We start from the raw sequence: 56,569 nt of genomic DNA, 5'->3' as shown, positions 1-56,569 counted from the left end.
GCGATTGCAGCAGCCGGGGTTGTGTTGCCGATCCCCATCTCTCCGACGACTAGCAGGTCGGACTTGGGGTCAACAGCTGTCCAACCGGCGCGCAAGGCGGACAACAGGTCTTCCTCGGACATCGCCGGGCCTGCGGTGAAATCCGCCGTTGGCCGGTCCAATTCCAATGCATGCACATCCATGGTGGCCCCTGCGGCCTTGGCCAATTGGTTGATTGCCGCACCGCCATGTTCAAAGTTCATGACCATCTGCACGGTCACATCTGGTGGAAAAGCCGACACACCCTGCGCCGTCACCCCGTGATTTCCTGCAAACACGATAACCTGCGGTGCCAAGATTTGCGGGCGGGCATCGCCACGCCAACCGGCATACCAGATCGCCAATTCCTCAAGCCGCCCCAGCGCGCCGGGCGGTTTGGTGAGCTGTCCGTTCCGGTCAGCCGCGCCCTGCAATGCGGCATCATTCGAACCCGGCGCCTGACTCAGGGCGTCGCGGAGTGTTTTCAGGTCATTAAGTTCGGGCAGCATCCAAAGCCTCGTTGCATCAGAGTGGTCCTGTGTGTTTAACCGAAGCGTCCGATCCAACAAGACCCCGAAAGGCGCGGGAGTGCATAAAAACGACACCAAGCTGTTTTCCGTGTGGGATATACCACTAGCGCTGGTCTTGCTGACCCGCCTACCGCTGCCGCGGCTACCGGAAAACACCTTTGCACGGCAGGCCAGCGCCGCCTGGGCGTTTCCCGTGGTCGGTTTGACTATAGGGCTGCTGGCTTGCGCGGTTGGTTGGGCCACGATGGCTTTGAATTTACCCGCTATGGTCAGCGCGGTTTTCCTGGTTGCGGTTCTGATCATGACCACCGGTGCGATGCACGAAGATGGTTTGGCCGATACCGTAGACGGACTTTGGGGTGGGTTCACCCAGGAGCGCCGATTAGAAATCATGAAGGACAGCCATATTGGCGCCTATGGTGTTCTGGCTCTGATCTTCACGCAGTTGATACGCGTCGCTTTGATTGCAACCCTGTTAACGGCAAGCAACTATGCCGCAATCCTTGCGGCCTGCATCTTGTCCCGCGCGGTTATGCCGGTTCTGATGAATGCCCTGCCAAATGCGCGCAATAGTGGTCTGAGCCACTCGGTCGGAGGGCCGCGAGGTGTGACGGTTGCATCGGGTTTTGGATTGGCTTTGCTAGGCGCGGTACTTTTGATGGGCGCTGCGGCCATTCCACCAACTTTCGTCGCTGCGCTGGTTGTTGCGGTGCTCGCCGGGGTCGCAAAGGCCAAAATCGGTGGTCAGACCGGTGATATCCTAGGGGCTTCGCAGCAATTGGCAGAACTGACATTCATGACCGCGGTCGTAGCCGCGCTTTAGGCCGTACCACCGGTTTCGATACGCAGCGTTTCGCCGCAGTGCTTGCAATGTACCGCGTCAGGATCATGCCGATAAAGGCCACAGCTGGGGCACTTGTGGCGCACTTTCTGCGGCATGAAAACGGCCTGCGCCAGACGCACGAACAGCGCCACACCCACAACCATTATGAAAACTGAGAACAACTTGCCTGCCGGTGTCGCCAAGGTGATGTCGCCGAACCCTGTCGTCGTCAGCGTCGCCATGGTGAAATAAAGCGCATCAATATAGGCATGCGGGCTGCTATCAGGAATGAAGAACACCAGAACCGCCGTTGAGGTCGCGAATACGAATACAAGCAGATTGATCGCCGCGATGACGGCATCCTCATGCGTTCGGAAAAACTGACTGTCACGCCGCAAATCCCGCAGCAAGTGATAGGAATGGATCAGGCGCAACGCGCGCAATATTCGCACGAAGGCCAAGTTTCCGGGCAAGAACGGCTCAAGCAGCAGCGAGGCGATCACGACGATATCGGCCAGTGTGTAAATCTTGCACAGAAGTTTCCAGCGGTCTTTCGAAATCCATAACCGGGCCAAAAAATCCAGCAAGATGAGAAACCCGACGCACAGACTGGCAAGCGTGATCCCCGGCCCATGCGGCACATTCGCCGTGGACACGAAGAACACGATCGACGCGGCGTCAAACAGGATCAAGCCATAGCGGAACCAGACCGAAATCGGGTCATGCGCGATGTACAGAAACTTAACGGTTTGCTTTATCCTGGTCATGTATCCGCCTCTGACTACTGGAAAATTAGCGGCAAAAGCGGATTTCACCAAGACAAGACACAAAAAAGGCCGCCCCCTTTTCAGGAGCGGCCCCAATTTCAGAATTGCCAGATATCAGGCGGCAGCAGCGCGCGAGGTCAGCACCTCATCAACTTGCTTGGCGGCCGAAACCTCACCGGCGCCGGACACAGCGGCCACTTCGCGGGTCAGACGCTCTAGCGCGGCTTCGTACAGCTGACGCTCGGAATAGCTCTGCTCGCGCTGATCGTCTGTGCGGTGCAAGTCGCGCACCACTTCGGCAATCGAAATCAGATCGCCCGAGTTGATTTTTTGTTCATATTCCTGCGCCCGGCGCGACCACATGGCGCGTTTCACCTTGGCCTTGCCCTTGAGCGTCTTCATCGCCTGGCTGATGACATCGGGCGAACTGAGTGACCGCAAGCCGGACTCGGTGACTTTGTTGGTCGGCACCCGCAGGGTCATTTTGTCTTTTTCAAAGGAGATAACGAACAGCTCAAGCGAATATCCCGCGACTTCCTGCTCTTCGATCGAGATAATCTGACCCACGCCATGCGCAGGGTAGACAACATAGTCATTCGGGCGGAACTCAAGCTTTTTCGACTTAGACATACAGGTTCATCCTTGGTTATAGAGTAAGATGCGGACAACAAAACAGCCTAGCCGGTGCCATTTCGGCCCCGTCAGGTGGCTTGTTTGTCAAAAAATCAGAACTCCAAAGCACACATACTTACGGAGTACATCCCCATCTCATTCATCATTCAGCTTTCGATTATATCACAAAATTACGACATCTGAAAGGGCACGCCCAAAAATGGCCGTGAAACCTTATAAGTTTCAAAGCGTTGCAACTTGTTTCTACACCTGAACCGACAAGTTCAGAGAGCGAATCGCTTAGCCGCCTTCGCCGGGCGCTTCCGAGAAATACTTCTCCATTTTACCCTCTTCGCCGTCGCGCTCTTCGGCCTCGGGCAGCGGGTCTTTCTTGGTCACGATCACCGGCCATTGTTCCGAGTATTTCCGGTTGAATTCCACCCACTGGTCCATCCCCGGCTCAGTGTCAGGGCGAATGGCGTCAGCGGGGCACTCGGGCTCACACACGCCGCAGTCGATGCATTCATCGGGATGAATGACCAAAGTGTTCTCACCTTCGTAGAAACAATCCACCGGGCATACTTCGACGCAGTCGGTGTATTTGCAGCCAATGCAGTTTTCGGTGACAACATAGGTCATAGTGGGAATCCCGTTTGCGGTTTGGGCGTTTAGCTAATCCAGTATTATACTGTCTTCAAGGGCGGATCAGCCCCTAGTGGTACGAGAAAGATCAAGCGCGCGCCGATCTTTCTTGGTTGGACGACCTTTTCCTTCGAATCCGGGGTTTCCGGGCGGCGCGTCCTTCTTTTCGGTCATATCGAAGTACAGTGTTTGCGCTTCGGGTGCAGGGCCACGGCGTTCACCCAGCTTTTCCACTCGAACGACGCGGACAATTCGCCCCTGTGGAAAGGTCAGAACATCACCGGGTCCTACAGCTTGCGCCGGTTTCAGAACCCGGTTTCCGTTCAACCGAACATGGCCGCCGCTGACCTGTTTGGCGGCTAGGCTGCGGGTCTTGAAGAACCGCGCCTGCCAAAGCCATTTGTCGATCCGCAGCTTGGCCTCAGCCATCGGCGTTTAGTTACCGTCTTTCAAACCCATTAGCGCAGCTGCAAACGGGTTATCGGGGTCGATCGCCTTTTCTTTCTTGGGCGGTCGGGAGGAGAAGGTCTTGGCCCCTTGCGGCTTGCCACCCTTCTTGCCCTGCGGTTTACCGCGACCATCCTGCGGTTTACCGCGCGGCTTGCCTTTGCCCTGCCCCTGCCGCTGTTCACGACGCGGGCCACGGTTGGCCTGACGCTGACGACCCCAAGTGAACGTATAGAACACCTCGACCTCGGGTTCATCCGTTGCCGGAGCCTCGGCTGCCGCCTCGGTGCTGTCGGTGGCCTCGGCTGGCGCCTCGGCGGGGGTGACGACCTCTTCGGTTGCCGCTTCTGGTGCTGGGGTTTCTTCAACAGCGGGTTGCTCGGTCGCTTCTACCGCCGGTTGTTCGACTGGGGTTGGTTTGACCTTTTCACGCTCGCCGCGTTCAGCCTTATAGCCAAGCCCTTGCATAAGGTCAGCGAACTGTTCCAGCGTCATACCGGTGATCGACAGCATGTCGGGCTTGGCTTCAAACCCGCCACGGCTGTCTTCGGCGCGCAACATGTCGGCCAGACGTTCCAGCATATCGATCCGGATCGAGCGCTCGCCCGCATCGCGGTAGCCACACATAGTGTCGTACCCTTCGGGTGCATCCTTCGCGACCGGTACGGTGACAAGACCCGGAGGCGGTGCTTCGGGGAATTCCTGCAGCCCATTGGCCAGAGCCCACAAAACCAGACGCAGACGCGTCGGCGCAGGTTTCAGCAGCAGCGGCATGAAGATGGTGAACTGACCGAACCGGATGCCGTGCTTGCGTAGCGCGCCGCGGGCGTCCTGATCCAGATCCTTGACCTCTTGCGCGACGCCTGCACGCGGCAGCACGCCCAGTGCCTCTACCATGCGGAAGGCGAAGCCCTTGGCCACTCCGGACAGTTCCTCGTCCCGCGATAGGTTCAGCAACGGCTCGAACAACGCGGCCACTTTGCGGTCGATGAAATGCTGCAGACGGCGCTGCACTTTCTGCTCAACCTCTGGGCCTGCGGCCTCATCCACAAACACTTCGACCATCGGCTTGAGCGGTTCAGCCCCGGCAACCAGTTTGCCAACGGCATATTCGCCCCACATCAGGCCGCCCTGATCGGTAAAATCAATTTCGGTATCGGGCGCATTGTAGAAGCGATCGGCGCGCAGATGGAATTGCGGCGCGAGTGCTTGCAGGGAGGCCGTTTTCAAAGCTTTCGCCTCGGTTCCTTGCGCGCTTTTGTCCGGGATAAACCGGAACCCTTCCAGACGACCGACGAATTCGCCTTCGACGGTCACTTCACCCATGTCATTTACTTCGGCCAAAAGGGCCTCCTTCTGTTTGAGCCGGCGCAGCAACACTGACGTGCGCCGGTCCACAAATCTTTGAGTCAAACGATCATGCAATGCGTCTGACAGCCTGTCTTCTACAGTGCGTGTTTCGTCACGCCAATGTGATTCGTCATGCACCCAACCGTTTCGCTGCGCAACATATGTCCAGGTGCGAATATATGCCAACCTTTTAGACAAAGCATCGATATCTCCGTCGGTTCTGTCGATCCGGCGGATTTGCCGCGCCATGAAATCATCTGGGATCGAACCGCGTTCATGCAAGTGGCCATAGATCACTTCGAGCAGGCTGGCGTGTTCCGCGTGGCTGATGCCGCGAAAATCGGGGATTCGGCACACATCCCACAACAAACGGATCGATTGACCATCACTCGCGCGGGCGGCAACCTCGGTCACTTGCGAGAGCGATTTCAGCACATTCAGATCGTCTGCAGGCCGCGCCTTGACCAGGTGTTCGTCATTCGGGCTGACCTCAAGCGAGTCGATCAGTGCGTCAATCGAGCCAAATCGCAAAGCAGCATTCCGCCAGTTCAGCTTTTTCATCGGCGTAAAGCGGCTGTCCATGATCGCCTGCGCCACGCCGTCTTCCAGCGGTGGGGCCTCACCGGTCACGCCAAAAGTGCCGTCCGACATGCCGCGCCCGGCCCGACCTGCGATCTGCGCCAGTTCGTTCGGGGCTAGAGGGCGCATTCTGCGTCCGTCAAATTTGCTCAGGGACGAGAACGCCACATGGTTCACATCCAGATTCAACCCCATCCCGATGGCGTCGGTGGCGACCAGATAGTCGACCTCGCCATTCTGATACAAATCGACCTGCGCGTTCCGTGTGCGCGGGCTGAGGGCGCCCATGACCACGGCCGCACCACCCTTTTGGCGGCGAAAAAGCTCGGCAATCGCATAGACATTATCAACCGAGAACCCGACAATTGCGCTGCGCGATGGCATGCGGCTGATTTTTTTGGATCCAGCATAGACCAGCTGCGACATCCGCTCGCGCCGGACAAACTGTGCCTCAGGGACCAAAGCCGCGATGGAACCGCGCATGGTGTCCGAACCCAGAAACAGCGTCTCGTTCGTGCCGCGCGCGCGCAGCAGGCGGTCGGTGAAGACGTGACCGCGTTCGGGATCGGCACATAGCTGGATTTCATCGATGGCCACGAAATCTGCGCCCATGCCTTCCGGCATCGCCTCGACCGTGCAGACCCAATATTGGGCGCGGGGCGGCACGATCCGTTCCTCGCCCGTGACAAGTGCCACGACAGAGGGGCCGCGAATGGCGACGATCTTGTCATAAACCTCTCGCGCCAGCAGACGCAGCGGCAGACCGATTACTCCGGTCCGATAGCCCAGCATCCGCTCGATCGCGTAATGGGTTTTACCTGTGTTGGTCGGGCCAAGTACGGCCACGATTCGGGATGACCCGCTCACCTTTGCCCCCTGCCCCGGTTCTTTAGAGGGCCGAGCCCTCGACCTGAGGCTTCAGTCGATTCACCGCATTGGTTACTTCTTCATGATGAGGATGTATAGCCAGCGCGCGCTCATACGCATCCAGTGCCTTGTCGGGCTGTTCGATGATCTCAAAAATCAGGCCAAGCCCGAAAATAGCCTCGTAGTTATTCGGGTTCAGCGTCAGCGCATGTTCCAGATCAGCCGCGGCCATGCCAAAGCGATCCATCCCAAAAAACGCCGAAGCACGCAGGTGCCACCCTTCGGCAAAGCCGGGCGCATGGTCGGTCAGGGCCGTAAGGTGTTCAACCGCGGTCAACACATCCCCGTCATCCAGCGCCTCGCGCCCGCGTTCCAGCAACAAATCCGCCGAGGCCGAGCCTGATTGCGACCACAGAGCTTTGAGTTGACGGTCGATACCAATCGCCTGTTCCGGCGTGGATAGCGCCAATTGCTGTAGCAAGACGTCCTCGTCCCGCGAATCCGCCTGTTGTGCCACCGAACTGGTGGAAAACATGACCGTGACAAAAAGTGCCGTGACGGTACGTTTGAGATTGTTGATTGCAATGCCCATAACAATGTTCAGTGTAGCGTTGCGACCGGGGATGTCCATTCACGGCGCAGAAACAATATGAGGAACACCATGAGCGACATTCTTGAAAAAGCCGCAGCCGCGCTGAACGAAAAGCTGTCCGGCGGCGATTTCGACGCATCGGCCAAATTTGCCATCGCCGATCTGGGCGCTATCGTACTGGACGCGGACGGCGCACGTGTCAGCGATGACGACGCAGATGTCACCCTGAGCGCAGATGCGGATACGTTCGAACAAATCCTCAGCGGCGACCTGAACCCCACCGGTGCGTTCATGTCGGGCAAGCTGAGCGTGGATGGAGACATGGGTATTGCCATGAAACTCGCCTCGGTGCTGGCCTGATGAAGTTCTCGCCGGCCCCTTTCTTTGAAGACGTGGCCGGCGGACCTGCCGGTGGTTCGGCCCATTGGGTGACGACTGCGGACGATACGCGTATCCGTGTGGGTCACTGGTACCCCGAAGGTGCAACAAACGGCACGGTGATGATGTTCCCCGGCCGGACGGAATACATCGAAAAATACGGCAACACGGCGGTTGAATTTATCAACCGTGGGTTTGCCTTTCTGGCCGTTGACTGGCGCGGTCAGGGGTTGGCAGACCGTTTGCTGGACGATCCCCGGGTCGGCCATGTCGATCAGTTCACCGACTATCAACAAGACGTGCATGCCGCCTTGGAACTTGCCGTCCAACTTGATTTGCCCAAACCCTGGTACGTGATCGGCCATTCGATGGGCGGCGCAATTGGTCTGCGCGCGGTGTTGGAGCGAGACGTTTTTGCAGCCTGCGCCTTTACCGGCCCGATGTGGGGGATATTTTTCACTCCGATCATGAAACCGCTCAGCCGGTTGACGGCCTATTGGGGGCCACGAATTGGGCTGGGTGAGAAAACGCCTCCGACCACGTCGCTGGAAAGTTATGTCGCCTCACAACCCTTCGAAGGCAACATGCTGACGCGAGATGCAGCGATGTATCAAATGATGAAAGACCAGCTTGAGGCGCACCCGGAACTGGCCCTTGGCGCGCCTTCGACCATTTGGCTGCGCGAAGCACTGGACGAATGCGCCTGGCTGATGGAACAAAACGCTCCCGCGACGCCCGCCCTGACCTTCCTTGGCAGTCACGAGCAAATCGTTGACCGCAAAGCGATCCGGGCGCGGATGGCCAACTGGCCCAGCGGTAAACTTGTTGAAATTCCCGATGGTGAACATGAGGTGCTGATGGAGGCACCGGATGTGCGCGGCCCCGTCTTCGATCAACTGACGGCACATTTTTTGGCCGCCCATTCGGACACACCGACCTCGGCTGTTCTTTCCAGCTAAACAAAACCTCACGCAAAGGCGGCTTGTGATCCGGGCCGCCCGCGCCTAGATGTTTGCCAAAGCAGATATTCCGAGGTGATCCATGCGCGACCTTCCCTTTCCCGTCCGTGACGCAAACACAGCCGGTGGCGCCGGCGATCTTGGCAACCTGCCGGAATGGGATCTGACTGACCTCTACAGCTCGGAAGAAGCGCCGGAACTGGACCGCGATCTGGAATGGCTTGAGGGCGAATGCGCATCCTTCGCCGCCGACTACGAAGGCAAGCTGGCCGATTTGGATGCCGAAAGCCTGCTGAACTGCGTGCAGCGCAACGAAAAGATCAACGCCATCGCAGGCCGCATCATGTCCTTTGCCGGTCTGCGCTATTACCAACTGACCACAGATGCTGAGCGCGCCAAATTCCTGTCGGATATGCAGGAGAAAATCACCATTTACACAACGCCGCTGGTGTTCTTCACGCTTGAGATCAACCGCATCGACGATGACGCGCTGAAAACAAGTTTTGATGCAAACGCCGATCTGGCCCGTTACGAGCCCGTGTTCCGCCGCATTCGCGCGATGAAGCCCTATCAGCTGTCTGATGAGCTAGAAAAATTCCTGCACGATCTGGGCGTTGTAGGTGACGCTTGGGAACGTCTGTTCGACGAAACCATCGCCGGACTGACCTTCACCGTTGATGGTGAAGAACTGAACATCGAAGGCACCCTGAACCTGTTGACTGAACAGGACCGCTCCAAGCGTGAGGCGGCGGCACGCGAACTGGCGGCTGTGTTTCAGGACAACGTCAAAACCTTCGCCCGCGTACACAACACGCAGGCCAAGGAAAAGGAAATCGTCGACCGTTGGCGCAATATGCCCACGGCACAAACCGGTCGCCACCTTTCAAACGATGTCGAACCCGAGGTGGTCGAGGCCCTGCGCGAGGCTGTTGTGGCTGCATACCCCAAGCTCAGCCACCGCTACTACGAACTGAAGCGTAAGTGGCTTGGTCTGGACATCATGCAGGTCTGGGATCGCAATGCGCCGCTTCCGATGGAAGACACCCGCATCGTGGGCTGGGACGAAGCCGAGAAAACCGTGATGGACGCCTACAACGCGTTCGACCCGCGCATGGGCGAAATCGCAGCACCGTTCTTTTCGAAAGGCTGGATCGACGCGGCTGTAAAACCGGGCAAGGCACCGGGCGCATTTGCGCATCCAACCGTCACCGAGGTGCACCCCTATGTCATGCTCAACTATCTGGGCAAGCCGCGCGACGTGATGACCCTTGCGCATGAACTGGGCCATGGCGTGCATCAGGTTCTGGCCGCAGATCAGGGTGAGATGCTGTCATCCACCCCGTTGACCTTGGCCGAAACCGCCAGTGTATTCGGCGAGATGCTGACCTTCCGCAAAATGCTGGATCAGGCCGAAACGCCAGAGCAGCGCAAGGTGCTGCTGGCCGGTAAGGTCGAGGACATGATCAACACGGTTGTCCGTCAGATCGCCTTTTATGATTTTGAATGCAAACTGCACGCGGCACGGCGTGAAGGCGAACTAACCCCGGATGACATCAACGCCCTGTGGATGAGTGTTCAGGCCGAAAGCCTTGGCCCCGCATTCGAATTCATGGACGGGTACGAAACCTTCTGGGCCTATATCCCGCATTTCGTCCACTCACCCTTCTATGTCTACGCCTATGCGTTTGGGGATGGGTTGGTGAACGCGCTCTATTCCGTTTACGAAAGCGGATCCGAAGAGTTCGAAGACAAGTATTTCGAAATGCTGCGCGCCGGTGGGTCCAAACACCACAAAGAACTGCTTGCCCCGTTCGGGCTGGACGCCAGCGATCCGAAATTCTGGGACAAGGGCTTGTCGATGATTTCGGGCTTCATAGACGAATTGGAAGCGATGGAAAACTGATCACTTCTGGCTTTTGGTCGTCAGGAACACGGCGGCCACGATCAGCACCGCCCCAAGGGCTGCAATCGGTGTAATTGCGGCCCCGAGAAACAGCGCCGAGTTGATGAACGTGAACACGACCGAGGCGGCGAACATCAAGGTCGCTGTCAGCGTCGACACCCGCGCGGCGGCCTCGTACCACAAGTAATAGGCCAGCGCGGTTGGAAGCACCCCCAGCAGGAGCAGGAAGACCACGTCATTGGCCGTCGGAACTTGCAACGAAAACACCGCCAGCGGCAGCAACAAAACGCCAGAGCATAGGAATATCCCGAACAGAAAATTCAGACGCTCTGCGGTTGATTCCGAATTGCGCATCGCGCGGCTGCTTGAGATCAGAAATACCGCCCAGCTGAGGCCCGCACCGATTTCAAGCAGATCGCCGAACAAGGGGTCTCCGCCCCCTTGGAAATCCTGATAAACTGTTAGAAAAACGCCCAGAATTGCCAACGCTGTGGCCAGAACATCGGTGCGTGTGACGGGGGTGTCGGCAAAGAAGTACAAAAACACCAACACGAAGAATGGCGCCGTATTTTCAAGCACCATCGCATTGGCCGCACCGGTATATTCCAAGCCGATATGGAACAGGATGTAGTTGACGACCGTCGACAGAACCGCCAGCTGAAAGTTCCAGTCGCTCAGACGGATCGACACGGCAACCCGCATCACGCGCAGCATGCAAAAGATAGCCAATGCGGCAATGAACAGGCGCGTCACCGCAATTTGCAGCCCGGCCAGATCGCTGGTCAGATAGCGCACGATGACGCTGTGTGTACCCCAAAGGAAGGCGGCCAGAAATCCAAGCACCAGACCATTTTGAAAAAGCTTGGTGTCGGGCATCCCTCGGATCCGCTTACTTCAACTGACTGTCTTTAGAGCCACGCCGATTGATCCCAGAACGCGCTTTGAAAGCCCCATCCCGTTCCTGCTGGCAATCCAGACACAATTTGACGCCCGGCAAGGCCAAACGCCGTTTCTCGGGGATCGGTTCCTCGCATTCGGCGCAATGGGTCAGGCTTTCGCCCACTGGCTGCTTTTGCGCCTGCATCCGGGCAAGCTCGTCCGAAATGGATGCTTCGATCTGTTCACTCACTGCGCCGTCACGCGCCCAACCGCCTGCCATGGCGTCCTCCTGATCAGGTGCACGCCAGATTAGCCGAGCCGGGCGCGACGTGGCAAGTCAGAGGGAAACCGCCCCTTCCAGCACGCGATCGATCATCTCCTGCGTCCCGCGTGAGAATTCAAGCGGACATGGGTATTTGACACCTTCGCGCACGGATCGGCAAAACGCCTCAACCTGCAACTTGTAATGGTCATCCCCGGGAAAGCGCGTGACCTGAAGTTCCAGCCCGGGACGGTGCAATTCCACGCGCGCCTCACCAAAGACGCGTGCGTTGAACGGAGCAGTCAGGCGAATAACCCCACCTTCGCCGTGAAACACCATCTCTTGATGCGGATGCATGCGGATCGAGACATAGGCGGAATAGGTAAAATCCGGAAATTGTGCGCGAATTTCCGTGAAAGTGTCGATCCCTTCCTGCCATCGGATGGCAGACTCCACCCGCACCGGTTCCTGCCCTGTCGCAAACCGCGCGCCGCCGATCACATAAACACCTATGTCGCGCAGCCCGCCACCGCCGGTCTCGGCACGATTGCGGATGTTTCCGGTATCCGCGCGATTGTCGAAACTGAAGGCACCGGTCACATGCACCAATTTGCCGATGGCCCCATCGGAAATCAACTTTCGCACCAATTGCCACTGCGGATGATGGACGATCATGAAAGCCTCGGCCGCCAGCAGCCCGGTCATATCCCGTTTTTGGATCAGAGTGTCGAACTCGGCCCCGGTCATGGCCATCGGCTTTTCGCACAGGACATGCTTGCCCGCATCCAATGCTTTGAGACTCCATTCCACATGCAGGTGGTTGGGCAAGGGAATATAAACAGCCTCAATCTGAGGGTCCGCAAGCAACGTGTCATAACTGTCATAAACCACCAAGTCAGAACAAAAGGCCCGAAACGGTTCAGCCTTGGCAGCGTCTGACGTAGCCAGCCCGGCCAGACGCGCGCCGTGGGCCGCATGAATCGCCGGTGCCATGAATTGCCGCGCGAACTTGGCAGCACCCAGAACGCCCCATTGAACTGGTATATGCATAATTTCCTCCGACATGCGTAATCAGGGGCGGTCCAATCGTTATCGCTAACAGCCCCATTTCCTGACCTTCTAGCAACCATCCGACGTTAAGTCAGGCTTTTATCTGCATGGAACCTTCGTAGTCTGCCCCCAATGGTTGAAAGGGAGTGAGAATGAAACGGGTCTTCAAGTGGATTGGCGGTCTGCTGTTGCTTGCAGTTGTGGTCGGTGCCGTCGTGTTTTTCGGATTTCTTCCGTCTTACATTGAAGCTGATCGGAACAACGTGATCGCCCATGCCCCCTATGCGGTGTCCGACGATGCCGCCGCATTGCACGAAACCCTGATCGTCGGCGACTTACACGCGGACCCCCTGTTGTGGAGCCGTGATCTGACCGAACGCGGTACACGTGGGCAGGTAGATATCCCACGACTGATCGAGGGGAACGTCGCGCTACAGGTCTTTACTGCCGTCACCAAATCCCCTGCCGGTCAGAACTATGACGCGAACTCGGCTGAGTCTTTTGATAACATTACCCTTTTGGCCATCGGACAGTTGTGGCCATTGCGCACGTGGGACAGCCTGAAGGAACGCGCCGTCTATCAGGCGGAAAAGCTACATCAGTTCGAAGCGGCCTCGGACGGGCAGCTGAAAGTCGTCAAGACAAGGGCTGACCTGGACGCCGTGCTGGCTGCCCGTGCGGCAGGCCAACCCGTTGTCGGAGGCATCCTGGGCATTGAAGGCGCGCATGCGCTAGAGGGCGATCTGAACAATCTGGACGCTCTGTTCGACGCCGGCCACCGAGTGTTTGGACTGCACCACTTTTTTGACAACGAACTGGGCGGATCATTGCATGGGGTGGGCAACGCTGGCCTGACAGAGTTCGGCCGTCAGCTTGTGGCAGACCTGACGCTACGGCCCGTAGTGATCGATTTGGCCCATTCCAGCCCTCAGGTCGCGCGTGACGTGATCGATATGACTGATGTTCCCCTGATCGTCAGCCACAGCGGCTTGCACGGATTCTGCCCGGTCAAACGCAATTATCCCGACGATCTGATGCAACAGATTGCCGCCACCGGCGGTGTAATCGGCATGGGCTATTGGGCGGACGTAACCTGCGAGGACATCACCCCGACCGGCATCGCCAAGATGATAAAGGCAGCCATCCAGACCGTTGGCGAAGACCATGTCTCGTTGGGGTCAGACTATGATGGCTCAGTAGAAACCGCATTTGACACATCGGAATTGGCGGCCCTGACCTCGGCATTGTTGGATCAGGGATTGACCGAAGCTCAGGTTCGGAAAGTGATGGGTGAGAATATGGTGAGAGTTTTCCAGCAACAATTGAACTAGTTGCACCTTGTGATTCAAATTGTTGAAATTTAAATGAGATTCGGCGCCGCCAAACCGGATCTTATCCAGGTTCTCAATTGATAAATCCGAATTTCGTGATCCGTTTTCCAACTCACTCCGTAACAACTTTACCGCCGGGGAGAGATACCTGACCTATCAGTATTACTCCCGACCAAAGGCGCGCAACCGGGTGGGAGATAAACCGATATGCCAGCTAATACAGAACTACCTTCGATTACCGGAAAAGTCCTGGAACTAAGCGGGGACCCGGGAACCTTCGACCATAACGCTCATGATTTCGACATCCTTCGCGAGGCTGTTCTTGCAGCAGGTCTGGACGGAGCGTTGGCCGACCCCAACGCCGATCTGACCGTTTTTGCGCCGAAAGATGCGGCATTCATCGGATTGGCTCAGGCTTTGGGCTTTGAAGGCTCGGACGAAGCCGGAGCGCTGAATTACATCGTGAAAGCCCTGACCCTCTTAGGCGGTGGCGATCCGATACCTCTGCTGACCGAAATCCTAACCTATCACGTCGTCGATGAGTCATTCACGAAACAAGAGGTCGTCAGTTTGGGTGACGGTGCGGCCATCGAAACGCTGCAGGGTGGTGAAGTGGAACTGAACCTTTCCAGCATGCCACCCAGCTTGGGCGATGCGGACCCGGGAATCGACGATCCAGGTCTTGTCGGTTTCGACGTTCCCGCCTCGAACGGGATCATCCACGTTTTGGATGGGGTACTACTGCCAGTTTCCGTGACCGGTATCCTGGGCCAGAAGAATACAGATTTCATTCTGGGAGATGACTCGGACGAATTCCACTTCACCGGTCGTGGCAAGGATTTTGTGCATGGTGGTGGCGGAAATGACGTCATCGGCGCCGGTCGCGGTAAGGATATTGTTCTAGGTGGTGATGGCAATGACACCATTTTCGGCGGTCGTGGCATGGACATTCTGCGCGGCGATGATGGGAACGACAAAATCTTTGGCGGTCGCGGCAAAGACCTGATCGATGGCGGCGCTGACGATGACTTTTTGGTCGGCGGCCGTGGGCGTGACACCTTTTTCTTCGAAGAAGGCGACGGAGAAGATACCATCCTCGACTTCGAGATCGGCAAGGACAAGATCGACCTCAGCGGCTACGACGGTATCGACAGCTTCGAGGATATCGAAGACCACATCGAAAGCGGGTTCTTCCGCACCACAATCGAGTTGGGAGATGGCGACAGCATCGATCTACTTGGTGTTGGAAACGGTCAACTGTCGGAAAGCGATTTTATCTTTGCTTAAACAAAAAAGCCCGCCATCTACGGCGGGCTTTCTTTGCTTGGGTCCGTCTCAGACGTTGCCCAGCATCCCTTTTTCACGCGCCAATTCGCGCATTTTCTTTTGGAGCTTCTCAAACGCACGAACCTCGATCTGACGAATACGCTCGCGGCTGACATTGTACTGCGTACTCAGGTCCTCCAGCGTGACGGGCTGATCCATCAAGCGGCGCTGAGTCAGGATGTCCTTTTCCCGATCATTCAGGACTTCCAGAGCAGCCGCCAGAAGCTCGCGCCGGGCGTCCAGCTCGTCGCGGGCTTCGTAATCGCCAGCCTGATCGGCATCCTCATCCTCAAGCCAATCCTGCCACTGCATGGTGCCTTCGCCTTCGGACCCAACAGTCGCGTTCAACGAAGCGTCACCACCGGACATACGGCGGTTCATGCTGATGACTTCTTCTTCGGTCACGCCCAGATCATTTGCGATCTGCTTGACGTTCTCGGGACGCAGGTCGCCTTCTTCCAGCGCACCAATGCGTGCCTTGGCTTTGCGCAGGTTGAAGAACAGCTTTTTCTGCGCGCTGGTCGTGCCCAGTTTCACCATGGACCACGACCGCAGGACGTACTCTTGGATCGAGGCGCGAATCCACCACATGGCATAAGTCGCCAACCGGAAACCTTTTTCCGGATCGAACTTTTTGACAGCCTGCATCAGGCCCACGTTGGCCTCGGAAATCACCTCGGCCTGCGGCAAACCATAACCGCGATAGCCCATGGCAATCTTGGCCGCCAAGCGCAGATGCGATGTGACCATTTTATGAGCCGCTTCAGTATCTTGCTCTTCGACCCAACGCTTCGCCAGCATGTACTCTTCTTCCGGCTCCAGCAGCGGAAACTTGCGAATTTCCTGCATATAGCGGTTCAGGCCGCCTTCTGGCGTCGGCGCGGGGAGATTTGCGTAATTTGCCATGATTCATGTCCCTCCGACAAATGTTTAATTCGTTAACATGGGATATGGGAGGTCGTCCCAATCCGTTCAAGAGGTACCGTTAACAGTTTGGAATTAACGATAGATAAAGGAAACCAAAGAAAGTCTTAATCACGTAACTTTGCGCATTATGTCAGCGGTGCGCGAAGCTGTTCAATCAGTTTCTGCATATCTTCGGGCAATTCGGCCTCAAACCGCAGGTTTTCACCAGTTACCGGGTGTTCAAAACCCAACACAGCGGCGTGGAGTGCCTGCCGCGGAAAGGCTCTCACGGCCTCGGCTGTGGTCGCGCTGAACGCCTTGGCGGCCAGTTTTCGCTTGCCGCCGTAAACCGGATCGCCCACCAAACCGTGCCCGGCATGGGCCATGTGCACGCGGATCTGGTGCGTGCGCCCGGTCTCCAACCAGCATTCGATCAAAGCCAACCCTGCTGGTGATCCAAAAACCTCAACCAGACGTGCCCGCGTCACCGCATGACGCCCGCCATGAAACAGCACCGCCTGCCTTTGCCGGTCGGTCTTGTGCCGTGCCAGTTGCGTGGTCAGGCGCATGATGTTTCCGGGCTCGAAGCTGACGCCTTTGACACCGCGCAAACGAGGGTCATTCGCATCCGGCACGCCGTAGCAAATCGCGCGATAGTAGCGCTCGACCGTGTGCGCCTCGAACTGTGCAGCCAGACCGTGATGGGCCGCATCGGATTTCGCCACCACCAGCAGGCCGCTGGTTTCCTTGTCGATGCGATGTACGATTCCGGGACGCTTGAACCCGCCTACCCCGGACAGGTCGTCACCGCAGTGATGCAGCAACGCATTGACCAATGTACCGCTCGGAGACCCCGGCGCAGGATGCACAACCATGCCCGCCGGTTTGTTGATAACGATCAGGTCTGCGTCCTCAAAGACAATCTCCAACGGGATATCTTCGGGACCAATATGGCTGTCCTCTGCCTCATTCACGGTAATCGCCACGGATGCGCCCTCGGCCACTTTGGCTTTTGGGTCGCGCGCCTCGATGCCGTCGATCAGAACAGCGCCCTGATCAATCAGCCGGGCCAACCGCGTGCGCGAGAGGTTTTCATCGGCTGGCACATCCCGCGAAAGCGCCTTATCAAGACGAGGCGGCGGATCGGCCGCAATCTGAAATTCAATCTGGCGGGTGCCCATGACTGTCCCTTCCGAACCCCAAGAACCGCAGGAAACACCGCAGCTTCGCCTGCTGCGGAGAATGGTCATGTTGTTGACCGCGGTGATGATTGGCGGGGTTCTAGTGACATTCGCGCTGATTGTCATCCGACTATCGGACAGAACCCCCACCCTGCCCGATCAGATCGAGCTTCCAGACGGCGCCAAAGCACAGGCAGTGACAATCGGCAGCAACTGGTATGCGGTGGTGACCGATGACAACCGTATTTTGATCTTTGACAAAACAACCGGTCGCCAGCGTCAGGAAATCACCATCGAACGGTAGGGTTCAATCCTCTAGCGCCATGCGAAAGACGATCTCGGACGCGCGGCGCAGGGCGTCATATTCCTCGGGCGTGTCGCGTCGGAATTTCTGGTCTTCTTCGTTTAGTTCAACCGGCTCAAACAGCCTTGGCCGGTCGGGAAAGAACTCTTGCTGGAATGTGACGTCTTGCTTGGTCAAATACTCATCCAGCCAGGCCCGCTCGTCCGGCTCCAGCACATCATAGCGCCGGATCATGACCGGATCACTGACCACGCGCCGACGCAGCTGGCGACTTTCCTTGCGCCCCATGGAACGTGAGACAATGCCAAAAGCTTCGCTGGCCACACGCGACTGAGATTGGTTAGCGGGCCGTTTAGCCGCCGTACCGTCCGGCAAAGGCACGCCTATGCGCGACATGAAATCATCCACGATATGGCCTTGGACCATCTGCGCGCGATCATACATCATCGGGACAATCGTAACGCCCGGAAAAGCCTGCCGGATTTGGTCCAGTTTCGCTGAAAAGGTGAAGGTCCCAGGGTCATTCTTGATTTTCGCCAGCCTGTCCCGGACATATTCCGACGCGCTGGTGCCCATACGGCCATTCTTAGCGCGCTGCTTGTAGTCGGCTTCAAAGAAATCCGAGTAGCGGCGGCAATAGTAAGTGATCCTTAAGTCGCGAGAGGGGATTTCCGCGAAAACCTGTGCCAACTTGTTCAAGTCACAGGAATAGAACATCTCTGAAGACACTAGGCAGGTCTGATCGCTGTGCGCCTCATACTCGGTTGCCATCAACGCGCGGAACGGGTCCATCGACTCATTGGTCTGATTGATGCGAAAGGCGATGATGTTGTGGCTGATCGCCAGACGTCCGCTCCCTTCCAACCGACGACGGCCCGCCTCAAGATAATGCAAGCCGACATCAGCCAGTGGGGCCTTGTTCTGACGCACATATGCCTGCAACGCAGTCGTGCCGGTCTTGGGCATACCTATATGCAGCCAAAGCATCACAGGCCTCCTGTTTCAAAGAGAATTCCGCTCATTCCCCGTGACTGGCGGCAAAGTCGGCCGTCATCTGCTGCATAAGGTCCTGCATCTCGGGCAGTGCGCGGAGGTCGGAAATCTTCTGCCTGTGCAGATCGCAGGACAAATGATGCAGCCGGGCCGTTTCAGGATCTGACAGCAACTCGTAATAATGTTCGCGCTTGCGATCCAGGATGACATCGATCGAGCCATCTTCCTCGGCGTTTTGGTTCATCATGTTCCAATAGTCCATGCCAAGGCTTTCCCCCAGATGGTGGGCCCGCCCGCGCATTTTCTTGACCAGGTAGCTTTCACAGGACTTCAGCGCATAGTGATTTATCTGAACCAGATCATACCCAATGGAATCCCGTGCCGAGCGCCAACTGGCACTAAAATACCGGTCCGGCATCAATTGCCCCGATCCGTTGTACCAGTGACAATCTTCCATTGTCTCAACTGTCGGGCGTTTGGGTCGATGAACCCCCAGCGCACTCCAAAGTTCGCGCTGAAACATCGTTTTGAAACCCCAGGCTTGCGGTGGACGGTATTTCTGCTCTTGCGCCGCTCGTCGAAACTGGTCCGACAGGAATCGATCCTCATATCGAACGACACCAGCATTTCCGAACAGGCGCCATGTCATCGAAATCATCTTGGCGTCCGGGATGGCATCGGTCAGAGCGCGCAACGTGTTGTCACCGGTTTTGACGTTGATGTGTTCATCAGCGTCAATCACAACCACCCAGTCTTGCGGCCGCGCCACCTCCATCGCCAAGAATTTTTTGTAGGCGCGCTTTTGGGGGCTGGTCTGACGGCGCGAGTTGTTGTCGACATGAGTGAGGATGCCCCTTTCATCCAACCGGTTCAGCAAAGCATCCGTACCATCCGTGCAGTCGTTGGTCATCACCACTATTTGGTCGACGCCAATTGCCCGGTTATGGGCCACCCATTCCAGCACAAAGGGGCCTTCGTTTTTCATTGGGGTTACGCTGATAAATCGGGGGTCCTGATCGGTCATGACTGACTGCCTGTTCATTTATTGTTGCCCCGACACTCTCGGAGGTAGCATTTGGAAATTTTGGGTAAATTACGTTCTATTGCGCTCGCAACCAAGTGAAATCCAGCCATCTACCCGCCTGCCCGTTTCAATTGATTGGTAAAGCGTTTGTAGGTCGGGCACAGATCTCTGGCTTTTTGCAGATACGCCCGGGCTCTTTCCTTTTCACCGCGTTGCAACAGAATTCGGCCGGCCTCACCCTGAACGGAAGCGGTGTCGTGATCAATTTCAGCCGCCTGAATAATCTGGTTCCGCCCCTGCTCTTCCGCGCCGTTTCGCTCTAGAAACCGGCCCATCGCAAAAATCAGAAACGGGTTTCCTGGATCACAGGCCAAAGCCTCTGCCATCGTCAAACGAGCTGAGGCGCGATCACCTTCGGCTTCGTAAAGTTCAGCCAAACGCTTGTGGTAGAGAGGATTATCAGGAACGTTCGCGGTAATATTTCGCATTATATCAACCGCCTGCGCCGCATGGAGTTCTCCCAAATGCATATTCAACACCGTTGCGAAACTCTGCACTCGGGGATCACAGTCCGGGATATCAGTCATACGCACCAGCCCGTCATGCAACTGCTTTAAGCGGTGCTGGCTGTCAAACAACCTGCGCGCTTTTTGATCCAGCGCCAAATCCGACCAGTCCAATAGAAGGAAATCGAAATTGCACGGCAAACGCACCAGTACGTTGCGTTGCGCGACGTGGGAATTGAAGTTGAACCAGGGTCTGCGGATCACCTTTTGCAAAGACCAGTCCGTCGGTGGAAACAGCCGAAGGGCAATCTGATCCCGGTACACAACCCGCGACCCGAAAACCAGAACGTCCGGCCTAATCGGTTTGGCCCAAAAGGCTTGGCTGAAGGCCTGACCGGCCTGCCAGCGCTTTCGCATTTCTCCCAGTGCAGCGGACTTTAGCGCGCTTAGTACGGCGTAGTCTTCGGGCCAGACATTTTGATTCTCCAAAGCAAAATCGGCCATTTCCTTGGCCTCTGCCCATCTGCCCAGATAAAACAGGTTGAGCGCCTGCAGCAGTGGCAGAAATGCATTGTCCGCACCTGCATCCAATATCTTCGCGGCAAGCTCGAGGGACTCTTGCGTTCGGTCTTCTGCATTCAGTCGGTTCAAGTGGAAGAGAGCTTTGGCATAGATATGCGCAGCCTCGGATGCGCTCAGAAACTCATCAGACTGCTGATGGAGCCTGATCAATGCTGCTTCGTTGGCAGCCTCGATCTCAGCCTCGCTAAGCACATCGCGAAACACCACGCGTTGTTGCCCAGAGATTCTTGCAGCGGCCATCGAAAAGGCCGAAATAACAGGCGCAATCACCTGATCGGCCCGCGACATCGCATAAAGCTCGAGAAAGTCGCGCTGCGCGCGGGTCATGCCCGAGACATCCGCGATGTCCGACATTTGCAGCAGTTGCGGAAACCGCTTTTGAAACCGGGTGATCAATTCAGCCTGATCCGAAAACATGATGGCCGTTTGCCCGTCGGCTTTCTCCAGATGTGCCTCGTAAAGCTCTTCGAGTTCGATCTTGGCGGGCCAGGTTGTGTGTTTCCACGGCGAACCGTTCAGAATGTCGCCCCGCCGGATGTGATAAGCCGTCACCCCCTGTCCCGACAGCTTTTCATCCGCCCGGTCCATGATGGCGCGGATTTCGTCCTTAAAGCCGATCTGATGGATGAAATCCCGATACCGAGGGCGGATCGCTTCGATATCCTCCCAGGGAAAGGCCAGCACTTCGAACCCTTCCTCAACCACAACCGACCGGCCCGAATTGAGATGCGCGATCAGGCGGTCAGGGGTTTTGTCCCCCTGAAAGGTCCAGATTGGCAAAGCCTTGTCGCTGAGTTTTTCAAACGCCTTTGCACTGAGGAATTGTGCATCCATCCAATCCTGAGCAAACAGTTCCTGCGGATGATCCAGCTCGGGTGCATCCGATCCTTTCGGAAACCAATTGACCTTGTAAGTGGTGTCAAAATCCTCGGCCAGACGAATGCAGGTCAGCATCATCAGCAGGCGCGCGCCCATGCGGTCTTTGCGCTGGCCGATGAACACTCCTTTCGCAGGCGTCATTGGGACTTCTCTGCCTCAACCAATGCGGCGCGACGCAGTATGCGGAATTTATGGCGCGCCTGACCCACCAACTTTGGATGACGTTCGCCTGCCTGCGCCTCAATCGCGCGCATCACCATCGGCAACCGGCGCCGTGCGCGCATCATCTGATAGAAATCACCTGCCTCAAGCGATCCGTCCATAGCCTTCTGCATGACGGGCTTGAGGATACCCAGCTTGCGCAACATAGGGGCTGCAAAATGGTTCGAAAACCATGTCTTAAGCAGCATGACATTTTCACCCTTCAGCCGAGTGACCTGCTGCCGGTCAAGGTCGAAAAACGGGTCATAGAAGACATAGGCCTTACCCGCCTGCTTCACCGTCTGCGCGGCGTCACCATATGGCAGATCCCAATCCTGCACCCGCCCGAAACGATACCGCGTTTCCCACGGGACCAATCGTTCATCCAGTGACGTCTGAGGGTTAAATGCGATCACATTTGCGCCCGGGACCAATTCAGAAAAGGTCAGCGCCCCGAAGCCGCCCATCGAGGCCCCGGCAAAGACGACCTGGTCGAACTGATCGAAAAACCCTTCGGCTGCGCGGTTCTGGAAATACGTGATGATCTCTGGATCTCGATACCAGGCCTTGGTGCGCGCGAATATCCCCATATGCGACCAGCCCTCATCACGAAAGAACTTCCAACCCCAGGGTTCACGCGCAAAGGACAGGTCGTTCGCATTGGCGATATTGTCAAAACTGACAACCAGTTGCGAGGCAGAGCGTTGATGAAACAGCACCGAATGGCGTTCCAGCTTTTGCAGGAAACCGGCCCCATCTCCACCAGGATAGAGTTCGACAAACCACGGCGGTGCAGGGTCGGTCAGAATACGTTCATACCCCGTCTTGCGGTCGGGGTGATCGGGTTTCAACTGCTCTTTCGAAAGGTCGTCTGCCATGATCTTCAGATAAGATTATCCGCCAGCCAAACCCGAAAATCCACCCAGTCAGGCCGCATTTTTATCTCGGCGACCTTGGCACGGTGCCAGTCACAGGCATTTGCGTGCAGCGCGTCCAACGTTTCGTCCGCCTTCAGTTCTGCCAACAATGGCGCCGCGCGTCGTGCGATGGGCTGAATGGATTGGTCAGCTTCTTTGTTGGCATTCATGTCCTGCCAGTAGGATTGCCCCTGATCCACTTTGATATGGTTAGTCCTCCCCCGGTCTCGCTTGATCAGAAATCCGTCCAGCGATCGAACCGAGTAATGGTGCAGGCGCCCAAGTGAATGATCGAACCCACGCCAAGCGCGCCAGCCCACCTTTTCGGCCGGAAACAGCTTGCCCCCGGCGTCAGACCAGGCAATCTCACTTTCCTTGCCTTCTTCCATGCCCTTTGGGCGATGCGGGCCAAACCGGGTGAATTTGCCATTGTTGCGAAACAGGGTTTTAAGTCCAAACGCCCGGCCCGAATGGTATGGATACTCCTGATCTCCCATCGCGAAGGTTTCGGTTACGGGCCTGTCTTCAAAACTGATATTGCCGGAACTGCCAAACAGTTTCCAAGCGAATGAAATCGCATCCACCTGCTGCCCTGCACGGTTTTCGACCTCGGTGATCAACGCGTCAAAGCTGTTGTCGCCGTGGCGGATGTTCCAGAACTCATCCACATCCAGACATAACAGCCAATCCGCTTCCTTGACCTTGGGCTGACGCCGCGCCCGACGCAGCATCTGATGCTGTGGATTGCCCCCCTCTTTCACCTCGTTCGAGACATGGGTGGCCAACCCCAACTCCTGCAGTCGGCGGGCAATATCGTCGGTGCCATCGTCGCAATCGTTGGTGAAGATCACAAAGTGATCGACCCCCAATGTTTTATGAAACGCGACCCATTCCAGCATATAGGGGCCTTCGTTCTTCATAGTGGTGAATACGGTAATGGCCTGAGACATTAATACTTCCCGACTTGCGTTGACCTTCGTCATACACAACCCAGAAGGCGCGGGCGAGACAGGAATTGGAGTAATCAGCAATCCGGCACAAACTGGTGCAACTCTACCCCGATCCAAAGGGCTGATCGCCATGAATTAAGAAGAGAATGGTGCGGTCGAGATGCATTGAAGACTTGAACACGCATACTTCTGACCGTTTCTGTTTGCTTCAAAAAGTCGTCTAGATTACTGAAAAATATAAAAATGTGGCTTCATTTCGCTTCAGAGTGGTTCACTGTGTCTCACACTAAAAGGTGGACCATAGGGTGGACCAAATTCCAGCACTCAACAAGCTGTCATCATTGCAAGTGAAGAACACTCAAACCGGCTAGTGCTTGGATCGCGAGAACCTCTGGCTGCCAAAAACGACGGTGATGCTGGCAAGTAGTGCTTCGGGTTCATGTCCACAGGTTTCGCAGAGGGATGGGGTTGGGTGCTCTGTCAGCCATAGCTCTAAAGATTTACGCCAAGAAGTAGAGAAATGGCGACCCTTAGCCCGTAAAGGCAAAGACCCCATCAAAGAACAAGAACGGATACGCCGGGAAGCTGCTTAGACCGATCACGCTTTGACCGTGGTCGCGAAAGAAACCTTCAGGAAATTAGAGAGAGGCGAATACGCCAGATCTCGCATCAGATCAAATTTCGAGAAGAAGCTTACGGGTTCTTTCTCCGAGTTGTTGCCGCCGGGTAGGCACTGAGAACGGACAAAGTAGGCCAAAAGCACAAAGGTTGAACGTCTGATGAATGAGCGCGCGGATCGATTTAAACCAGCAAAATGAAAAACTCAGGGCGTTCTAATGTATTTTTTACACCAACAGCCTAGTCTCAATCACCATCCATATATGCAGTTTTTCAACCGATATTCGCCGCTCGACCTTCCGACATTTCAGCCATTTCGACGGCCTTGTCTATCAAGAACAACGCCTCCATCTTGGTTTTGGCTTTAAGCATAACTTCTTCGCTAACTTGGAAGCCAATTGGCCGACCTGAAGTGTTGTCACCGGAAATTTCTTTCAATGCCTCCGGAAGCGGAGCTCCCAACTGGTCCACGCTCAAATTAACTTGATTGTCGTAGATCACCAAGAACACGCCATTTCCCCAATAGGTCGCCACTTTACGCCCTTCCTGACTAGCTGACAGAACCGCTGTACCAGCTAAAGTCATGGCACTACGGAATTCACTGACCGTGCTCGTCTCATAGATTTGTTCGGCGCCTATACATTTCACCGCCACAAGCTTTGCAGCCATGGAGTGCATCGTTGAAAGCTGATTTACGTAGTTCTCAAATTCAGCTAACCCAATGAAACCGGGCAAATCTCCGAAACATTGCGGATCACTTAAGCGAACGTCCGGACTATTGCCAAAACACAACTCAAAATCCGCTTCAGCTTCCAGCACTTCGATTGCGGCTCTGCGTTCCGCTGCCATTCTATAGGCGTCAGACAACCTCTGCTTCAGATCAGAGAACTCAAAAGGCTTTGTAACGTAGTCCGTCGCCCCAACTCCGAATGCTTCGTCGATGTACTCTTTTTGCACCATGGCGGTCACCATGATAATAGGCGTGTAAGTGTAATCTGGTAATTTTCGCACTTCTTCGCAAAGAGTTATGCCGTTCATTTGCGGCATCTGCACATCCAGTAGCAAGCAGTCGAACGCTTCGTTAGGTCGTGACAGTATTTCAATGGCCTCTCGCCCACTTCTGGCGGTGACGACGTCTTTATAACCGAACGCGTCTAGAACTCTATCTAGCAACTCCAGGATGCTAGGATCGTCGTCTACAGCAAGAATACGCATAACTTTTCACCAACCTTTTACACCTCACCAAACGTTGGGCATTGCAGACTTCAGGCAACGGTTGGCTCGCGCATTATACACTCAGGGTTTTCTCATCCTCTCTTACGAAGACGGCAAAACGGTGACACAAGGTGGGCTTCCTTATGTCTGTGCATTTTTTTTAACTTGCGCAATTCTTCCCGTGCGAGAGCGCATACTGAAAAGCAAATCCCTCCAATTCTTGATGCCATTTTAACTTTGCTCCTATCAGCCGTCACGACTGCCTCGAAATACTATCGGATAGCGAAACCGCGCCTGATCCGGGCGAGAATTTGAAAGGAATACATAAGAGAAGCTGTATTTTTTCAAAATGTTGCCAGACATGGGGAAAAAAGTGGAACCTGCGGGAGAAAATAGAAGCCAAGAACTTTCTAAAGTTTTGGGTCAATTAGCGAAGGTAGCCAAAGGAAGGGAGGAGATTTAGACACACCTATCCATCTATTCGGGCAACTACCGCATAGGGTTGTGGACTTGCTGAGTTGAATCTTGCCATAAGTGTGTCAGAAATATGAGTAAAATATGGACCGACCACTCAGGTATAAGCAGACATACCCGGTCCCGGAGGAGCTTCCGGAACTGACACCTGCTAACGGCACTTCAGGCGCACCAAATACTTTGGCGCGACTAGAAATATTTGCTGCCAATAGCAGTCCGCCAATGCCACGTGGCAACATTGGCCATATTCGCGCGACTACACTTAATTTTCGCAATATTTCCGAGCATGGCACCCTTCTGACAAAATACCTTGAAACCAGAAAATCAATTTTCATTGACCAGTTAAAGTGGCAAGTTGGCGAAGCTGACGGGATGGAATTTGACCAATACGACACGCCAGCCTGTCGATGGGTTGTGTTGCATGAATTCGGTGAGGTCTTAGGAGGTGTGCGACTTCTGCCCACGACTGCAGAGTGCGGGGTATACAGTTATATGCTGCGCGACGCGCAAAGAGGTATCCTTAAAGGAATACCAACTGACGTTCTATTTATTGACGCCCCGGTAAAGCGCTCTGTTTGGGAAGCATCCCGTTTCTTCGTGGCAAAGGATGTTGCATCGTCGCGCAGGCTTTCGGTTCAACAGGAGTTGTTTCACCAGATGACTACTGTCGCGATGGAAGGTGGTGCGACCAGCATCCTGGGCATCGTCCCTTCAGTCTGGGCACGGTGGTCACGGCGACTGGGCATCAATGCCTCGCCTGTCGGCGCAAAGTTTTCCATCGATGGCACCATCAGTCAGTCGGTTTTATTCAACATCCACAAGTAAATGGAACACCTCATCCACTAGATTGTCTTATTTACTCTTGGACGCCCGACGCATATTTCATTGCAACTAAGGTTGATTTTAAGACTATTGGGAGAACTCGGCTGTATTGCATTTTCGTGGGGTTTCCAGAGACGATGCTTAGACTTCCAACCGTTGTTCAATTCCGTAGTTTTGCGATCGTAGACTGCCCTTTAGCGCCAACAGATTGCCGAAAAAATAACGTTAAGAGAAAGCGACGCTAGTTCACAACAATGACTGGCAATTCGTTATTGAGGCCGTTGGCGCCAAATAAAGGTCAAGAAAAAGCCCCTTTCTAAGAAGACTTTCTCCATTTTTGCCGCTGTTTCGGCCCACTCTCCTCATAAGTTTATCCCGTTATGAGGATATCAACGGTTCACCAGTTATGAGACATTCCACATTTGGCAGTGATCGGTTCCAAAGAAATTTAGAGCATCGAGCGCAAAGAAAGACCGCACTTACTGTACTGGCGGTTGATGATGATCCTGACATTTTGAAATTGCTCCAGTCAGCACTTCCTGAACTCGAAAACTGCAATGTGGCTGCTGCCAGTTCAGCTGATGAAGCGCTTGGGATGATAGAAGCAGCAGAATCCCCGTTCGACTGTCTGCTTGTTGACATTCAGATGCCTGGAACCTCAGGGATAGAATTGCTTTCGCAAATCCGAAACCTGCCGGAAAATCTGGAAACACCTGTCATAATGCTGACTGCACTGGATGACAGGCACAACATCGAGAAGGCATTTTTAGAAGGCGCGTTTGATTATGTAACTAAACCCTTCGACTTCTTTGAATTGCGCAGCCGTATGAACGCTGCTCACCTTCTGATGATGGAAAGAAGGAAAACCCAATCCTCATCGGCGTCGATAGAAAACCTTCGCAGTGAATTGGATTTCAACCAGAAATTCAATTTCAAGGATCCTTTGTCTATCGACGAGCAGGAACAATGCTTGGGGTATGTCGAATTCGATAACTATGTCGAGCAGCTTTCACGGAGGCGTCGATTTGACACCTGGGTCACCGCAATCAAATTTCGTGACGCCGAGTATCACTTTGATCTGAAGAATTTTGGTGATTTTCGGCGATCTGTTTCCGACATTGGATTCTGCATTGAAAGAACAACACAGGCTGCTGGAGGAATTTATTCCTATCGCGGGAGTGGCGCATTTCTCGTTGTTACACATGGGCGGGAACGCACCCAGAATATTCCGACCGAAGCTTTCCTAAACCAAGAACTAGGGACTGTTCTCAGCAACCGCTGCGCATCTGTCCATCTTAAAGTGGTGAAAGGTACACCGGTATCGCTTCGTTCTTTTACGAAGGTTGGAGCATTCGCCTCTTTGGACATGGCTATCAAAAAAGTGAATCATCGTGAGGCCAATCTCAGAAAGGGCCTGGTTACAACCTCTTCCACATTTTCAGAGCCCACACCGCATCGCAAAGAAATGGTCAACGATAGATTGTTTGATGTAGTCTTGCGTGAGCTGTACGGCGATAACACTTACCTCACTCGCCGGCAGTAAGCTAATTCTATCGCCAGGCCTGACGTCGATCAAAGGTCAGGCACTGGAGTTTAGATATCAACTTTATTCGCGAACCCGTTCGGCATTGAGGATGAGTGGGCCACTGGTACGCATGGTGAATGTCAAAACTGGTTCCGGTAATTCAGACTCTGTAATCGAAAAATTTATTCGACGGAGCACCGAAGCCATAAGTACCATGATTTCAGTTTCAGCGTACTGAGCACCAATGCAGATTCTGGGACCATCTCCAAATGGAATGTACTGACCTCGAGGTAGTGTAGATCCCAAGAACCGTTCCGGTCGATAGTGGTCAGGAGCATCCCAAAGTTTTTCGTTTCTGTGCAAAGAGTAAACTGGGAAGAACAGCGCGTCACCATTTGCAATCTTTACCCCTTTGATTTCAAGGTCGGCAGTTGCGTCTCTAGCAAAGAACGAGGCTGAAGGGTAAAGCCGCAGCGTCTCTTTTACATGGGCGCGCAGGAGTGGCATTGCCTCCAGGTCAGAAAACTCCATTGGACCTTTGGGGCGAACCGACCGAATTTCTTGTCTAACCTTAGCTTGCATATCTTGGTGCAACGCCAGCAGATAATACCCCCAGGCCAGAGCGTTGGCGGAAGTTTCATGACCAGCGACGACAAAGGTTAAAAGGTTGTCAACGGTTGTCGCTTCATCCTCGAAATCTGTTTTCAACGCCTCAATCATGAAATCGAGGAAATCCTGTGGCTCGCTGCGGCATTCGGAGCGACGCTGATCAATAACCTGTCTGGCAAGGTTCCGCATATTAGTCACCGGGGCCAGGCTGCGTAGCCAATTCTTGCGCGGCACCCACTTTGGCAAACCCATTAAATCGAAAAGAGACAAATCAGAAATGTACTCAAAATACTTGATCAGCCCCACGCGTATTTGCTCTGAACTGACTTTCTTGTTACCCGAAAAAATCACCCTGGAAATATTCGTCAACGTTGATGCAGGCGCAATTTGTGCAACATCTACGGGGCCTTCGTGTTCCGCCAATGAATCTGCAATCTCGACACCAGTCTCTGCAAAATGCCGAGCCAGAACCGGGAGGTTCCTGGCGGCGAATAGTGGAGAATACCTACGCCGCTGCTGACGCCATTTTTCCCCTTCAGAGAGTATCAACCCGTTGCCTACAGCCGATCCAATAATGTCTTTAGTGAACTTGGCTTTGGGAAACGAACGGCCCTGCCCGACAAGTAACTCGGTTATTATTTCAGGATCGCAGATATAGTGTATGTTTAAAGGCCCACGAACATAAGTTTCACGCAGAGTTTCGGCCGGGATGACTTCAAACATGTTTCGACCCGCGGACCTTGCAAACTGAAGCAGTGTCACCGGCTTTTTTGCAAGCCTAGCCGAAACAGGAGCGACAGCGCCCTGCCCCAACTTCGTAAATTGAACTGCAGTCAAACCCCAACCCTTTTAGATTTTCTCCTTCTTTATGGCACATTAAGATAAAAAAAATTGCACTTAGCAACGAGATCGTCAATTCTGGGCGCCCCACACTGCATTTGCGCAACAAAAATTTTTCAACCTCTCACATCAGAATCTTGCGTGAAACGCCAACAATCTCGGTGGCCTTCAAAGGATTAGCGCCAAACTGTGAACCCAATTCAGACCAACTAAGTCCTCATTATGCCGCTAATGGTACTGTCCAAGCGCGAAAAACGAAGACATCTAGATGACAGCCATCGACGCCAATCTGCCGGACCGGGATTCTGGTGAAACGGAAAACCGGCTTCTGCAAAACATAATAGATTATACTGCCATGAGCTTTGCGCTTCTGTGGCAGCGGCAGGCTATTTATCTGGCCACGACCATTTTGACTGCGTTCTTCTTCGATCCCGTAAACGCCATGCTGTTCTATGGGACAATCCTCATATGCGAAGCGCAAGATCTATTGCTGGCCAAACGCGTACCGCGCTTAAAGCCAGATCAGCACAAAGCAATTAGTATGATGGTTGCTTGGATTCTGTTGAACACGATCCTCAGCTCAACTGCAATCTGCCTGTATGCTGTTTCAGTTGCTTTCGCACAACCCGCCGGCGGTCACTTTACTCCAATGTTCTTCTTGTTTGCTGCGGCGTTGTTTGCTGCAATGAACAACCATCAGTTTCTGTGGGCAATGATTGTCCGTCTGACCATGTACGGCGTATCGTTCATGTTGATTGTCGTAAAAGATATCTGGACCGAACGCCCCGAACTTTCATCTGAACTCTGGCTGCACTTCTTCACCGTTATCTTTGTAATGTACTTTCTGATTGACTGTTCGATGGTGTTTCTGAAGCTCTACCGCAGGAACTTGGAACAACTCGAAAAGCTCAAAGCAGAGCACGAAAGAACAAAAGCGGCCTACATTGCGAAAACTCAGTTCATATCGACAGTTAGCCATGAACTGCGTACGCCTCTCACTTCGATCAAGGGATCACTTGACCTAATCAACACAGGCGCATTGGGTGAAGCTCCAGAATCAATGCAAAGCCTCATTCATTTAGCAGGTAAAAACTGCGAACGGCTCGCATCCCTAATCAATGATGTGCTGGACATTCAAAAAATGGAAGCGGGCGAGATGAACTACCGCGAAGGAACTGTTGATGTACATGCGCTGATTCAGGAAGCGATTGCATGTAACATGGGATACACCAGTGCTCACAACGTAGAAATTGTAGAAGACTTAAGGGGAAACAATGATCTGTACGTTAAAGGTGATCCCTCCCGCCTTCTTCAGGTGTTGGCCAACATTATCTCCAACGCAGCTAAATTCTCCCTTGATGGAGGCGAGATAACCGTCGGATGCGAGAAAGTCGGCGGGAATATTCGCCTCTTCGTCAAAGACCATGGCATCGGGATACCTGAGGGGTTCCATGACAAAGTATTCGATCGCTTTTCCCAGATAGACTCCTCCGATGAACGTCACGCAGGCGGTACCGGACTCGGGATGCACATTTCAAAGGAAATTGTTGAGCATTTTGGCGGTACAATAGACTACAGAAGCAAACTTGGTGAAGGCACAGAGTTCTTTGTTATGTTTCCCGCGATAAGCGGGCACGAGGTAGGTTCCGCCGGAGCCGAGCACACCTCACTAACCTGCGCCGCGCAACCGGAGCAACGATAACGAATTCCTGCCAAGCAATTTCGATGGCACATCACTTTGCATCTTTGAAGCAATCCCGTGATTCAGTAGCGGATTTTCAGTGGTGAAGTTATCCCTATGATCACAAGACCTCGTGGCACACTCGAGATCGTCAGTGGTAAAATGAGGGAGCCTGCATATTGCCAAAGCAACTCCAAAAAGAAAATGCTGTCCCGATCATACGATCGAAACAGCACACTCGTTACCAAATACACTTCCGAAGATGCAGTAGATTCACAACTTTCGGCAAATAGGCCTACTACTTGCAGGCCGCGATATTACTACGAACATCATAAGGGATGAGCTGTCCGAGCACCGAGAAATTCTCGTGTTTTGTTCGTTTTAGTTGTTCTAATTGATGTAAACCGGAAACAAAAAAGCCAATGACCGCCGGACTGTCAACATATTCAGCTGCTTCATCGATTGGGCGCACTCTATTTGAACTAATTCACTCAAGTTTTGACGCCCAACTCAGATTGTATGGTCGTCGCAGTTATTAGGCCCGTGTTGCACGTTTATCTCAATACTCGCGGCTGATCAGCCTTCACATGTGCGGCAGCTAAATACGTTGACGCCCTCATACAGCCTTTTAACCAGCAGTGGAGATTCATCCTCGATAAACAGTAGTTGGTGGAAGCCATTTATGTACTTGATCGGTTGTCGGCACTCTACTCGACGATCGGAGGCATCAGCGCACGCGTGCAGAAGCAGCGAAAGCGACTACGTTGCGCCGATGACCAAATCACAAGCCTTTAGGTGGACCAAGATCGTTCACGCCAACATGATAAATTGAAATTACACAACGAGATGAATTATTTGGTGCGGTCGAGAAGACTCGAACTTCCACGGGAGTTACCCCACAGCGACCTCAACGCTGCGCGTCTACCAATTCCGCCACGACCGCACTGCCAGTGACTTAGTAGTGGGGCGTATAGACGCAGATGATCAGGATGTGAAGAGACAAAAACACGCCAGTTTGAATTCCCCGTCTGTATTCATATCTGTATCGTCAACGTATCCTTCATCTTCCGCTCAGGAGTCTGAACATGACTGCCGCAGATCCCCGCCCCGTCCTTCAGATCGACATCATTTCAGACGTCGTCTGCCCCTGGTGTATCGTCGGATTTCAACAGCTTGATCTGGCTCTGAAGCAGGAAAATGTTCTGGCGCGCCTTAGATGGCATCCGTTCGAACTGAACCCGACCATGCCGCCAGAAGGCCAGAACCTGCGCGAGCATATCATGGAGAAATACGGCTCGACCGCGGAACAAAGCCAACTGAATCGGGATCGGCTGACGCAGTTGGGGGTCGAGCTGGGGTTTGCGTTCAATTTCAATGAAGACAGCCGAATGGTGAACACCTTTGCGGCCCACCAACTGTTGGACTGGGCCGAAGCTCAGGGCCGCCAGCATCCGCTTAAACTTGCCCTGTTCAAGGCGTATTTCACCGACCAGAAGGATGTGTCGAAGATTGATGTGTTGCTTGAAGCAGTTGCAGAGGCCGGTCTGCCCGTTGACGCGGCGCGATCTGCGCTGGAATCCGGTGCGCATGTCGCCGCAGTACGTAAGAAGCAAGAGTTCTGGACCAGCCGGGGTATTTCCGGTGTCCCGTCAATGGTGTTCGGCGGCAAATATCTGGTGACCGGGGCGCAGGGCACAGACACCTATGCCCAGATTCTGCAAAGGTGCCTGGCCGAGGCCGCCTGACCCCTTCCCCTTGCCGCACCTGCGCGATATGGAACCGCCATGGAATGGAAGATCACCGACGGGTTAACCGATTACACCGAAGCCGTCGCCTTTATGGAGGCGCGCGTCGCGGCCATCGCTGCGGGCGAGGCGGACGAGTGTGTCTGGCTGCTGGAACACCCGCCGCTCTATACGGCAGGCACCTCGGCCCGGTCCGAGGATCTGACGGATCCAGATCGCTTTCCGGTCTACGAAGCCAAGCGTGGTGGAGAGTATACTTATCACGGCCCCGGTCAGCGCGTGGCTTATGTCATGCTGGACCTGAACAAACGCGGTAAGGACGTGCGGGGCTTTGTCAAAAAGCTTGAGACTTGGGTGATCGCAGCCTTGGCCGAGTTCAACGTTAAAGGCGAAATTCGCGACGGCCGTGTCGGCGTGTGGGTGCAACGTGATGACAAGCCGCTTACGGTGACCGGCCAGCCAGCCGAAGACAAGATCGCAGCCATTGGATTGCGCCTGCGCAAATGGGTCAGCTTTCACGGTATCTCAATCAATGTTGAACCTGATCTTGAGCATTTTTCCGGCATCGTCCCCTGTGGAATCAGCGAGCATGGTGTGACGTCTCTGGTCGATCTAGGCTTGCCTGTAACGATGGCCGACGTGGACGCTGCCTTGCAAAAAACCTTTGCGGATAGTTTCGAAACGACCATCGCATAACCTGAATTCGAATCGCTAAACGCGGCAAGGCGAATTGACAATTCCCCCTAAGAATTCCCTTTGTTTCCGAACCCGTATGCAATCTGCCATTTAGCCCGTTAATTTTGAGTTTATTTGGCGGAAAGCTCACTCAGAACGATACAAATTGCGCGTTAACGGGTAGTCTAACTTTACCGTTCTAGAGTGAGTGGTGTGTTAAACCGGTGATCCCTGAAGACCTGGGTGTCGGAAAAAGTGTTTGTTTACGAGTCTGCCGTTCCGACCCCAAAATCGGAACGGCAATTCCTTTTCAGGACCCTTGCAAATTGTCATGTCCAAACCGGGGCAATGCTGCATGCGTTTTGTCCGCGCGCTCTAACTCCAATGTGACATGCCCGATTGCGAACCGCGACCTCAGGGTTTCTTTCACCAACAATCTTATGGTTTCCGCGTCTGTCCAGCTTTGGGCGTCGATCTCAAGATGCGCGGTCAGGGCTGGTTCCTGCTCCTGCATGCTCCAAAGGTGGATATGGTGGACACCGGCCACTCCTTCAGTGGCTTCGATCGCGGTGGCCACATCCTCGGGCGACAGATTGGGCGGCGCGCCCAGCATCAGCACCCGGATCGTTTCTCCGATCTCAGATTTCACGTGCCACAGGATGTAGACCGAGATCAGGATCGTCACCGCAGGGTCTACCCAGGTCCAGCCAAACAGTATGACGGCCGCACCTGCGACAATGACGGCAACCGATCCAAGGGCGTCAGCGACATTGTGGATAAAGGCCGCACGGATGTTCATGCTGTCCTTCGACATCGAATAGGTCAGCGCAGCGGTGATAAGGTCGACGACCAAAGCAAGCGCGGCGATCCAGACAACCATCCAGCCGTTGACAGGCTCGGGCTGGAAAAACCGCATGACACCTTCGTACAACAGATACACCGACAACACGATCAGTGTGGTGTAATTGACCAGCGCCGCGACCACCTCAGCGCGACCATAGCCAAAACTCATACGCGGATCGGCGGGTCGACGGGCAATCTTACGTGCGAAAAAAGCGATGATCAGGGCGATAGCGTCCGAAAAATTGTGCAACGCGTCTGCAATCAGTGCCAGAGACCCGGAAAGGATGCCGCCGATGACTTGCGCCAGGGTCAGCAGCATGTTCACCCCTATCGCCCCTGCGACGCGCATATCGCCTGCGTCCGGGTCGATATGGTGATGTTTATGTCCCTCGTGGCCGTGATGATGTGCCATGGTGCCGGTGTTCCTTGTTTTGGCGGGACAGTACATGTAATTCCTCTAGTCACTAGAGGTTCAAGAGAGGAAAGCCGAAAAATGTACTCGATCGGAGAGCTTTCCCGGCGAACCGGCGTCAAAGTGCCCACAATCCGGTTTTACGAAGACAAAGGGTTGCTGCCAAAGCCGGAAAGAACGGCTGGAAATCAGCGCCGGTATGACACTGCCGTATTAAATCGGTTGCAGTTCATTCGCCACGGGCGAGACCTTGGCCTGCCTTTGAGCGATATTGAGGCACTGTTATCCTTGGAAGGCGCGCATGGCGATGATTTGAACCGGGCACATGAAATCGCCGAACGTCAATTGGCGGATGTACGCGAGCGTATCGCCCAATTGGTCAGGCTTGAGGCGGAACTGACCCGTATCGCCTCGGCTTGTGACGGTGGGCACGACCATGTTTGCGCCGTGCTCCACACGTTCGGCGACCACAGCGCGTGCCTTGGGCCGCACGACGGCAAGGGGTGATCAAACCAGCGCTGCTTTGATCTTGTCCGCATGCTGGGCGATCAGGTCGAAGTCACCCATCTTGCCCGGAGGCCGCATGGCAACACCTTCCTGACGCGGCAGGATGTGGACATGCAGGTGAAACACCTCTTGTCCGCCTGCGGCCTCGTTAAATTGCTGAACGGTGACCCCGTCTGCGTCAAACGCCTTGACCACAGCGTTCGCCAGCTTCTGCACGGTTGCCGTCACGGCAGCCAGTTGCGCAGGTGATGCGTCCAGCAGGTTCCGGCAGGGTGTTTTGGGGATCACCAACAGATGCCCGTCGGACCGCGGCATGATATCCATAAAAGCCAGCGTTTCGTCATCCTCGTACACGCGGGTCGCGGGAATTTCCCCGCGCAGGATCTTGGCAAAGATGTTGTCGGGATCGTAAGCGGCCATATCTTGTCTCCGGTTTCGGGAATTGGGGATAGTACTGCGACCCACACAACCGGGGGTCAAGGCGGAACTCTGCCACGCCGCACGAATGGGCAGAAGCGGACCCTTGAAATTTTGACAGCCATCGCCAGATAGGGCCTGACTGAGACCAAGAATTCGCGGGATTTCCTCCCACCCGCGACAATTATTCTTGATCCAGATCAAACTCGGCCATTGAAGGTGCCCCCTTCGCCCTCTAAAACCAGCAGGAATCCCGCGCGCCAGAGAGGTCTGGCTGCGCGGTGCAGTTGCAACAGGAGGCACCTAAATGGCAGACGCAGCCATTCATGGTCACGAGCATGAAGATAATCGCGGATTCTTTACCCGCTGGTTCATGTCGACCAACCACAAGGACATCGGGATTCTGTACCTGATCGTCTCGGCACTAGCCGGTCTGATCTCGGTTCTGATGACCGTTTACATGCGGCTCGAGCTGATGCACCCCGGTGTGCAGTTCATGTGCCTGGAAGGCTTCATGGCCGACCCGTGTACCCCGAACGGACACCTGTGGAACGTGATGATCACCTACCATGGTGTTCTGATGATGTTCTTCGTTGTCATCCCGGCTCTTTTCGGCGGATTTGGCAACTATTTCATGCCGTTGCAGATCGGCGCGCCGGATATGGCGTTCCCGCGGATGAACAACCTGTCCTTCTGGCTGTACGTCGCCGGTACCTCGCTGGGCGTGGCTTCGTTGCTGAGCCCCGGTGGGAACGACCAGCTTGGTTCGGGTGTCGGATGGGTTCTATACCCGCCGCTGTCCACGACCGAGGGCGGCATGTCCATGGACCTTGCGATCTTCGCCGTACACGTATCGGGCGCCTCCTCGATCCTCGGCGCGATCAACATGATCACCACCTTCCTGAACATGCGTGCCCCTGGCATGACGCTGTTTAAGGTGCCGCTATTCAGTTGGTCGATCTTCGTCACTTCGTGGCTGATTCTTCTGTCGCTGCCGGTTCTGGCCGGCGCGATCACCATGTTGCTGATGGACCGCAACTTTGGCTTCACCTTCTTTGACCCGGCAGGTGGCGGTGACCCGATCCTGTATCAGCACATCCTGTGGTTCTTTGGCCACCCGGAAGTGTACATCGTGATCCTGCCCGGCTTCGGCATCATCAGCCACGTGATTGCGACCTTCGCACGCAAGCCGATCTTCGGTTACCTGCCAATGGTCTGGGCGATTATCGCAATTGGCGTTCTGGGCTTCGTCGTATGGGCGCACCACATGTACACCGTTGGCATGTCGCTGCGTCAGCAGGCGTACTTCATGTTGGCCACAATGGTCATCGCGGTGCCGACAGGCGTCAAGGTCTTCTCGTGGATTGCCACAATGTGGGGCGGTTCCATCGAGTTCAAGACGCCGATGCTGTTTGCCTTCGGCTTCCTGTTCCTGTTCACCGTTGGTGGTGTGACCGGCGTTGTACTGTCGCAGGCAGGTATCGACCGCGCCTATCATGACACCTACTATGTCGTTGCGCACTTCCACTATGTGATGTCGCTGGGTGCTGTTTTTGCAATCTTTGCCGGTGTCTACTTCTACTTCTCAAAGATGACTGGTCGTCAGTACTCAGAGTTCTGGGGCAAGGTTCACTTCTGGCTGTTCTTCATCGGCGCCAACCTGACCTTCTTCCCGCAGCACTTCCTGGGCCGTCAGGGCATGCCCCGCCGCTACATCGACTATCCTGAGGCTTTCGCCCAGTGGAACTTTGTATCGTCGATTGGTGCGTTTATTTCCTTCGCTTCGTTCCTGCTGTTCTTCGGCATCGTGATCTATGCCCTGCTGCGTGGCGCGAAAGAGACCCGTCCGAACCCTTGGAACGAATACGCGGACACGCTGGAATGGACCCTGCCCTCGCCGCCGCCTGAGCATACGTTCGAGCAGCTGCCAAAGCAGGAAGACTGGGACAAAGGCCACGCGCACTGATCCCGCAGTCCGATAAACCCATTAAAGCCCCGCCTTGAGCGGGGCTTTTTTTTGTGTCCGGTCTCTGCACCCTGTCCGGCACGTGCATAGACACATCCAGCACCATGGGAATAGTATTCAAAAACAGGAATTCAGGGCGCCCCGGCGGAAGACACGCAAACCATGATACTTCATGATGGCATTTCGATTAGAAAACTGCTCAAAGGTTCGGTCGGTTTTATCGGTATCGTTCTGGCCTGGATTTTACTGGTTCAGGTGATCGATGAACTGACGCCGATTGACCTGATTTCGAATCCCAGCCCACCAGTAGCGATGTTGGGTTTGGCAGTGGCGTTTTTTCTGGGCTTCAAGAACACTTCCACCTATGGCCGCTGGACCGAAGCCCGCGGGGTTTGGGGTGATATCGCCAATACAAGCCGGGACTGGGGCAATACGATCAGTACCTTGGTTCAACCAAATGGCTCAGTGATTGAAGAAGACCTGCGCGATGAACTGATCGAGCGGCACATCGCCTGGATAAACATGCTGGCCTATCAGCTGCGCCAACCTGCAATTACCGGTCGCAAACGCAGGCCATGGATGTTCGGCCACAAGCCCGTATCAGGCCACGAAGACCTGCATCAAAATCCCGAAAGCTGGCGGAGTAGTCAACTTGAGGCGGATTTGCCGCTGTTAGAGGACAAGACCAACCGCGCGGCCTGTCTTATCAACCTGCAGGCCCGTCGTTTGTCAGATATGGCGCAACAGGGAAAGATCGACCCCTTCTGGCACGTGGCGCTGATGGATCGCTTATCCCGGTTTACGACGGCGCAAGGCCAGTGCGAGCGGATCAAAAACACTCCATTCCCGCGTCAGGTTGCCGAGGTCGGCCGCCTGTTCAGCTGGATATTCATTTTCCTGTTGCCTCTGGCCTTCAACGACGAACGTTCCATCATGGTGGGCACCGATGCCTCGATGATAAGAACAGTGCTGTTCGACTGGATGACCTTTGCCCCTGTCGGCGCGCTGGTTTGCTGGATCTTCTTTGTGACCGAGCGCGTCAGTGCCTCGATGGAGGATCCGTTCGAAGGGGATGTCACCGACGTGCCAATCTCGGCGCTGTGCCGAACAATCGAGATTGATATGCGTCAGATGACCGGCTGCGGTGTTGCGCCCCAACCCGCGCAACCTGTCGAAAAAGCCCTGTTTTGAACAACGTGCCACCACGCTGGTGAACCGCGTGTTTCAGGCAAAATTCGAAAATCCGACCATTTTAGGGTATGATAGGTGAAGGAACTCTGAGATCGGAGTGATTACATGCCCGAAATTGATTTTTGGTATTCCATTGGCAGCACCTACAGCTTCCTGACGATCATGCGGCTGGATGATTGGTGCGACGAACATGACGTTGCCGTAACTTGGCGGCCCTTCAACGTACGCACGGTCATGGCGGATCAGAAGAATATTCCCTTTGCAGGTAAACCGGTGAAGTCCGCATATATGTGGCGCGATATCGAACGTCGGGCCGCAAAATATCACATCCACGCCAAGCTGCCTGTACCCTACCCGATCTCGGACCTGGCGCTTGCCAATCAGGTTGCCTTGCTGGGTATGGGCGATGGCTGGGGTAAGAATTTCACGTTGGCCCTGTATCGCATTTGGTTCGAAGAAAATATCGAAGCCGGCAGCGAAACCGCGATCTCAGAAGCGCTGCACAGATGCCAGCAGGACCCGCGCCTGGTACTGTCCCGCGCTCGCAGCCCTGATACCGTGGCCGCACTTGAAGCGGAAACCGAACGGGCCGCCAAGCTGGGTGTTTTCGGCGCCCCCAGCCTTGTCGTCCGCGGCGAGGTTTTCTGGGGAGATGACCGACTGGACGACGCGCTATCCTGGGTGCGTGTTGGCCACGTTGCGTAATCATTTCCCTTCGAAACGCCACAGCATTGCGCTACATATCAGCCATGCCCTACCGATGGACAAAAACGTCTGAAACTGAACAGGAATTGCGCCTCTGGCCGCATAATTCACTGCCTCCACGCGGGGCGATGATCGTGATTCTGTCCGTGTTTCTGTTTGGACTGATCCCGCTGTTGGCAGTGCTTGGGTCGATCATCCTTTGGGGGCTTTTGCCTTTCCTGCTAGTAACCGTTCTGGGACTGTGGCTGGCGATCCAGACCAACTATCGCGCGCGCAGCGTGTTCGAGATTCTGACACTGACTGGCACGCGGGCGCACCTCGTCCACCATGACCCGCGCAGCGGTCAGCAAGAATGGACCTGCAACCGCTATTGGGCCCGCCCCGAAATGCATAAACGCGGTGGACCTGTCCCGAATTACGTGACGCTGACCGGAGATGGGCGCGAAGTTGAAATAGGGTCATTTCTGTCCGAGGAAGAACGCATCGCGCTATACGACGACCTGATACAAAAACTGCGCGAACCGGTCGCGCAGTAAAAGCCGTTTCAGACTGAAAGAAGGATCAGCAACCGCCGCCTGTTGCCGCGCAAAGCTGATCTTTGACCATCGGCCCGACTTTGCCAAAATCCATCTGGCCGGTGTACCGGGTCTTAAGTTCTCCCATCACTTTGCCCATGTCGCGGATCGAACCCGCACCTGTCGCAGTGATTGCCGTTTGAATGGCCTTGGAAACCTCGTCATCGTCCAATTGCTTGGGCAGAAACTCCTCGATGACTTCAACCTCACGCAACTCGCGCTCGGCCAAGTCCAGCCGTCCGCCTTCTTCATAGGCGCGCGCGCTTTCCTTGCGCTGTTTGGTCATTTTACCAAGAATTTCAAGGACCTCGGTATCGCCGCAGCCCTTGGCCTCTTCGTTTTCTGCAGCCCGCGAGGCAATATCGCGGTCCTTGATTGCGGCATTGATCAAGCGCAGCGTCGACAGACGCTCGGCATTCTTGTCTTTCATTGCTTGCTTCAGGGCTGAGTTCACCCGTGATCGCATATCCATATGTTCTGTCCATCCCCATGGAAAAGGAACCCTGACCATATCGAAACAAAAAGCGTGATACAACAGGGGGTGAATATCGCTAAGTAATTGATTTTTCACAATAGCCCAAATTTTGAACAGACTTGACCCAGCGCCACAACCCCCTTAGGTATGCGCCGATTTACCCAGCAGGAGAGTCGCCCCATGGCCCAGAACGCCCCGTCCAAGCCCACCGCATGTCTGGCTTTGGCCGACGGAACATTGTTCTACGGGATGGGCTTCGGTGCCACCGGCCAAACCGTGGCCGAGTTGTGCTTTAACACTGCCATGACCGGATATCAGGAGATCATGACCGATCCCTCTTATGCCGGTCAGATCGTGACCTTTACTTTCCCCCATATCGGCAATGTCGGTGTAAACCCCGAGGATGACGAAACCGGCGATCCGGTTGCTGCCGGGATGGTGGTAAAATGGGACCCGACCGATGCGTCCAACTGGCGCGCAACTGAAGAGTTGAAGACCTGGCTGGCCAGCCGTGGCCGCATCGCTATCGGCGGTGTGGACACCCGCCGTCTGACGCGCGCCATCCGGCAGCAAGGCGCGCCGCATGTGGCGCTGGCCCATGACCCCGAGGGCAATTTCGACATCGCTGCGCTGATTGCCGCTGCGCGGGGTTTTGCTGGGCTTGAAGGCATGGATTTGGCCAAAGAGGTCACCTGCGCCCAAAGCTATCGCTGGGATGAGATGCGTTGGGCCTGGCCCGACGGATACACCCGTCAGGAAGCCCCCGTGCACAAGGTTGTCGCCATCGATTACGGTGCCAAGCGCAACATCTTGCGTTGCCTGGCGTCGGCTGGATGCGATGTAACCGTATTGCCCGCCACCGCGACAGCGGCCGAGGTACTGGCCCACAATCCTGACGGAGTGTTCCTCTCCAACGGCCCCGGCGACCCGGCCGCAACGGGCGAATACGCCGTGCCGATGATCAAAGAGGTTCTGGACACCACCGAACTGCCGGTCTTTGGCATCTGCCTTGGCCACCAAATGCTGGCGCTGGCGCTTGGCGGTCAGACCGTCAAGATGAACCACGGCCACCACGGCGCCAACCACCCGGTCAAGGATATGGACACTGGCAAGGTCGAGATCACCTCGATGAACCATGGCTTTGCGGTTGATGCACAATCCTTGCCCGACGGCGTGGTGGAAACGCACCGCTCGCTGTTTGACGGGTCAAACTGCGGTATCCGCATGACCGACCGTCCGGTTTATTCGGTACAGCACCACCCCGAGGCCTCGCCCGGCCCACAGGACAGTTATTATCTGTTTGAACGCTTTGCTGAGGCAATGGCAGCCCAGAAAGCACAGGCATAATAGCCAGTTCGATCATAGTTAACCTGGTGTTAACCGAAATTGCGCAACCCTGACGTCTGGTAACCGCGTCAGGGTTGTTTCATTATGGTCGAATTAAACCTGCAGCATTTCGCGCGTGCCGCACCGATCCCTGCGCAAGACCGTAAGCCATTGGGGGCGTGTCTGATTGATCGAGGTCTGATCACCCGGTCACAACTGGACGAGGCGTTGTTTCTGCAATCCTGGCAACAGGCACCGCTGGGCGAAATTCTGGTGGCCGAAGATTGGGTCACCCGTCAGGATATTCTCTGCGCGCTGTCCGAACAAACCGGTCTACAGATTGCCGATATCAACAGTTCGCCCCCGCCCCTGGAACTGTGTCAATTTAAACCAGTTGAATTCTGGCTGAAACATAACGTCATTCCCTGGCGCCGCCTGGGTCCAATCCTGCTTGTGGCAACTGCGCGACCCGATCTGTTCCCCGCCGTGCGCAGCGGGTTTGAGGATGCCGGTTACACCGTCATGCCGGTACTCGCCGGTGCCGATCAGATCGACAACACCATCGCGCGCATTTACGCCTCTTCGCTTGCCCAATCGGCCGAAACGCGCGTGGAGCTGGATCAAAGCTGCCGATCATGGACCCCGAAATCTCGTATAGGACCCGCCCTTGCCCTAACAGGGCTTACGGGGCTGTTTGCTGCTTTCCCCAAGACAGGGCTGACCGTTCTGGTCGCCGCCGCCGTGATCAGCCTGGTCTTGTTTTTGTGCCTGCGTCTTGCCGGGCTGCTGGCCTTTGTCTGGCATTCGGTAAAACACCGGCCCAAGGCAAACCCAGCAGCCCCGCCACAAGCGTTGCCTTGTGTGTCGATCATGGTGCCGCTTTATAAGGAACGTGAAATCGCCGATGCGCTCATTCATCGGTTGCAACGGCTTACTTACCCCAAGGCGCTACTGGACATTATTCTGGTGCTTGAGGAAACCGACGAGGTAACACGCGCCACTCTTGCCCAGGTTGCTCTGCCCAGTTGGATCAGAACCGTCGAAGTGCCCGAGCTGAACGGTCTGACCACCAAACCCCGCGCCATGAACTATGCGCTGGATTTCTGCCGCGGCGATATTCTGGGTGTCTGGGATGCCGAGGACGCGCCGCAACCTGATCAGATCGAACGTGTCGTCCGCCATTTCGCACAGGCGGACGAAGATGTTGTCTGCTTGCAGGGCGTATTGGACTACTACAACCCTCGCACCAATTGGCGGTCCCGCTGTTTTACCATTGAATACAACAGCTGGTTTCGGGTCGTCCTTCAAGGCGTCGCGCGGCTTGGGCTTGTTGTGCCCTTGGGCGGAACCACGTTCTTTTTCCGCCGCGACAAGCTGTTGGAGTTGGGCGGCTGGGACGCCCACAACGTCACCGAGGACGCCGATCTTGGTGTGCGCCTTTCGCGCGCGGGCTATCGCACCGAAATGGTGGACACCGCCACCTATGAAGAGGCCAATTTCCGCGCCTGGCCCTGGGTACGACAAAGATCACGGTGGCTAAAAGGGTTCATGGTGACCTACCTGGTTCACATGCGGGCCCCCACGCGGCTGCTTCAAGATCTGGGGCTATTTCGGTTTTTAGGTGTGCAGGCCTTTTTCCTGGGAACTGTCGGGCAATTCCTGATGGCACCGGTTCTGTGGCTGTTCTGGCTGTCAAGCTTTGGCTTGGCCAGCCCATTAGACCCTATTCTCTCTGACGCCGTTCTGGCAGCACTGATCGGCCTTTTTCTAAGCGCCGAGATCACCAATATTGCAGTTGGCACCATCGCCGTTTCAGCGCGTGAAAGACGGTTTCTATTGCCATGGGTGCCGACCATGCCGCTGTATTTCTCATTGGGTGTTCTGGCGGCCTATAAAGCCTTATGGGAATTGGTGCTGAACCCGTTCTTCTGGGACAAAACGCAACATGGGCAGGCCAGTGAAGAAAGCCTGCCGCCCGCGTGATCAGTTCTCGCGCAGAACCGCGTCCTGTTTCAGCCGCGTCATGAATGCCACAGAAATGTGATCCTTGAGCGCGCGTGCCGCGGCCTCTTCGTCGCGCGCAGCGATGGCTTCGACAATTCCCTTATGTTCGCTCTGCGCAATCTCACCGCGCCCTTGCACCGCCAGCGACGTCGTGGCCATCAGCGCCATGGTGCGATGCACAAGATCCAGCTGCTGCACTAGATAGCGGTTGTGCGAGGCCAGATGTATCTGCTCGTGAAACCGGCGGTTCGCCCGAGATAAAGCCTGAGGGTCGTCGACTAGCGCGTCATCCTCGGTCACCATTTCCTGCAGCACTTTGATTTCTTCTTCGGTGGCGTGCTTTGCGGCCAGCTTGGCCGCTAACCCTTCCAACTCGCGTCGTACGACGTACAACTCGGCCATCTGATTGTGGTTCAGCGAGGCCACGATCAGTGACCGCCCGTCCCGCTCCAAGAGGGATTGCGTTTCAAGTCGCTGCAGAGCTTCGCGAATAGGTGTGCGCGATACACCGAACCGTTCGGCAAGCTCGCTTTCGACCAGACGGTCGCCAGGCTTGTAAACGCCTACGTCGATCGCTTCGAGAATTAGGCTATAGGCGTCTTTGGACGGCTGTCTGGACTGGGGCATATGATGGTTTGTCTCCTCGTTCGGATATGTCTATCCGTCACTTGGCCTGTGGATCAAGAGCAGCATTGAAAACCGTGCCTTTGCGGCCTAAACAAACCCCATGGTCAAACCTGCTTTTGCTCACGTCACCCAATGGGTGTTCGACCTCGACAACACGCTCTACCCGCCGCATATGCGCCTGTTCGATCAGATCGAGGTGTTGATGACGGATTACGTGGTACAGGTTATCGGCGTTGACCGGGCCGAAGCGGATCGGCTGCGCTCACATTACTGGCGGCAATATGGAACGACGCTGGCTGGGCTGATGGCCGAACATGATCTGGACCCCGATCCCTATCTGCACGCCGTCCATCAGGTCGACATGAGCCACATGGACCCCGATGCCGAACTGGCCGATCACATCCAATCCCTGCCCGGTCGTCGGATCGTGTATACCAACGGCAGCGCGCCCTATGCGGAACGAGTACTTGAGGCGCGCGGCCTCAACGGTCTGTTCGATGCGATCTACGGGGTCGAACACGCCGGTTATCGCCCCAAGCCCGAACAGGCAGCGTTTGAGGCGATCTTTGCGAAAGACGGAATCGATGCTGCGCAGGCCGCCATGTTCGAGGATGATCCGCGCAATCTGGCCGCCCCGCATGCAATGGGAATGCGCACCGTCCACGTCGCGCCCGAGCCGCACGAGGCGGACCATATCCACCATCACACAAACGATTTGACCGCCTTTCTGGCCCGCCTGCGATAGGCTGTCACACTGCGACGATCTGCACATTCTGCAGGTGCAAAATCGATCCTATATGCGCCTCAGCGACGAACAGAATCGGAGACCCCATGAGCGCGATCGAGATGCCTCGGCGCCTGCCTATTTGGCAGCGCCTGTTGTTTGCAATCCCCGTTTTCGGCTGGCTGGCCCGCGATGCCGCCAATGGAACGGCCGAGGATTGGTATTACACGGCAGCCGCCATTTTCAGCATGTGGGGATGTTCGGCGCTGCTCTTCGGTCTGCCAGGGCTATACATCCCGGCCGTCATGATGGTGCCGATGATGTTCATCCTGCTCATCCTGATCTCGCGCGGCTGACACACGGGACAGGATGTCACTTGGCACCGGCCTTGGAACCGAACTAGGTTCTGCCCAAGACTCGGAGACCAAGGCCATGACTGACAGCTGTGATATCCTGATTTCTGGCGGAGGAATCGCCGGACTGACCGCTGCGGCGGTCTTTGGAACTGCCGGGTTCGACGTGGTTTGCGTCGACCCCGCGCCACCGATTACCGAACGAGATGTGGACGGATCCGACCTGCGGACCACCGCCTTTTTGCAACCTGCGCATGGGTTGTTGGCGCAATGTGGGCTGTGGCAACGGCTGGACGAATACGCGGCACCCCTTCAGATCATGCGAATCGTGGATGCAGGAGGCGACGTTCCCGAACCCCGCGTAGTGCGCGATTTCAACGCTGCCGATATTTCGGACCAACCCTTTGGTTGGAACCTGCCCAACTGGTTGCTGCGGCGCGAGATGGTGACCCGCCTGGCCGAACTTCCCAATGTCGATTTCCGCCCCGGCACCGGTACCGTCAGCCTGTTTACGCGCACCGCCGAAGCCCGTGTGGGGCTGAGCGATGGCAGCCGTATACGCTGCAAGCTGGTGATCGCCGCAGACGGGCGCAATTCCCCGATGCGCGAGGCCGCGGGAATCAACGTCCACACCACCCGGTATGGCCAAAAAGCACTGGCCTTTGCGGTCACACATCCGATTCCGCACGACAATGTCTCTACCGAGATTCACCGTTCCGGCGGGCCGTTCACTCTGGTCCCCCTGCCCGACTGGCAAGGGCAGCCCTCATCGGCGATTGTGTGGATGGAGCGCGGCCCACGGGCGGTTGAATTGCTGAACACTGAAGCAGAGGCGTTCGAGACGCTGATGACCGAACGCTCTTGCGGGTTGTTCGGGCCGCTGAAACTGGCCTCGCGCCGGACGATCTGGCCGATCATCAGCCAGTCGGCAGAACGGCTGGCGGGCGAAAGGGTCGCCCTAATGGCCGAGGCAGCCCATGTGGTGCCCCCCATCGGCGCGCAGGGATTGAACATGTCACTGGGTGATCTGCGTACCTTGCTGGATCTGGCACAAGCACGACCCGAGGGTCTGGGCGATGCTCAGATGTTGGACGCTTATCACAAGGCCCGCCACACCGAAATCGAGATGCGTGTCAAAGGTATCGACCTGCTGAACCGCGCCTCGATGATCGAGGCGCGTCCACTGCGGGATGCACGGGCGATGGGGTTGAGCGCTCTCTATTCCCTACCGCCCGTACGAAAGACATTGATGCAGATGGGCCTCGGCGTACGCTGAGGCTCCGCAATCAAAGAACCTGATCCAGTACACGCTTGAGCCGCGCGATTGTGCCATCAACGTCATAAAGCTTGTCCAACCCGAACAGACCCAACCGGAACGTGCTGAACCCTTCGGGCTCATCACATTGCAGCGGAACACCTGCCGCGATCTGCATACCCAAAGCGGCGAATTTCTTGCCATTCTGAACTTCGGGATCCGACGTGTAGGTGACCACAACCCCCGGCGCGCCGAACCCGTCTGCCGCGACCGAGATCAGGCCTTTGTCTTTCAGCATCGCCCGCACCCCGTTGCCCAAGGCCCACTGAGCGTCCCGCAACTTTTCAAAACCGTAATCACGGGTCTCGACCATGGTGTCCCGGAACGCCTGCAGCGCGTCGGTTGGCATGGTCGCGTGATACGCGTGCCCACCATTCTCATACGCCTGCATAATCTGCCGCCATTTCTTCAAATCCACAGCGAAACTGTCAGACGTTGTCTCCTCCAGCCGCGCTTCGGCTCGTTCGGACAGCATGACCAGACCGGCGCAAGGCGAGGCGCTCCACCCTTTCTGAGGGGCCGATATCAGAACATCCACGCCGGTGGCCTTCATATCAATCCAGGCACAGCCCGAAGCGATGCAATCCAGCACCATCAATGCGCCAACCTCATGCGCGGCCTCCGCCATGGCAGTCACGTAATCACTCGGCAATATGAGGCCTGCGGATGTTTCCACATGCGGTGCAAATACGACATCGGGGCGTTGCTCGCGAATTGTTGACACCACCTCTTCAATCGGTGCCGGCGCAAATGGGGATGGGCTGGAGTTGCCGGTTTGCCGCGCCTTGAGTACGGTCGCCGATGCCGTCAAATCCGCAGATTCGATTATCTGGCTCCAACGATAAGAAAACCACCCGTTGCGCACGACCAGAACGTTGGCGTTACGCGCGAATTGGCGCGCCACAGCTTCCATCCCATAAGTACCGCCACCAGGGATCACCGCAACGCCATCGGCGTTGTAAACATCACACAAGATGGACGAAACATCGCGCATGACAGTCTGAAACCGGGCTGACATGTGGTTCAGCGACCGATCCGTAAAAACAACCGAAAACTCTTCGAGCCCGTTCGGGTCGATACTTTCCAAAAGCGCGGGCATGATATGTCCTTTCAAACTGTCCTTCAGAATTTTGAGGCCTTTTTCGAGAATGGTACAGCCCCAGTCTCGTGCTGATAATTGACGCAACGGAAGTCAAAATCCTAACAAAAAATTAACCACGAAAAGCTCTAATTGAACAACTCGTTGACGCCAAATAGGGTCACCACCCCTTTACACCCAGAGGTGTTTCTGAACAGATACATACACTTTTTACAAGAAAGGTATTGCTTCTCGTGACTGCTCAAAAGCGGATCAGTTTTCAGGTCGTACGCGACGAAGTTAAGCGGCGAATTGAAAGCCGGATTTGGCCACAAGGATCTCTGCTGCCGACAGAAACGCAGCTTGCTGAAGAATTCAATTGCGCGCGTGCAACGGTAAACCGCGCCCTGCGCGAGCTCGCCGAGCAAGGGTTCGTAGAGCGCAAACGCAAAAGCGGCACGCGGGTAAAAAAGGAGCCCAGCAAACACGCCAAGCTGGAGTTTTCTCTGGCCCGTCAATCGGTTGAGAATCAAAACTCAATCTATCGCTATGCACTTGTTGAACGGAATGTCGTATCCAGCCCCGGTTGGCTGGCCTCGCAACTCAGCGTTTCGCCCGACGCGCGGGTGCTGCATGTGATCTGCATGCACTATGCGGACAACCGCCCCTTTCAGCTAGAGGAGCGCTGGATCAACATCGACACAGTACCTGACGTTGAGCATGCGGATCTCAACACGCGGGGCCCCCACGAGTGGCTGCTGAACGTTGCCCCCTTTACCGAGGCTGAGGTTGCATTCTGCGCAATTTCCGCCGACGGGAGGCTGGCAGAATTCATGGGCACCACTGCCGGAACTTCGATGATTCAATTGGAACGCACTACTTGGAAAGATGGTGTTCCGATGACCTTTGCCCGGATGACGCATCACCCCGGCTATTGCATCCGTACCAAATATTGACCCGGCTTAGCCGATTGGGCCGGGCAAGCGCTCTTCGCTCAGCAATACGTTTGCCTCGACCTCACCCGCGCCGGGTAAGGTCATGATCCGCCGTCGCAGCACCCGTTCGAAATCGGACAGATCACGTGCAACTACCCTCAGGCGATAGTCGTAAAGACCCAACACATGTTCGACCATCTGCACCTCGGGGATGGCGCTGACGGCGCGCTCAAAGTCTTCAAGGCTGACCTGTCCCTTGCGCGCCAGTTTGACGCCCAGAAACACGGTCACGCCGAACCCCAACGCCTCGGCATTCAGACGCAGGCGACGGCCCTTGATGACCCCTGCTGATTCCAGCCGACGGATGCGCCGCCAGGTTGCCGGTTGGGACAACCCCAGCTTTCGCCCCAACGCCCCAGCGCTTTGCGTGGCATCCTGTACCAGCGCACGCAGGATGGTCCGGTCGGTTTCGTCCAGTTCGATCATACCGGCAACACCTCGTTCCGCTTGACCCGCGCGATATGCATCAGCGCTTCGATATCGGCTATGTGCGGCAGGGTCAGAATGCGATCGCGATAGATTTGCTGATAGTGCGTCATGTCGCGTGCAATCACCGACAGCCTCACGTCCACACGCCCCAAAAACGTCTGAATTTCAATAACTTCCGAAACACTCCGCGCGGCAACAGTGAATTCGTCAAAGGCGCGCGGCTGGGTTTTATCCAGCGTCACGCGCAGTGAAACCTCGACCGCATATCCCATCGCCGGCCAATCAATAACAACCTCTTGCCCCAGAATGACACCCGAGGCCTGCATCTTTTCAACCCGGCGCCAGCACACTCCCTGACTGATCCCGCAACGCTCGGCCAATTCGGCCATGGTCAGGGTCGGTTCGGCCTGTAAGTGACGCAGAATGCGCCTGTCCATATCATCCAGCATGATTTTTCCGGTTAAGTCAGATATCGCGCATAAATTTTCGCATTTCGCTTCAATAGTCGATTGTAAAGCGCTCGCCAATAGCTTTGGACCCTATTAGAACCGCAGCAACCGCATATGAAAGGACCTAAAACATGCGCGTCTATTACGATCGCGATTGCGACATCAACCTGATCAAAGACAAAAAAGTAGCGATCCTGGGCTATGGCTCGCAAGGTCACGCTCATGCGCTGAACCTGCGCGACTCGGGCGCCAAGAACCTGGTTGTCGCTCTGCGCGAAGGGTCGGCATCCGCCAAGAAAGCAGAAGCCGAAGGCCTGACCGTCATGGGCATCGCCGAAGCGGCGGCCTGGTGTGACGTCATCATGTTCACCATGCCCGACGAACTGCAGGCCGAAACCTACAAGAAATACGTGCATGACAACATCAAGCCGGGCTCGGCCATTGCCTTTGCCCACGGCCTGAACGTCCACTTTGGCCTGATCGAGCCGAAAGAAGGTGTCGACGTCATCATGATGGCCCCCAAAGGCCCCGGCCACACCGTGCGTGGCGAATACGTCAAAGGCGGCGGCGTACCCTGCCTGGTGGCCGTGGATAGCGACGCAACCGGCAAGGCGCTGGAAATCGGCCTGTCCTATTGCTCGGCCATCGGTGGCGGCCGTTCGGGCATCATTGAGACCAACTTCCGCGAAGAGTGCGAAACCGACCTGTTCGGCGAGCAGGCCGTTCTGTGCGGCGGTATCGTTGAGCTGATCCGCTGCGGTTTTGAGACTCTGGTCGAGGCAGGCTATGCGCCTGAAATGGCCTATTTCGAATGTCTGCACGAGACCAAGCTGATCGTTGACCTGATCTATGAAGGCGGCATCGCCAATATGGATTACTCGATCTCGAACACTGCCGAATACGGCCAGTACGTCACCGGCCCGCGCATTCTGCCCTATGAGCAGACCAAGAAGGCGATGAAAGAGACCCTGTCGGACATCCAAACCGGTAAGTTTGTGCGTGACTTCATGCTGGAAAACGCGGTTGGTCAGCCGACCATCAAAGCGGCACGCCGCCACAATGACGAGCATCAGATCGAGCAGGTTGGTAAGAAACTGCGCGACATGATGCCGTGGATTTCTGCTGGCAAGCTGGTAGATCAGGAAAAGAACTGATCCTGAATGTTCTAATCGAAGGGGCGGCCAATCGGCCGCCCTTTTTCGTCACAACCGCTTTTGACCCCAAGGCGCAACATGGTTGATCAACCCACATCCCGCGATTGGAGCGGCGTGATCGCTTTAGGCCTCATATGGGGCGGCACGTTCATGGTCGTCGCAATGGCGCTTGAGGGATACGGGCCAGTGACAGTCGCTACGGCGCGCACGACGCTGGGTGCCGTGACATTACTTGGGATGATGGCGTTGACCGGTCGCAAGCTGCCGACGGGCGATCTGAACTTGTGGGGGTTCATCGCCATTATCGGTCTGCTGTCTACCGCCCTGCCCTTCATGTTGCTCAGCTGGGGGCAGCAATATGTGGCCTCGGCCTTCGCCGGGCTGTCGATGGCGGCAATTCCGCTGATGGTTCTGCCATTGGCCCATTTCTTTTCAGACGAGCCGCTGAATGCCCGCAGGTTCCTTGGAGTCTCACTGGGATTTTGCGGTGCATTGGTGTTGATCGGGCCGGGTTTGGCGCAGATCGGGCAAGGGGCTGAGCCGTTGGCGCAGCTGGCCTGCATCGGCGCGGCTTTGTGTTACTCCTGCGCGTCTATCTTCACACGGCGTTGCCCACCGATTGATCCTGTGGTGCTGGCGGCGCTGTCCTTGGTGGTGGGCGCCGTTCTTTTGTTACCCATCATGCTGGTGACCGACGGCCTTCCACGTTGGGAAGGAACGCGCCCCGGTCTAGCCATCGTAGCGCTGGGGTTGGTGCCGACCGCCTTTGCCACCTTGCTGCGCGTGTCGATCATTCGCAGCGCCGGGTCCGTCTTTCTGACGCTGGTCAATTATCAGGTGCCAATCTGGTCGATGGTTTTCGGTGCCTGGATCTTGTCCGAGGCCCTGCCCCTGCGCTTTTACATCGCGCTGACCATGATTCTGACCGGGCTGGCCATCAGCCAATGGTTTAGCCTGCGCAAGATGCTGATCGGGCGTTAACCGGCGACCGCCTCGACCTCGGCCACGATACCGTCGACGACTTGTGTCAACAGGGCATCATCCTCGCATTCTGCCATCACGCGGATCAGGGGTTCCGTCCCCGACTTGCGGATCAGCAGCCGGCCTTGCCCGTTCAGGCGCGCCTCGGCATCCGCAATGGCCGCTTTCACGGCACTGGTTTCCAGAGGGGTTTGCCCCTCGCCGTAACGCACGTTTTTAAGCAGTTGTGGAACGGTTTCGAATTGCACCGACAGCTCGGACGCCTTGCGACCTGAATGCACCATCTCGGCCAGGAAATGCAGACCGGCCATCAGACCGTCACCGGTGGTGGCATAATCGCTCATGACGATGTGGCCTGACTGCTCACCGCCCAAGTTGAACCCGCCTTCGCGCATCCTTTCGACGACATAGCGGTCACCAACGGCTGTTCGTTCCAGACGCAGCCCTTGCGCGGCAAGGTGCCGTTCCAACCCAAGATTCGACATGACCGTCGCAACCAGCGCGCCGCCTTCAAGACGATCCGCCTTGGCCCAACAGGTCGCCAGCAACGCCATTAGCTGATCTCCGTCAGCCACCTGCCCGTTTTCGTCAACCATCACCACGCGGTCGGCGTCACCGTCCAGACAGATACCCACATCCGCGCCGTGCGCGACAACCGTCTCGGCCGCTAGCTGAGGTTTGGTCGAGCCGCAATTCAGGTTGATATTCTTACCGTTTGGCGCGATTCCGACCGGAATGACATCTGCGCCAAGCTCCCACAAAACCTCGGGCGCCGTGCGGTGGGCCGCGCCGTTGGCGCAATCGACCACTACTTTCAGCCCGTCCAGACGCAGATCGCGGGACAGCGAGGATTTTACCCGCTCACCATATCGGAACCGCGCATCATCCACCCGCCGGGCACGGCCAATGTTCTGTGCTTGCGCCGGTTTGACACCCTCTTCGATCAGACGTTCAATCTCCAGCTCAGCCTGATCGGACAGCTTGTACCCGTCGGGGCCAAAGAACTTGATACCGTTATCCTCAGCCGGGTTGTGACTGGCCGAAATCATCACCCCCAGATCCGCGCGCATCGAGCGGGTCATCAACCCTACCGCCGGTGTCGGTACAGGACCCAACAGCAGCACGTTCATCCCTGTCGAGGTCAACCCAGCAGTCAGCGCGTTTTCCAGCATATACCCGGACAAGCGCGTATCCTTGCCGATCACCACCCGGTGCGCACCGGATCGATCGCGACGGAAATACCGCCCCACGGCAGCCCCAATGCGCAGGGCCATTTCGGCCGTAATCGGATGAGTATTGGCGGTGCCCCGCACCCCATCGGTTCCGAACAGCTTGCGCATTGTCTAACTCCGTAGTTACTCGTCTAGGACGGGATTACCGGACGGCGGCCCACAGACGCAAGGCCTGAGCGGTTTGAGCCACGTCATGAACACGCACGATCTGCATGCCTTGCGACAATCCGGCCAGTGCTACAGCGATTGATCCCGGCGCGCGGGCATCCTTGCGCGGCTCTTGCCCGATTTGCCCGATAAAGCCCTTGCGCGAGACGCCCAGCAGAACCGGGCATCCCAAGCCATGGAAAAGGCTAAGATTTTTCAACAGTGTCAAATTATGCGCCTGGGTTTTACCGAACCCGATACCCGGATCGACCAAGATCTGATCGCGGCCCAGCCCAATCTGCTCCAGCTTTTCAACCTGACCTTCAAGGAAATCATAGACGTCCAGCGACACGTCATCATATTGCGGATCGTCCTGCATCACAGTTGGATCGCCCAGCATATGCATCACACAGACAGGCGCGTTAACCTCGGCGCAGAACGGCGCGAGCTGCGGATCAAAGGTAAAGCCCGATACGTCATTGATCAGCCCCGCACCCGTCGTCCACGCAGCCCGCGCCACGCTGGCCTTGCGGGTATCGATGGAAATCAGAGCATTCGTCTTGGCGCGAATGGCTTCTATCAGGGGTTGCGTCCGGGCGATTTCCTCATCCTCGGGAACATAGGTAGCCCCCGGTCGGGTCGATTCACCGCCGATATCCAGAATGCTGGCACCATGCTCCACCATCCGCTTAGCAGCGGACACTGCCGTTTCAACCGAGTTGTGCACCCCGCCGTCCGAGAAGCTGTCGGGCGTGGCGTTGAGAATTCCCATGATCTGCGGGCGATCCATCGCCACACCAGCAATCTCTGCGCGTGGGCGCGTCAGACGGTTCAGTGCATCGGCTGGAATATCCCGCGCCGTGACAATCGTCGGCGCATCCGTGCGGGACATCCGTTCTGCATGGGTGAACCACAATTCCTGCCCGGCAAGAGAAACCGCCCCGTCCGGGCGTACAGACCCGTGCTGTACCAGCGGTCGAAAATACGCAGTCACAGTTGCGCCTGATCCACTGGAATAGCGCGCAGAGGCGTCTTTGGAGCGTTCGGCAAGGCACCGCCGATCACCATCATTTCGCTGGCTTCAAAAGTGGCCGCAAACCAGGCCGCCAGGGCAACAGCGTCCGAAGGCGCCGCCGAAGGGCCATCAACCGCATCCAGCACAATCTTTGATGGGGCCCAGACACAAATCTGCCCATTCTTCATTGCCCAATCCAATTCCGTCCGCGTCGACACCACCACACAGCGATGATCCCGTGCGGCCAGAACCCAGGCGTTTTGCTCGATAGCCAGCAGATCAATCCGGCGTTGGGTCATCGCGTGACCAGTCTGTGGCAGCGTCAGTTCCGATGCGCCAACACACAGGATCAGCGGGCGCTGACGGTTCTCCAACTGATCAATCCATCCCGTCAGGTTGGCGGATGAAATGGCCTCGTTCGACAGGAATACCAACCGCGGATGGGGGCGTTCTTCTTCGACCACATCGTGATGGAGCGTGTCCTTGCCGCGCACGATTTCGACACCCAGCGCGCCCGGTCCACGGTCAAGTTTTTCGATGCGAACAAAAGCTCTTACAGCCTGAGGTTCAAGCAAAATGCGCTCTGCCACGCGATCCGCCAACGTCTCAAGCAGGTTCAGACGTTCAGCGGCCAGCTCATGGGCAATCGCCTCGGTCACTCGGTCGTATGACAGAATGCGATCAACATCATCGTCAATCGGATCGGTCAGCGGCCGAACCTCTACAACAATGTTGAAGCAGATACGCTGTGTGGTGCCACGTTCGGCCTGAAAGGCACCGATCTCAACTTCAACGGTATGATCCCTGAGTGAGATGCGATCCAGCGGGCCGCGCGTCGCGGTCGCTTCTGACCGTTCAGACGGGTGCGCAAAGGCAAGGCGGATTTCAGAGCTCATTCGGCGAACCTTTTCGGGTTTGGTAAACTAGTCTACCAAATTTATAGGATGCGCGCGCATATAGCATCGCAACAAACGCCATTCTAGTCGTTGATTGCGGCGTCAGGTTACGCGAAGCCAGCTCATCATCCCGGATGCGGCGTGCCCCAGCATATGGCAATGCAGCAACCAGTCGCCCGGATTGTCGGCCACTAGGACAATTTCACGGGTTTGTCCGCGCTCCACCAGCACCGTATCGCGCCATGGGCCAAGGCTGCCGTCGGGCAGGATTAGCCGAAAATGGTGCCCATGTAGGTGCATAGCATGCGGAAAAGCGGTTTCGTTGACGAACTCGATCCGGTGGGTACTACCGCGCTGCGCATCCAGAAAAGGGTCCAACGGGCGTTCAGCATACCCGTTCAAAGCCCAGAAGCGGCCCAGTTGCGCCAATTCGCGGCCAGAAAGCTGCGTGTCGCCAAGCTGCGCGGATTCCAGCCACCGCATCGCACCACCCTGCAACGTCATCCGATGAACCGGGGCGCCGTCCAACACCACCTGTGCCAATGGATTCGCGGGCAAGGGTACAACGCCTGACCGGGCAGTCGTTGCCGAAGTACCGGAAACCGGGAACCGCACCAGACCAAAGCCCCCGTCCCGCTCGCGACTGATCAGCCCGGCGACGGTGTCAGATTCCGCTGTTACGTCCACAATCAAGTCCGCGCGCTGAGCCGGGGCGAGTGGAAAACCGTCCTCAACCTCTAACGGGCTTTCAAGCGGCATTCCGTCCAGCGCAACGATCCATCCTGCCACCC

55 protein-coding genes and 1 tRNA gene (2 of these 56 only partly in view) are annotated in these 56,569 nt (G+C 55.9%); 25 read left to right on the top strand and 31 right to left on the bottom strand.

All coding sequences use genetic code 11. The annotated features are described in order from the left end of the window. Positions 1-527, bottom strand: the 5' portion of a protein-coding gene (cobT, locus tag ACR0B0_RS03090; protein ID WP_170374879.1) for a nicotinate-nucleotide--dimethylbenzimidazole phosphoribosyltransferase. The gene continues 487 nt to the left of window position 1, outside the view; the window shows 527 of its 1,014 coding nt (coding positions 1-527); the start codon lies at positions 525-527; the stop codon falls past the left edge of the window. 79 nt (positions 528-606) lie between these two features. Here cobT and cobS point away from each other — a divergent pair, with 79 nt between their 5' ends. Continuing rightward, a complete protein-coding gene (gene cobS / locus ACR0B0_RS03085) occupies positions 607-1,371 on the top strand; it encodes an adenosylcobinamide-GDP ribazoletransferase (RefSeq protein WP_170374877.1) in 765 nt (254 codons plus the stop codon). Here the strand turns inward: cobS and ACR0B0_RS03080 are convergent. From ACR0B0_RS03080 to ACR0B0_RS03055, 6 genes are all read right to left on the bottom strand, one after another. Further along, positions 1,368-2,138, bottom strand: coding sequence for a potassium channel family protein (locus ACR0B0_RS03080; protein ID WP_170348383.1), 771 nt, complete (start codon positions 2,136-2,138; stop codon positions 1,368-1,370). The two genes, cobS and ACR0B0_RS03080, sit on opposite strands and share 4 nt — an antisense overlap. 114 nt (positions 2,139-2,252) lie before the next feature. After that, on the bottom strand, positions 2,253-2,768 hold the full coding sequence (locus ACR0B0_RS03075) for a CarD family transcriptional regulator (RefSeq protein ID WP_170348382.1): 516 nt from the start codon (positions 2,766-2,768) through the stop codon (positions 2,253-2,255). Between the two features lie 282 nt (positions 2,769-3,050). Continuing rightward, on the bottom strand, positions 3,051-3,389 hold the full coding sequence (gene fdxA, locus ACR0B0_RS03070) for a ferredoxin FdxA (RefSeq protein WP_170348381.1): 339 nt from the start codon (positions 3,387-3,389) through the stop codon (positions 3,051-3,053). A gap of 66 nt (positions 3,390-3,455) precedes the next feature. Beyond that, positions 3,456-3,821, bottom strand: coding sequence for an RNA-binding S4 domain-containing protein (locus ACR0B0_RS03065; protein WP_170348380.1), 366 nt, complete (start codon positions 3,819-3,821; stop codon positions 3,456-3,458). Between the two features lie 6 nt (positions 3,822-3,827). Continuing rightward, complete coding sequence (locus ACR0B0_RS03060) at positions 3,828-6,635, bottom strand: helicase-related protein (protein WP_480646360.1); 2,808 nt, start codon at positions 6,633-6,635, stop codon at positions 3,828-3,830. A gap of 22 nt (positions 6,636-6,657) precedes the next feature. Next, positions 6,658-7,266 (bottom strand): tetratricopeptide repeat protein, encoded by a 609-nt coding sequence (locus tag ACR0B0_RS03055; RefSeq protein WP_170348378.1) that lies wholly within the window; start codon positions 7,264-7,266, stop codon positions 6,658-6,660. Between the two features lie 30 nt (positions 7,267-7,296). On the opposite strand from ACR0B0_RS03055, the gene ACR0B0_RS03050 reads away from it, so the two are divergent. The 3 genes from ACR0B0_RS03050 (at position 7,297) to ACR0B0_RS03040 (ending at position 10,467) form a co-directional block, all read left to right on the top strand. Next, entirely contained in the window at positions 7,297-7,587 is a 291-nt protein-coding gene (locus ACR0B0_RS03050) for an SCP2 sterol-binding domain-containing protein (RefSeq protein ID WP_058280950.1), read from the top strand. Continuing rightward, positions 7,587-8,564, top strand: a complete 978-nt coding sequence (locus tag ACR0B0_RS03045; RefSeq protein ID WP_480646358.1) for an alpha/beta fold hydrolase — start codon at positions 7,587-7,589, stop codon at positions 8,562-8,564. Before ACR0B0_RS03050 ends, ACR0B0_RS03045 begins: the two co-directional genes overlap by 1 nt. A gap of 82 nt (positions 8,565-8,646) precedes the next feature. After that, entirely contained in the window at positions 8,647-10,467 is a 1,821-nt protein-coding gene (locus tag ACR0B0_RS03040; protein WP_480646355.1) for a M3 family oligoendopeptidase, read from the top strand. Here the strand turns inward: ACR0B0_RS03040 and ACR0B0_RS03035 are convergent, their stop codons facing one another. From ACR0B0_RS03035 to ACR0B0_RS03025, 3 genes are read right to left on the bottom strand one after another with little or no spacing between them, the layout of a single operon-like run. Beyond that, entirely contained in the window at positions 10,468-11,343 is an 876-nt protein-coding gene (locus ACR0B0_RS03035) for a DMT family transporter (protein WP_480646353.1), read from the bottom strand. A 13-nt stretch (positions 11,344-11,356) separates the two neighbouring features. After that, positions 11,357-11,626, bottom strand: coding sequence for a DksA/TraR family C4-type zinc finger protein (locus ACR0B0_RS03030; protein WP_170348374.1), 270 nt, complete (start codon positions 11,624-11,626; stop codon positions 11,357-11,359). Positions 11,627-11,683: 57 nt separating this feature from the next. Beyond that, positions 11,684-12,658, bottom strand: coding sequence for a Gfo/Idh/MocA family protein (locus ACR0B0_RS03025; RefSeq protein WP_480646351.1), 975 nt, complete (start codon positions 12,656-12,658; stop codon positions 11,684-11,686). Between the two features lie 152 nt (positions 12,659-12,810). Between ACR0B0_RS03025 and ACR0B0_RS03020 the strand changes: the two genes are divergently transcribed. Next, entirely contained in the window at positions 12,811-13,989 is a 1,179-nt protein-coding gene (locus tag ACR0B0_RS03020) for a dipeptidase (RefSeq protein WP_480646349.1), read from the top strand. Between the two features lie 207 nt (positions 13,990-14,196). Further along, entirely contained in the window at positions 14,197-15,276 is a 1,080-nt protein-coding gene (locus tag ACR0B0_RS03015) for a fasciclin domain-containing protein (RefSeq protein ID WP_170348371.1), read from the top strand. A gap of 48 nt (positions 15,277-15,324) precedes the next feature. Here ACR0B0_RS03015 and rpoH read toward each other — a convergent pair whose 3' ends face one another. Then, a complete protein-coding gene (gene rpoH, locus ACR0B0_RS03010; protein WP_170348370.1) occupies positions 15,325-16,221 on the bottom strand; it encodes an RNA polymerase sigma factor RpoH in 897 nt (298 codons plus the stop codon). A gap of 146 nt (positions 16,222-16,367) precedes the next feature. Beyond that, entirely contained in the window at positions 16,368-17,402 is a 1,035-nt protein-coding gene (locus tag ACR0B0_RS03005; RefSeq protein ID WP_170348369.1) for an RluA family pseudouridine synthase, read from the bottom strand. Between ACR0B0_RS03005 and ACR0B0_RS03000 the strand changes: the two genes are divergently transcribed. Then, complete coding sequence (locus tag ACR0B0_RS03000) at positions 17,401-17,706, top strand: DUF6476 family protein (protein WP_170348368.1); 306 nt, start codon at positions 17,401-17,403, stop codon at positions 17,704-17,706. The genes ACR0B0_RS03005 and ACR0B0_RS03000 overlap by 2 nt on opposite strands. A 3-nt stretch (positions 17,707-17,709) precedes the next feature. Here ACR0B0_RS03000 and ACR0B0_RS02995 read toward each other — a convergent pair whose 3' ends face one another. From ACR0B0_RS02995 to ACR0B0_RS02970, 6 genes are all read right to left on the bottom strand, one after another. After that, positions 17,710-18,693 carry a hypothetical protein gene (locus ACR0B0_RS02995; protein ID WP_170504997.1) on the bottom strand — a complete coding sequence of 328 codons (984 nt, stop codon included), beginning with the start codon at positions 18,691-18,693 and terminating at the stop codon, positions 17,710-17,712. Between the two features lie 31 nt (positions 18,694-18,724). Further along, entirely contained in the window at positions 18,725-19,723 is a 999-nt protein-coding gene (locus tag ACR0B0_RS02990) for a glycosyltransferase family 2 protein (protein WP_480646347.1), read from the bottom strand. A gap of 110 nt (positions 19,724-19,833) precedes the next feature. Next, a complete protein-coding gene (locus tag ACR0B0_RS02985) occupies positions 19,834-21,831 on the bottom strand; it encodes a hypothetical protein (protein ID WP_480646345.1) in 1,998 nt (665 codons plus the stop codon). After that, positions 21,828-22,769, bottom strand: a complete 942-nt coding sequence (locus ACR0B0_RS02980; protein WP_170348364.1) for a hypothetical protein — start codon at positions 22,767-22,769, stop codon at positions 21,828-21,830. The genes ACR0B0_RS02985 and ACR0B0_RS02980 overlap by 4 nt, the downstream gene beginning before the upstream one ends. A 5-nt stretch (positions 22,770-22,774) precedes the next feature. Beyond that, complete coding sequence (locus ACR0B0_RS02975; RefSeq protein ID WP_170348363.1) at positions 22,775-23,758, bottom strand: glycosyltransferase family 2 protein; 984 nt, start codon at positions 23,756-23,758, stop codon at positions 22,775-22,777. 891 nt (positions 23,759-24,649) lie between these two features. Then, a complete protein-coding gene (locus ACR0B0_RS02970; RefSeq protein WP_480646343.1) occupies positions 24,650-25,591 on the bottom strand; it encodes a response regulator in 942 nt (313 codons plus the stop codon). 558 nt (positions 25,592-26,149) lie between these two features. Here ACR0B0_RS02970 and ACR0B0_RS02965 point away from each other — a divergent pair. After that, entirely contained in the window at positions 26,150-26,890 is a 741-nt protein-coding gene (locus ACR0B0_RS02965) for an acyl-homoserine-lactone synthase (protein ID WP_480646341.1), read from the top strand. Between the two features lie 403 nt (positions 26,891-27,293). Continuing rightward, positions 27,294-28,430 (top strand): response regulator, encoded by a 1,137-nt coding sequence (locus ACR0B0_RS02960; RefSeq protein ID WP_170348361.1) that lies wholly within the window; start codon positions 27,294-27,296, stop codon positions 28,428-28,430. A gap of 63 nt (positions 28,431-28,493) precedes the next feature. On the opposite strand, the gene ACR0B0_RS02955 is transcribed toward ACR0B0_RS02960, so the two are convergent. Continuing rightward, entirely contained in the window at positions 28,494-29,744 is a 1,251-nt protein-coding gene (locus ACR0B0_RS02955; RefSeq protein WP_254440169.1) for a cytochrome P450, read from the bottom strand. A 385-nt stretch (positions 29,745-30,129) separates the two neighbouring features. On the opposite strand from ACR0B0_RS02955, the gene ACR0B0_RS02950 reads away from it, so the two are divergent. Further along, the gene (locus ACR0B0_RS02950) at positions 30,130-31,563 is read left to right on the top strand and encodes a sensor histidine kinase (RefSeq protein ID WP_170348359.1); all 1,434 of its coding nucleotides are present in this window, start codon (positions 30,130-30,132) and stop codon (positions 31,561-31,563) included. Between the two features lie 835 nt (positions 31,564-32,398). On the opposite strand, the gene ACR0B0_RS02945 is transcribed toward ACR0B0_RS02950, so the two are convergent. Further along, positions 32,399-32,485, bottom strand: a tRNA-Leu gene (locus tag ACR0B0_RS02945). Between the two features lie 142 nt (positions 32,486-32,627). On the opposite strand from ACR0B0_RS02945, the gene ACR0B0_RS02940 reads away from it, so the two are divergent. Further along, the gene (locus tag ACR0B0_RS02940; RefSeq protein ID WP_170348358.1) at positions 32,628-33,287 is read left to right on the top strand and encodes a DsbA family oxidoreductase; all 660 of its coding nucleotides are present in this window, start codon (positions 32,628-32,630) and stop codon (positions 33,285-33,287) included. A 39-nt stretch (positions 33,288-33,326) separates the two neighbouring features. Then, positions 33,327-33,983, top strand: a complete 657-nt coding sequence (gene lipB, locus ACR0B0_RS02935; RefSeq protein WP_170348357.1) for a lipoyl(octanoyl) transferase LipB — start codon at positions 33,327-33,329, stop codon at positions 33,981-33,983. A 289-nt stretch (positions 33,984-34,272) separates the two neighbouring features. Here the strand turns inward: lipB and ACR0B0_RS02930 are convergent, their stop codons facing one another. After that, on the bottom strand, positions 34,273-35,217 hold the full coding sequence (locus ACR0B0_RS02930) for a cation diffusion facilitator family transporter (protein WP_480646338.1): 945 nt from the start codon (positions 35,215-35,217) through the stop codon (positions 34,273-34,275). 81 nt (positions 35,218-35,298) lie between these two features. On the opposite strand from ACR0B0_RS02930, the gene ACR0B0_RS02925 reads away from it, so the two are divergent. Then, positions 35,299-35,724 carry a MerR family transcriptional regulator gene (locus ACR0B0_RS02925; RefSeq protein WP_170348355.1) on the top strand — a complete coding sequence of 142 codons (426 nt, stop codon included), beginning with the start codon at positions 35,299-35,301 and terminating at the stop codon, positions 35,722-35,724. On the opposite strand, the gene ACR0B0_RS02920 is transcribed toward ACR0B0_RS02925, so the two are convergent. After that, positions 35,725-36,144 carry an HIT family protein gene (locus ACR0B0_RS02920; RefSeq protein WP_170348354.1) on the bottom strand — a complete coding sequence of 140 codons (420 nt, stop codon included), beginning with the start codon at positions 36,142-36,144 and terminating at the stop codon, positions 35,725-35,727. It lies immediately after the preceding gene. 304 nt (positions 36,145-36,448) lie between these two features. Here ACR0B0_RS02920 and ctaD point away from each other — a divergent pair, with 304 nt between their 5' ends. The 4 genes from ctaD to ACR0B0_RS02900 all read left to right on the top strand — a co-directional run bounded on the left by ctaD (position 36,449) and on the right by ACR0B0_RS02900 (position 40,539). Continuing rightward, positions 36,449-38,107 carry a cytochrome c oxidase subunit I gene (gene ctaD / locus ACR0B0_RS02915; protein ID WP_170348353.1) on the top strand — a complete coding sequence of 553 codons (1,659 nt, stop codon included), beginning with the start codon at positions 36,449-36,451 and terminating at the stop codon, positions 38,105-38,107. 162 nt (positions 38,108-38,269) lie between these two features. Beyond that, positions 38,270-39,298 carry a bestrophin family protein gene (locus ACR0B0_RS02910; RefSeq protein WP_170374823.1) on the top strand — a complete coding sequence of 343 codons (1,029 nt, stop codon included), beginning with the start codon at positions 38,270-38,272 and terminating at the stop codon, positions 39,296-39,298. 105 nt (positions 39,299-39,403) lie between these two features. Continuing rightward, on the top strand, positions 39,404-40,003 hold the full coding sequence (locus tag ACR0B0_RS02905) for a 2-hydroxychromene-2-carboxylate isomerase (protein WP_170348351.1): 600 nt from the start codon (positions 39,404-39,406) through the stop codon (positions 40,001-40,003). A gap of 44 nt (positions 40,004-40,047) precedes the next feature. After that, the gene (locus ACR0B0_RS02900) at positions 40,048-40,539 is read left to right on the top strand and encodes a DUF2244 domain-containing protein (protein ID WP_170348350.1); all 492 of its coding nucleotides are present in this window, start codon (positions 40,048-40,050) and stop codon (positions 40,537-40,539) included. A gap of 25 nt (positions 40,540-40,564) precedes the next feature. On the opposite strand, the gene ACR0B0_RS02895 is transcribed toward ACR0B0_RS02900, so the two are convergent. Beyond that, a complete protein-coding gene (locus ACR0B0_RS02895; RefSeq protein WP_170348349.1) occupies positions 40,565-41,050 on the bottom strand; it encodes a GatB/YqeY domain-containing protein in 486 nt (161 codons plus the stop codon). 183 nt (positions 41,051-41,233) lie between these two features. On the opposite strand from ACR0B0_RS02895, the gene carA reads away from it, so the two are divergent. Both carA and ACR0B0_RS02885 read left to right on the top strand, forming a co-directional pair. Next, positions 41,234-42,400, top strand: coding sequence for a glutamine-hydrolyzing carbamoyl-phosphate synthase small subunit (gene carA, locus ACR0B0_RS02890; protein WP_170348348.1), 1,167 nt, complete (start codon positions 41,234-41,236; stop codon positions 42,398-42,400). Positions 42,401-42,484: 84 nt separating this feature from the next. Continuing rightward, a complete protein-coding gene (locus tag ACR0B0_RS02885) occupies positions 42,485-44,362 on the top strand; it encodes a glycosyltransferase (protein ID WP_480646336.1) in 1,878 nt (625 codons plus the stop codon). Here ACR0B0_RS02885 and ACR0B0_RS02880 read toward each other — a convergent pair whose 3' ends face one another. Beyond that, complete coding sequence (locus tag ACR0B0_RS02880; RefSeq protein ID WP_170348346.1) at positions 44,363-45,010, bottom strand: GntR family transcriptional regulator; 648 nt, start codon at positions 45,008-45,010, stop codon at positions 44,363-44,365. It lies immediately after the preceding gene. Positions 45,011-45,110: 100 nt separating this feature from the next. Between ACR0B0_RS02880 and ACR0B0_RS02875 the strand changes: the two genes are divergently transcribed. The 3 genes from ACR0B0_RS02875 to ACR0B0_RS02865 all read left to right on the top strand — a co-directional run bounded on the left by ACR0B0_RS02875 (position 45,111) and on the right by ACR0B0_RS02865 (position 47,363). Continuing rightward, positions 45,111-45,755, top strand: a complete 645-nt coding sequence (locus tag ACR0B0_RS02875) for a pyrimidine 5'-nucleotidase (RefSeq protein WP_480646333.1) — start codon at positions 45,111-45,113, stop codon at positions 45,753-45,755. Between the two features lie 86 nt (positions 45,756-45,841). Then, positions 45,842-46,090, top strand: a complete 249-nt coding sequence (locus ACR0B0_RS02870) for a hypothetical protein (protein WP_170348344.1) — start codon at positions 45,842-45,844, stop codon at positions 46,088-46,090. A 76-nt stretch (positions 46,091-46,166) separates the two neighbouring features. Next, positions 46,167-47,363, top strand: a complete 1,197-nt coding sequence (locus ACR0B0_RS02865; protein WP_480646331.1) for a UbiH/UbiF family hydroxylase — start codon at positions 46,167-46,169, stop codon at positions 47,361-47,363. 10 nt (positions 47,364-47,373) lie between these two features. Here the strand turns inward: ACR0B0_RS02865 and ACR0B0_RS02860 are convergent, their stop codons facing one another. Then, positions 47,374-48,501, bottom strand: coding sequence for an aminotransferase class V-fold PLP-dependent enzyme (locus ACR0B0_RS02860; RefSeq protein WP_425080833.1), 1,128 nt, complete (start codon positions 48,499-48,501; stop codon positions 47,374-47,376). Positions 48,502-48,734: 233 nt separating this feature from the next. Between ACR0B0_RS02860 and ACR0B0_RS02855 the strand changes: the two genes are divergently transcribed. Beyond that, positions 48,735-49,436 (top strand): GntR family transcriptional regulator, encoded by a 702-nt coding sequence (locus ACR0B0_RS02855; RefSeq protein ID WP_170357886.1) that lies wholly within the window; start codon positions 48,735-48,737, stop codon positions 49,434-49,436. A gap of 6 nt (positions 49,437-49,442) precedes the next feature. Here the strand turns inward: ACR0B0_RS02855 and ACR0B0_RS02850 are convergent, their stop codons facing one another. After that, on the bottom strand, positions 49,443-49,901 hold the full coding sequence (locus tag ACR0B0_RS02850; RefSeq protein ID WP_170409403.1) for an Lrp/AsnC family transcriptional regulator: 459 nt from the start codon (positions 49,899-49,901) through the stop codon (positions 49,443-49,445). Then, positions 49,898-50,353 carry an Lrp/AsnC family transcriptional regulator gene (locus tag ACR0B0_RS02845; protein WP_170348339.1) on the bottom strand — a complete coding sequence of 152 codons (456 nt, stop codon included), beginning with the start codon at positions 50,351-50,353 and terminating at the stop codon, positions 49,898-49,900. Before ACR0B0_RS02845 ends, ACR0B0_RS02850 begins: the two co-directional genes overlap by 4 nt. 131 nt (positions 50,354-50,484) lie before the next feature. Between ACR0B0_RS02845 and ilvC the strand changes: the two genes are divergently transcribed. Next, positions 50,485-51,507 (top strand): ketol-acid reductoisomerase, encoded by a 1,023-nt coding sequence (ilvC, locus tag ACR0B0_RS02840; RefSeq protein WP_170357880.1) that lies wholly within the window; start codon positions 50,485-50,487, stop codon positions 51,505-51,507. 78 nt (positions 51,508-51,585) lie between these two features. After that, entirely contained in the window at positions 51,586-52,488 is a 903-nt protein-coding gene (locus ACR0B0_RS02835) for a DMT family transporter (protein ID WP_480646328.1), read from the top strand. Here the strand turns inward: ACR0B0_RS02835 and glmM are convergent. From glmM to ACR0B0_RS02815, 4 genes are all read right to left on the bottom strand, one after another. Further along, positions 52,485-53,828 carry a phosphoglucosamine mutase gene (gene glmM, locus ACR0B0_RS02830; protein ID WP_170348337.1) on the bottom strand — a complete coding sequence of 448 codons (1,344 nt, stop codon included), beginning with the start codon at positions 53,826-53,828 and terminating at the stop codon, positions 52,485-52,487. The genes ACR0B0_RS02835 and glmM overlap by 4 nt on opposite strands. Before the next feature lie 34 nt (positions 53,829-53,862). Next, a complete protein-coding gene (gene folP / locus ACR0B0_RS02825; RefSeq protein WP_480646326.1) occupies positions 53,863-54,861 on the bottom strand; it encodes a dihydropteroate synthase in 999 nt (332 codons plus the stop codon). Beyond that, a complete protein-coding gene (locus ACR0B0_RS02820) occupies positions 54,858-55,778 on the bottom strand; it encodes a dihydroneopterin aldolase (RefSeq protein WP_170357874.1) in 921 nt (306 codons plus the stop codon). The genes folP and ACR0B0_RS02820 overlap by 4 nt, the downstream gene beginning before the upstream one ends. Positions 55,779-55,880: 102 nt before the next feature. Continuing rightward, a protein-coding gene (locus ACR0B0_RS02815) for a multicopper oxidase family protein (protein WP_480646324.1) crosses the window boundary here: on the bottom strand, positions 55,881-56,569 show its 3' portion. 685 nt of this gene lie beyond the right edge of the window; 689 of the gene's 1,374 nt are visible here — the last part of the coding sequence; its start codon lies beyond the right edge, outside the window; the stop codon is at positions 55,881-55,883.

Source organism: Ruegeria sp. BA12, from assembly GCF_056539625.1.
This window is presented reverse-complemented; position numbering and strand designations above follow the sequence as displayed.

Excerpts from the sequence above, each read along its gene's own strand:
- ACR0B0_RS03080 (WP_170348383.1), bottom strand. The coding sequence starts at position 2,138 with ATGACCAGGATAAAGCAAACCGTTAAGTTTCTGTACATCGCGCATGAC.
- ACR0B0_RS03075 (WP_170348382.1), bottom strand. The coding sequence starts at position 2,768 with ATGTCTAAGTCGAAAAAGCTTGAGTTCCGCCCGAATGACTATGTTGTC.
- fdxA (WP_170348381.1), bottom strand. The coding sequence starts at position 3,389 with ATGACCTATGTTGTCACCGAAAACTGCATTGGCTGCAAATACACCGAC.
- ACR0B0_RS03065 (WP_170348380.1), bottom strand. The coding sequence starts at position 3,821 with ATGGCTGAGGCCAAGCTGCGGATCGACAAATGGCTTTGGCAGGCGCGG.
- ACR0B0_RS03055 (WP_170348378.1), bottom strand. The coding sequence starts at position 7,266 with ATGGACATCCCCGGTCGCAACGCTACACTGAACATTGTTATGGGCATT.
- ACR0B0_RS03050 (WP_058280950.1), top strand. The coding sequence starts at position 7,297 with ATGAGCGACATTCTTGAAAAAGCCGCAGCCGCGCTGAACGAAAAGCTG.
- ACR0B0_RS03045 (WP_480646358.1), top strand. The coding sequence starts at position 7,587 with ATGAAGTTCTCGCCGGCCCCTTTCTTTGAAGACGTGGCCGGCGGACCT.
- ACR0B0_RS03040 (WP_480646355.1), top strand. The coding sequence starts at position 8,647 with ATGCGCGACCTTCCCTTTCCCGTCCGTGACGCAAACACAGCCGGTGGC.
- ACR0B0_RS03035 (WP_480646353.1), bottom strand. The coding sequence starts at position 11,343 with ATGCCCGACACCAAGCTTTTTCAAAATGGTCTGGTGCTTGGATTTCTG.
- ACR0B0_RS03030 (WP_170348374.1), bottom strand. The coding sequence starts at position 11,626 with ATGGCAGGCGGTTGGGCGCGTGACGGCGCAGTGAGTGAACAGATCGAA.
- ACR0B0_RS03025 (WP_480646351.1), bottom strand. The coding sequence starts at position 12,658 with ATGCATATACCAGTTCAATGGGGCGTTCTGGGTGCTGCCAAGTTCGCG.
- ACR0B0_RS03020 (WP_480646349.1), top strand. The coding sequence starts at position 12,811 with ATGAAACGGGTCTTCAAGTGGATTGGCGGTCTGCTGTTGCTTGCAGTT.
- ACR0B0_RS03015 (WP_170348371.1), top strand. The coding sequence starts at position 14,197 with ATGCCAGCTAATACAGAACTACCTTCGATTACCGGAAAAGTCCTGGAA.
- rpoH (WP_170348370.1), bottom strand. The coding sequence starts at position 16,221 with ATGGCAAATTACGCAAATCTCCCCGCGCCGACGCCAGAAGGCGGCCTG.
- ACR0B0_RS03000 (WP_170348368.1), top strand. The coding sequence starts at position 17,401 with ATGACTGTCCCTTCCGAACCCCAAGAACCGCAGGAAACACCGCAGCTT.
- ACR0B0_RS03005 (WP_170348369.1), bottom strand. The coding sequence starts at position 17,402 with ATGGGCACCCGCCAGATTGAATTTCAGATTGCGGCCGATCCGCCGCCT.
- ACR0B0_RS02995 (WP_170504997.1), bottom strand. The coding sequence starts at position 18,693 with ATGCTTTGGCTGCATATAGGTATGCCCAAGACCGGCACGACTGCGTTG.
- ACR0B0_RS02990 (WP_480646347.1), bottom strand. The coding sequence starts at position 19,723 with ATGACCGATCAGGACCCCCGATTTATCAGCGTAACCCCAATGAAAAAC.
- ACR0B0_RS02985 (WP_480646345.1), bottom strand. The coding sequence starts at position 21,831 with ATGACGCCTGCGAAAGGAGTGTTCATCGGCCAGCGCAAAGACCGCATG.
- ACR0B0_RS02980 (WP_170348364.1), bottom strand. The coding sequence starts at position 22,769 with ATGGCAGACGACCTTTCGAAAGAGCAGTTGAAACCCGATCACCCCGAC.
- ACR0B0_RS02975 (WP_170348363.1), bottom strand. The coding sequence starts at position 23,758 with ATGTCTCAGGCCATTACCGTATTCACCACTATGAAGAACGAAGGCCCC.
- ACR0B0_RS02970 (WP_480646343.1), bottom strand. The coding sequence starts at position 25,591 with ATGCGTATTCTTGCTGTAGACGACGATCCTAGCATCCTGGAGTTGCTA.
- ACR0B0_RS02965 (WP_480646341.1), top strand. The coding sequence starts at position 26,150 with ATGGACCGACCACTCAGGTATAAGCAGACATACCCGGTCCCGGAGGAG.
- ACR0B0_RS02960 (WP_170348361.1), top strand. The coding sequence starts at position 27,294 with ATGAGACATTCCACATTTGGCAGTGATCGGTTCCAAAGAAATTTAGAG.
- ACR0B0_RS02955 (WP_254440169.1), bottom strand. The coding sequence starts at position 29,744 with ATGTTTGAAGTCATCCCGGCCGAAACTCTGCGTGAAACTTATGTTCGT.
- ACR0B0_RS02950 (WP_170348359.1), top strand. The coding sequence starts at position 30,130 with ATGACAGCCATCGACGCCAATCTGCCGGACCGGGATTCTGGTGAAACG.
- ACR0B0_RS02940 (WP_170348358.1), top strand. The coding sequence starts at position 32,628 with ATGACTGCCGCAGATCCCCGCCCCGTCCTTCAGATCGACATCATTTCA.
- lipB (WP_170348357.1), top strand. The coding sequence starts at position 33,327 with ATGGAATGGAAGATCACCGACGGGTTAACCGATTACACCGAAGCCGTC.
- ACR0B0_RS02930 (WP_480646338.1), bottom strand. The coding sequence starts at position 35,217 with ATGGCACATCATCACGGCCACGAGGGACATAAACATCACCATATCGAC.
- ACR0B0_RS02925 (WP_170348355.1), top strand. The coding sequence starts at position 35,299 with ATGTACTCGATCGGAGAGCTTTCCCGGCGAACCGGCGTCAAAGTGCCC.
- ACR0B0_RS02920 (WP_170348354.1), bottom strand. The coding sequence starts at position 36,144 with ATGGCCGCTTACGATCCCGACAACATCTTTGCCAAGATCCTGCGCGGG.
- ctaD (WP_170348353.1), top strand. The coding sequence starts at position 36,449 with ATGGCAGACGCAGCCATTCATGGTCACGAGCATGAAGATAATCGCGGA.
- ACR0B0_RS02910 (WP_170374823.1), top strand. The coding sequence starts at position 38,270 with ATGATACTTCATGATGGCATTTCGATTAGAAAACTGCTCAAAGGTTCG.
- ACR0B0_RS02905 (WP_170348351.1), top strand. The coding sequence starts at position 39,404 with ATGCCCGAAATTGATTTTTGGTATTCCATTGGCAGCACCTACAGCTTC.
- ACR0B0_RS02900 (WP_170348350.1), top strand. The coding sequence starts at position 40,048 with ATGCCCTACCGATGGACAAAAACGTCTGAAACTGAACAGGAATTGCGC.
- ACR0B0_RS02895 (WP_170348349.1), bottom strand. The coding sequence starts at position 41,050 with ATGGATATGCGATCACGGGTGAACTCAGCCCTGAAGCAAGCAATGAAA.
- carA (WP_170348348.1), top strand. The coding sequence starts at position 41,234 with ATGGCCCAGAACGCCCCGTCCAAGCCCACCGCATGTCTGGCTTTGGCC.
- ACR0B0_RS02885 (WP_480646336.1), top strand. The coding sequence starts at position 42,485 with ATGGTCGAATTAAACCTGCAGCATTTCGCGCGTGCCGCACCGATCCCT.
- ACR0B0_RS02880 (WP_170348346.1), bottom strand. The coding sequence starts at position 45,010 with ATGCCCCAGTCCAGACAGCCGTCCAAAGACGCCTATAGCCTAATTCTC.
- ACR0B0_RS02875 (WP_480646333.1), top strand. The coding sequence starts at position 45,111 with ATGGTCAAACCTGCTTTTGCTCACGTCACCCAATGGGTGTTCGACCTC.
- ACR0B0_RS02870 (WP_170348344.1), top strand. The coding sequence starts at position 45,842 with ATGAGCGCGATCGAGATGCCTCGGCGCCTGCCTATTTGGCAGCGCCTG.
- ACR0B0_RS02865 (WP_480646331.1), top strand. The coding sequence starts at position 46,167 with ATGACTGACAGCTGTGATATCCTGATTTCTGGCGGAGGAATCGCCGGA.
- ACR0B0_RS02860 (WP_425080833.1), bottom strand. The coding sequence starts at position 48,501 with ATGCCCGCGCTTTTGGAAAGTATCGACCCGAACGGGCTCGAAGAGTTT.
- ACR0B0_RS02850 (WP_170409403.1), bottom strand. The coding sequence starts at position 49,901 with ATGATCGAACTGGACGAAACCGACCGGACCATCCTGCGTGCGCTGGTA.
- ACR0B0_RS02845 (WP_170348339.1), bottom strand. The coding sequence starts at position 50,353 with ATGCTGGATGATATGGACAGGCGCATTCTGCGTCACTTACAGGCCGAA.
- ilvC (WP_170357880.1), top strand. The coding sequence starts at position 50,485 with ATGCGCGTCTATTACGATCGCGATTGCGACATCAACCTGATCAAAGAC.
- ACR0B0_RS02835 (WP_480646328.1), top strand. The coding sequence starts at position 51,586 with ATGGTTGATCAACCCACATCCCGCGATTGGAGCGGCGTGATCGCTTTA.
- glmM (WP_170348337.1), bottom strand. The coding sequence starts at position 53,828 with ATGCGCAAGCTGTTCGGAACCGATGGGGTGCGGGGCACCGCCAATACT.
- ACR0B0_RS02820 (WP_170357874.1), bottom strand. The coding sequence starts at position 55,778 with ATGAGCTCTGAAATCCGCCTTGCCTTTGCGCACCCGTCTGAACGGTCA.